We start from the raw sequence: 56,635 nt of genomic DNA, 5'->3' as shown, positions 1-56,635 counted from the left end.
CGGCCGCGCTGCGCGCCCCGGGCGAGCGCGAGGAACTGTTCGAGGTCGCCGGGCGCTACGCCCGGGACGCCGGGCCCGAGGAGCTGTCGGCCGCCCTGGACCGGCTGCTGGCCCAGGAGTGGTGGCCGGATTCCTACGACGGCACCGCCCGCGCCCGCGCCGGGCTCAAGGACCTCACCAGCCAGCTGATCGGCCGGTTCTGCCTGGCCGCCGAGCAGGCCACCCGGGCCCGCTACGGCCCCGGCCGGCTCACCCGCTACGCGGCCGAGCTGGTGGTGCCGCGCGAGGTCCGGCTGGAGTGCGCGGTGCTCAAGGCGGTCGCCGTCCGGTACGTGATGCAGCGCGACGAGCAGGCCCAGCTGCGGGCCCGGCAGCGGATCGTGATCGCCGAGCTGGCCGAGGTCCTCGCCCGGCGCGCCCCCGAGGTGCTCGACCCGGTCTTCGCCGCGATGTACCGGGAGGCGGAGGACGACCGGGCCGCCCTGCGCACGGTGGTCGACCAGATCGCCACCCTCACCGACGCCTCCGCCCTGGCCCTGCACGCCCGGCTGGTCGGTCCGGACCGGAGCTGACCGCACCGGGAGGTCCGGGGCCGGAACCGGGGCGCCTCGCCCCCGCCGTCCGGCCCGGCCGTCCCAGTAGACTTCCGGGGTGGCCGGGCGGATCAGGGACGAAGACGTACAGGCGGTGCGGAGCGCACTGCCGATCGACGCGGTGGTCGGCGACTACGTACAGCTGACCAACGGCGGCGGCGGCGAGTACAAGGGTGTCTGCCCCTTCCACGACGAGAAGTCCGCCTCCTTCTACGTCAACCCCTCCAAGGGCGTCTTCCACTGCTTCGGCTGCCAGGAGAACGGCGACACCATCGCCTTCCTGATGAAGATCGAGCACTTCACCTTCGCCGAGGCCGTCGAGCGGATGGCCGCCCAGGCGGGCATCACCCTGCGCTACGAGGAGGGCGGCTACAGCCCCCGCCACCAGCAGGGCGAGCGCACCCGGCTGGTCGAGGCGCACAAGGTGGCCGCCGCCTACTACCAGGAGCAGCTCGTCTCGCCCGAGGCCGAGATCGGCCGCCGCTTCCTGGCCGAGCGCGGCTTCGACGAGGAGGCCGCGAAGACCTTCGGCGTCGGCTACGCCCCGGCCGGCTGGGAGCACCTGGTCCGCTACCTGCGCGGCAAGGGCTTCACGGACAAGGAGATCCTGCTCGGCGGCCTCGCCTCGCAGGGCCAGCGCGGCGGCCTGATCGACCGCTTCCGGGGCCGGCTGGTCTGGCCGATCCGCGACATCGCCGGCGAGGTGATCGGCTTCGGCGCCCGGCGGCTGCGCGAGGACGACAACGGGCCGAAGTACCTCAACACCCCCGAGACGCCGATCTACAAGAAGTCGCACGTGCTCTACGGCATCGACCTGGCGAAGAAGGAGATCGCCAAGTCGGGCCGGGCGGTGGTGGTCGAGGGCTACACCGACGTGATGGCCTGCCACCTGGCCGGGGTCACCACCGCGGTGGCCACCTGCGGTACCGCCTTCGCCGAGGACCACATCAAGATCATCCGCCGGCTGCTGATGGACACCTCCCAGTACCGCGGCGAGACCGTCTTCACCTTCGACGGCGACGCCGCCGGTCAGAAGGCCGCGCTGCGCGCCTTCGAGGACGACCAGAAGTTCGCCGCCAAAACCTCCATCGCGGTCAGCCCCGGCGGCATGGACCCGTGCGAGCTGCGCCTGGCCAAGGGCGACGAGGCGGTCCGCGAGCTGATCGACAACCCCGTCCCGCTCTTCGAGTTCGCGCTCACCTCGGCCGTCGCCAAGCACCGGGTGGACACCCCGGAGGGCCGCTCGGCGGCGCTGGAGGAGGCGGCGCCGATCGTCGCCAAGATCAAGGACCGTTCGATCCAGCACGAGTACGCCGTCCGGCTGGCCGGCATGCTCGGCATCCTGGACGAGCCGTTCGTGGTCCGCCGGGTCGCCCAGCTGGCCCGCTGGGACCGCGAGCGCCAGCAGAACCCGCGCGGGGGCGACCGGCTGCGCCGCCCCGAGCCGGCGCAGCCGGTCCGCCCGGCCCGGCCCGCCTTCGTGGTCAACCCGCGCGACCCGGCGCAGTTCGTCGAGCGCGAGCTGCTCAAGCTGGCCCTGCAGCACCCGGACCTGGTCGCGCCGGCCTTCGACAACTACGGCGAGGACGAGTTCCCGACCCCGCCGTACACCGCCGTGCGCCGTGCGATCGGCCAGGCCGGCGGCGCCGCGTACGGGGCCACGCTGGCCGACTTCACCGCCGTGGTGCGCGAGGTCTGCCCGGACGACCGGGTGCGCTCGCTGGTCACCGAGCTGACCGTGGAGCCGGTGCGCTCGCGCCGCAAGGCGGACGCCGTCTACGCGGGCGAGTTCCTGGTCAAACTGCGGCTGCTGGCGGTCGACCGGCGGGTCGACGAGGTCCGCGCCCACCTCCAGCGGCTCGGCAACCGGGCCGCCCCGGAGGAGCTGCACGCGGTGCAGACCGAGCTGTGGCAGCTCCAGCAGTACGGGCAGTCGCTGCGCAGCGGGGGCGCCGCCGCCCTGTAGGGCCGCGTTCAGAAAGTCCGCGCACGAGTCTCGGCCACGGAGTGTGGCGTGCCGCACACTGGAGGGCGTCCCACCTCCGTTCAGCGCGGGTCCGCCAGAGTCGCGCCCGCCCCGAGGGGATGCCCGTGGACCGAGGCCTTGCCGCGACCGCCGCCCAGCCCACCACCGACCCGCCCGCCCCGCCCGCGCCGCCCGACGGTGCCCGGGCCGAGGACGCTCCGCCCGAGGACCACGGCCGGGCGGGAGCGCTCCCGGACGACGCCGCCGCCCGGGTGCCCGCCCAGGGCCTGCCACCCGGACATCCCGACGCCGAGGACGACGACGGCGCCGAGGAGGCGGGCGGTACCTCCGGGGAGGACGGCGACACCGCCGACGCGCCCGCGGAACGGCCCGGCGCCGAACCCGGCGGCCCGGCGGCCGACCTGCTGCGCCAGTACCTGCGCGAGATCGGCCGGATCCGGCTGCTCACCGCCGCCGAGGAGGTCGAGCTGGCCCGCCGGATCGAGGCCGGCCTGTTCGCCGAGGAGCGGCTGGACCGCCAACCGCCGCCCACCGGCCGGCTGGCCGGCGAACTGGCCCTGCTCGCGGCGGCCGGCCGGCAGGCCAAGCGCCGGCTGATCGAGGCCAATCTGCGTCTGGTGGTCTCGGTCGCCAAACGCTACGTCGGCCGCGGGCTGACCCTGCTGGACCTGGTCCAGGAGGGCAACCTCGGACTGATCCGGGCCGTGGAGAAGTTCGACTACGCCCGCGGCTACAAGTTCTCCACCTACGCGACCTGGTGGATCCGCCAGGCGATGAGCCGCGCGCTGGCCGACCAGGCCCGCACGATCCGGGTGCCGGTGCACGTGGTCGAGCTGATCAACCGGGTGGTGCGGGTGCAGCGCGCGCTGCTCCAGGAGCGCGGCACCGAGCCGACCCCGGCCGAGATCGCGGCGGTCCTGGAACTCACCGGGGACCGGGTGCGCGAGCTGCTCCGGCTGGCCCAGGAGCCGATCTCGCTGCACACCCCGGTCGGCGAGGAGGACGACGTCGCGCTCGGCGACCTCATCGAGGACGCCGACGCCGCCTCACCCGCCGAGTCGGCCGCCTTCCTGCTGCTGCGTCAGCACCTGGAGGCGGTGCTGGACACCCTCGGCGAGCGCGAGCGCCAGGTGGTGCAGCTCCGCTACGGCCTGGACGACGGGCGGGCGCGCACGCTGGAGGAGATCGGGGTGCTCTTCGGCGTCACCCGGGAGCGGATCCGCCAGATCGAGTCGAAGACCCTGGTCAAGCTCCGCGACCATGCCTTCTCCGCCCAGCTCCGGGGCTACCTCGACTAGCTCGACCGGCCCGGCGAACTCGGCCGGCTCGCCGCGGACGGCTGGCCGGACGGGGCCGCCGGGGCCGACGGGCTCGCCGGGGCGGGCTGGGCCGGGTCGGTGGTGGCCGGCGGCGGGGTGGCCGGGCCGGGCGGGATCGGGGTCGAGGCGACCGTCCGGGCCAGGTCCGAGGTCGAGGGCGTGCAGGAGGCGCCCTCGGGCTCCTTGCGCTGCCCGCAGACCTGGAAGGTGACCGCCGGGTCGGCCGCGTTCACCATCCACGAGTAGTTGTCGTACCCCCAGTGGATCAGCGCGGTCTCCGACTCGCCGGCGCTGGTGGTGATGGTCGCCTGGTCGCCGGGCTGGCCCTCGGTGATCGCGGCCCAGGCCGCCTGGCACTTCTGGCTGTACCGGAGGTAGACGACGACCTTGCCGACGTTGGTGGTCAGCAGGGTCCGGGCGTCCCCGCCGCAGCCGGTCACCTTGGGATCCTTGTGCGTGCAGCCGAGCGCCTGGCAGGCCGGGACCGGCGGGGCGGGGTTGGCGGGCACGGCGGCCGGCGCGGACGCCGGGGAGGTGCCGCTCGCCGGGGCGGAGGGCGGCACGGTGGCGGCGGTGGGCGTGGTGTCGTCCCCGTCGGAGGAGACGAGCCGCGTGCCGACGAGCGCCACCAGCAGCGCCACCACCACCGAGGCGGCGACCAGGGCCACCGGGCGCCGCACCCGGCGCCCGGCGGGGGCGGCCGCCGAGGCCTCCGGCACGGCTCCTGTCTCCGCGCCGGTTTCCGCGTCCACCTCGGCCTCGGCCTCGGCACCGGTCTCGGCCACGGCGTCCGCCGCGTCGCCGCCCGCCGGCTCCGCCTCGCCCGGCGCCGTCCCGGCGGCCGCGGTCTCGGCCCACAGCGCCCGCAGTGCCGGACCGTCGCACTCCACGGCCCCGATCAGCGCCTCCAGCGCCTGCTCGGTGACGACCCGCTTGCCGTTCAGCCAGCGCTCCCAGGAGGCCCGGCTGTAGTGGGTCCGGGCAGCCAGTTCGGAGAGCGAGAGCCCGGTCGTGTCCTTGACGGTGCGCAGTTCCTCCGTCAGGCGCTTGGCGGGCTCGGAGAGGTCGTCCGGCAGCTGCTTCCAGGCGGAACCCATGCGGTCTCTTCCAAACATGCGAGGCGGGCGGGGCGGCGGGGCTGGAACGGACGGCACCCGGCGGGGCGCCGCCCGGGGCCTTGGGGGGCGGCTTCGCGTCTCAAACCTGGCCGGCCCGGCGTCCCAAAACCCAGGTCCTGGCGCTGAGACGGACGGAAGTGTCTCACAACACCGGGAGAGGCTCGAACATTCATATGGCCGTAGGGCATCGTTCTTCCGGCCGGAGCGGTTCGCCGCCCCGGTCCTTCGTCCGGGGACCGTTCTCGACGGCCCGGCACCCGCCGTGCCCTGGCCCCCACCGGTGCGTGGCAGCCTCCACGGGGGGAGGCTGCCCCGGGCCGCAGGGACGCGCGGCGGGGAGGGCGCTCGTGCTGCGCCCTCCCCGCCGCGACCACCTCCGCGCCCGCGGGCGTCCGCCGGCGCGGACGGCCCCTCGGGCGGCGACGCGTCAGTGGTGGAAGCCCGTGCGGGCCGGCACCCCGAGCTCCTGGAGCGGGAACGGCTGGCGGCGCAGCTCCGGCAGCAGCCGTTCGAGGTCGCCCAGCAGCAGGTCCGCGAGGTCGCGGGTGAAGCCGTTGCGGCAGACCACCCGCAGCACCGCGAGGTCCTCCCGGTTCGCCGGGAAGGTGTACGCGGGCACCTGCCAGCCGCGCTCGCGCAGCCGCCGCGACACGTCGAAGACGTCGAACGGGACCTCGTCCGTCGTGGTGAGCGCGAACACCGGCAGCTGGTCGCCCCGGGTCAGCAGCCGGAAGCCGCCGAGGCGCTCGATCCCGTCGGCCAGGTACCCGGCGACCTCCCGGCAGGCGCCCTGGACGGCCCGGAAGCCCGCGCGGCCGAGCCGCAGGAAGACGTAGTACTGGGCGATCACCTCGGCGCCGGGGCGGGAGAAGTTCAGCGCGAAGGTCGGCATGTCGCCGCCCAGGTAGTTGACCTTGAACACCAGCTCCTCGGGCAGCGCCTCGGGGTCCCGCCACAGCGCCCAGCCGACGCCCGGGTAGACCAGCCCGTACTTGTGGCCGGAGGTGTTGATGGAGGCGACCCGGGGCAGCCGGAAGTCCCAGAGCAGGTCCTCGTCCAGGAACGGCGCGATCATGCCGCCGGAGGCGCCGTCCACGTGCACCGGGACGTCCAGGCCGGTGCGCCGCTGGAGGTCGTCGAGCGCGGCGCAGATCTCCGCGACCGGCTCGTAGGAGCCGTCGAAGGTGGAGCCGAGCACACCGACCACGCCGATGGTGTTCTCGTCGCACAGCTCCACCGCCTGCTCCGGGCCGAGGTGGAAGCGCTCGCCGTCCATCGGCGCGGTCCGGGCCTCGACCTCCCAGAAGGTGCAGAACTTCTCCCAGCAGACCTGCACGTTGACGCCCATCACCAGGTTGGGCCGGGCGCCGGCCGCGTACCGGTGGGCGTTGCGGCGCATCCAGCGCCGTTTGAGCGCGAGGCCGGCCAGCATGCAGGCCTCGCTGGAGCCGGTGGTGGAGCAGCCGACGGCGGAGTCCGGGTCGGGGGCGTTCCAGAGGTGGGCCAGGATCGACACGCAGCGCCGCTCCAGTTCGGCGGTCTGCGGGTACTCGTCCTTGTCGATCATGTTCTTGTCGAGGCACTCGGTCATCAGCCGGGTGGCCTGCACCTCCATCGAGGTGGTGACGAAGGTCGCCAGGTTGAGCCGCGCGTTGCCGTCCAGCAGCAGCTCGTCGTGGATCAGCTGGTACGTGGTGTCGGCCGGGACGGGGCCGTCGGCGAGCCGGTGCAGCGGTGGCGACAGCTCCATCGCGCCGAGCGGGTCGGCGGCGGTGCCGAGGAACGGGGTGACGGTGAGCCGGCGGTCGTCGCCGGCGCCCTTGTGCAGTGCCATGGGATCCTGCCGCCCTTCCGTCCGGTGGACGCGTCGCTTCCCACGCTGCCACCGGTCGCCGGGTGACGCATCTTCATCCGCCGGGCCGTCTCCGGGGGCCTCCGGGGCCTCCGGGGCCGCCGGGAACCGTCCCGGGGCCGTCCCCCCGCGCCCTGACGCCCGTCTCAGCCGGCCGTCTCCGGGTGGATCTGCTCACGGGCGGCCCGGTACTGCGCGCGGACCGCCGACCCGACCGGCAGGTCGTGCTCGGCGTCCGGGACGACGGTGACGGCCTCCGGCAGGTCCCAGCGCGGCGGCTCGGGCGTCCCGGCCAGTGCCCAGGCGGCCTGCCGCGCCGCGCCGCGCGCCGCGTGCGCGCCGGGCGGCGGGACGACCACCGGGACGCCGAACAGCTGCGGCGCGACGTGCCGCACCGCCGCCAGCCGCCCGGCGGCGCCCAGCAGGAAGACCCGCTTCACCTCCACGCCGCGGGCGCGCAGCAGGTCCAGGGCGTCCGCGCTGTTGCAGAGCATGCCCTCGACGGCGGCCCGGGCCAGGTGCTGAGGGGCCATCGACTCGGCCCGCAGCCCGGTCAGCGTGCCGGCCGCGTGCGGCAGCGCGGGCGTCCGCTCGCCGTCCAGGTAGGGGAGCAGCACCAGGCCGTACGCGCCGGGGGAGGACTGCAGGGCGAGATCGCTGAGGCCCTCCAGGTCGCGGCCCAGCAGGGCGGCGGTGGAGCGCAGCACCTGGGCGGCGTTCAGGGTGGCGACCATCGGCAGGTGGCGGCCGGTGGCGTCGGCGAAGGAGGAGACCAGGCCGGTGGCGTCCACCACGGCCCGCTCGTGCACGGCGAAGATCGTCCCGGAGCTGCCGAGCGAGACCACCGCGTCGCCCGGGCCGAGGCCGAGGCCGAGCGCGGCGGCCATGTTGTCGCCGGTGCCGGCCGAGATGAGCAGGCCCTCGGGGGTGTGGCCGGCGGGTTCGGCGGGGCCGAGCACGTCGGGCAGCTTCAGTTCGTGGCCGAGCGCCAGCTCGACCAGGTCCTGCCGGTACTCGCCGGTGATCGGGGACCAGTAGCCGGTGCCGGAGGCGTCGCCCCGGTCGGTGGTGCGGCGCTTGGGGTGGCCGAGCAGCTGCCAGACCAGCCAGTCGTGGGGCAGCAGCACCTCGGCGATCCGCCGGGCGCTGGCCGGTTCGAACTCGGCGAGCCAGCGCAGCTTGGCGACGGTGTACGCGGGGCTGGGGACGGCGCCGATCGCCGCCGTCCAGGCCGCCGGGCCGCCCAGCTCGTCCAGCAGGGCGGCGGCGGCGCCGCTGGAGCGCGGGTCGTTCCACAGGATCGCCGGGCGCACCTGCACGCCGCCGGCGTCCAGGCCGATCAGGCCGTGCTGCTGCGCGCTGACGCCGATCGCCCGGACGCCCTCCAGCAGGCCGCCGGCCGCCGCGTCGCCGAGCGAGTGCAGCCACAGCTGCGGGTCGGTCTCGCCGGGGCGGGCGTCCGGGTCGTCGGACACGGGGTGGGGTGCCTTGCCGGAGCGCAGGACCGCGCCGGTTCCGGCGTCGCACGCGACGATCCGGGTGCTACCGGTCGAGCTGTCTATACCCGCGACGATGGCCATAGTCGAGATCATGCCTCAGCGGGCTCCCGGACGCGGTCCGGCCGGGCAAGTGTTGCCCGTTCGGTACCGCGCCCGGGAGCCCCCGTCCGGCCGGGCGTCACCGCCTGCTCACCCGCCCGTCACGGAGGGCTGCCGGCGGGGCCGGGACCGGCGCCGGACCGGTGCGGGACGGCGGTCAGGGCCGGTAGGTGCCCCAGCTGTCGTCCTCGGTCCTGGCCCGGGTGAAGTACGGCACCCGGTCGGTGACGGCGTTGGGCAGCCGGTCGCCGACCTTGCCGGCGACCGCGCCGGCGGCCTTCCCGGCGACGGCGCCGGCCTGCTGCCGGGCCTTGCCGGCCGCGCCCTGCACCGTGGGGTTCTGGGCGACCTGCCGGGTCATCCTGGCGATCTGCTCGTACCGCTGGCGCCCCGCCCGCGTTCCCAGGACGTAGCCCGTCGCGAGTCCGACACCGAACGACAGCTTCCACATGGTCGGATTCCACCCTCTCCTGGCGGCCATTGCCGCATTGCCCTACCCGTCTGCCGGGACGGTGAACCGTCGGTGCCCCCAGCATCCACGGACGGTGCCCCGGGCGCGCGGGGAACGCGCCGGGCGGGGGCGCCCGGTGGCGGCCGGGGAAAGCGATTGGCGGAGCACCCCCCCGAGTGCGCTAATGTATGTCCCGCAGCGAGCGCCGAGGAGCCCGGGAGACCGGGAGCCGGAGCGGGAAGCTCGATCCCCCATAGCTCAATTGGCAGAGCAGCCGACTGTTAATCGGCAGGTTATTGGTTCGAGTCCAATTGGGGGAGCTCGGGTGGCGGCCCCTGGGGCCGGTCGCCCGGACGTGGTACGGGAGTCGTGTACCGCGATCCCGCATAGCTCAATTGGCAGAGCAGCCGGCTGTTAACCGGCAGGTTTTTGGTTCGAGTCCAAATGCGGGAGCTGCGCCGGGTCCGCCCGGTGACTGCTCAGAGCGAAGGCCCCTCGGTAGACCGGGGGGCCTTCGTGTTGCCCCGGGGGGCCGTCCGGCCCGCGTGAGCCGCCTCACGCCGTTCGCGCCGCTCACGCCGAGGCCTGCTGGAAGAGGTCGGCGACCCGCTCGTCGAAGGTGATGCTGTACGAGGTGCCCGGCGTCTCGCCGCCCTCCTGGTAGCCGCCGATCACGCCGATCACCCGGCCGCTGGTGGTGAGCCAGGGGCTGCCGCTGGTGCCGTCGGTGTAGCCGGCGCAGTCGAAGCGCTCCTGGGTCGGGCTCTGCGAGGCGGTCACGCCCGAGCAGGTGATCGGTTCGTCGCCCTCGTTGGGGTAGCCGGTGACCGAGACCGCGAGGCCGAAGCCCTGGTCGGTGCCGAGCGGGTTGCCGCCGACCGCTTCCTCGACCTGCCGCCCGCCCACCGAGCCCACGGTGACGAACGCCACGTCGTACTCGGGGTCGGCGTCCAGGGACCAGCGCGGGTCGACGGTGATCGACTCCACCGGCCAACTCCCGTAGGGCGAGTACCCGTTGCGGTAGCCGGGGGTGAACACCAGGCCGTCCAGCAGCCCGATCCGGTGGTTCTCCACGCAGTGCGCGGCGGTCACCAGCAGATTGCGCCGGGGGCTCTGCACCACGCTCGCCGTGCACGCCCGGGGCCCCTGCGGGCTGCGCACCGAGAGCGTCCCGACCCGGTCCCAGGCCGGGTTCTGCGGGGCCACCGCCGCCGTCCGCCCGTCGCCCCGGCCGTCCCCGCACGCGATCGCGGCGGCCAGCAGCAGGGCCGCCACCGCGACCGTCCTGGCGGCACGCGCGGTCCGGACCGGGCGGGAGGGCATCTGGGGCTCCGTCTCGTCCTCGGGGCGGGCGTGGCCGTCCCACGCGATCCGCCGTTCGGGACCAAGATCTACCAGTCGGACCCGCCCCGCGCCACCGTCGCCCGCCCGCCTGTCCCGCACCCGTCCGGCCCCCGCGCACCCGGCTGCGCCCCCGGCGCGCACCACGGGTGATCGACCGGCTATGCTGCCCGGGACGGCCTTCCGGGGCCGTCTGCTGCTGCCGCGACCGGCCTGCCGTCGCGCGCTGCGAACCGGGGCGGTAGCTCAGCCGGTTAGAGCAGGGGACTCATAATCCCTTGGTCGTGGGTTCGAGTCCCACCCGCCCCACCCTCCGTACCCGCGCGATCGGCCCCCTGGCTGGGAAAACCCTAGGGGATCGGGCATGGTGCCACGCCGCGACGCGCCAGGATTAACCCGGACGATGAGACCCCCGTGAGGCCGTCCTGCCGACCCGTCAGGCCCGGGAGGGTGGGGGAGCGGGTGGGGCGGCTCCGTATTCTGGGTGGGTGCTCGAAGCTGCGTGTGTGCCGACTCCGCTGGTCGAGTGTGCCGACGAGGTGTTCGAGCGGGCCGGGGTGGGGTTGCGGCTGAAGCGGGACGATCTGGTGCATCCGCTGGTGCCGGGGAACAAGTGGCGCAAGCTGGGGCCCAACCTGGAGCTGGCGGTGCGGGAGGGGCACCGGCGGCTGGTGACCTTCGGCGGGGCGTACTCGACGCATCTGCGGGCGGTGGCGCTGGCGGCCGGGGCGCTGGGGCTGTCGAGCGTGGGGCTGGTGCGGGGCGAGGAGCTGGCGGGGGCGCCGCGGAACTGGTCGCTGCGGGCCGCCGAGGAGGCCGGGATGGAGCTGGTGTTCCTCTCCCGGGCCGAGTACCGGGAGGCCACCGGGCGGGCCGGTGCGGAGGGCCCCGGGGACGGGCAGGCGCAGCGGCGCTGGGGGCCGTGCCTGGTGCTGCCGGAGGGCGGGTCCAACGCGCTCGCGGCGCGCGGTGCGCAGGAGGTCGTGGCGGAGCTGGCCGGGCTCGGGGAGCGGGACGTGGTCTGCTGTCCGGTGGGCACCGGCGGCACGCTGGCCGGGATCGCGGCCGGGCTGCCGCCGGGGGCGCGGGCCCTGGGCGTGGCGGTGCTGCGCGGCGGGGAGGGCTACCTGGAGGGCGAGGTGACGCGGCTGCACCGGGAGGCGTACGGGCGGGAGTTCGGCGGCTGGCGGATCGACCACGGGCACCACGGCGGCGGCTACGGGCGGGTGCCGGCCGCCCTGGAGGAGTTCGCGGCCGCTTTCGAGGGGCGGCACGGCGTCGCCCTGGAGCGCCGCTACGTCGCGAAGACGCTGGCCGCCCTGTACGCCCTCACGGCGGCCGGCGCCTTTCCGCCCGGCACCCGGCTGACCGCCGTCGTCACCGGGCTGCCCGACCCGGTGTGAACCGGGCCGGGAGGCGCCGGCCGGCTCAGCCGATGAGGTCGGAGCAGGGGTCGGTGTCGGCGCTGCGGGCGTTCTCGGTGATCCCGCTGGGGATGCCGGTGGGCAGCGGGCCGGTGGTGGCGGCGGACGGGGCACCGGGGGTGCCCGGGGTGCCGGCGGCGGGGCCCGCGGGGGCGGGCCGGTAGTCGCGGCCGAGGGTGACCGTGACGCCCTCGGAGCCCGGCTCCTCGGTCAGCCGGGCGCCCGGGAAGAGCGTGGCGATCCGCTCGGCGACGGCCTTGAACGGCGGGTCGTAGGCGATCTCGGTGCTGAGCCGGCCGCCGGTGGTCTGGCCGAGCGCGACGTTCTGGAAGCCCTGGGCGCGGATCGCCGCGGAGCCGCGGCCGGCGAGCCCGTCGGTGCCGACGCCGTTGACCACGGTGACCGGGGTGGCGAGCTGTTCGGCGCTGAGCGGGGTGGCGGTCGGCGAGGGCTCGGACGCGGTGGGCGTGGCGCTCGCGCTCGCCGGATCGGGCAGCTCGCCGGTGGCCTGGCCGTCCAGGGTGCGGTCCTCGCGCAGCAGCCGCCACAGGGTGTCCACGTCGGGGTGGACCAGGTCGATCCGGCCGGACTGCACGGTGGAGAACCGCCAGGGGGCGGTGACGAAGGTGATGTCGGAGAGCTTGATCTGCTGCAGCGACTGGGCGAAGTCGACCAGCTTCATCGCGGTGCCCAGGCCCTCGTCGACGGTGAGCGAACGGGTCGCGGCGTCGGCCAGCGGGAGCAGGGTCGGCAGCGAGAAGCCCTGGGACTGGATCTTGCGGATCATCGAGGAGAGGAAGGCCTGCTGGCGCTTCATCCGGCCGATGTCGGAGTTGTCGCCGAAACCGTAGCGGGCGCGCAGGTAGTCCACGGCGGGCGGGCCGGATATCTTCTGCGGGCCCTTCTTGAGCTTGATGTTGTGCGAGTTGACGTCGTTGGGCACGCAGACGTCCACGCCGTTGATGGCCTCGGTCATCGCGGCGACGCCCTTGAAGTCGACCACGATGGTGTGGTCCATGCGCAGGCCGGTGAGGGCCTCCACGGTGTTCTGGGTGCAGGCCGGGTTGCCCTGCTCCGATTCGCCGATGGTGAAGGCCTCGTTGAACATCTGGTTGGTCCGCGGCTTGGTCCAGTCGCCGCTGGGCAGCCGGCAGGACGGGATGGTGACCAGGGTGTCGCGGGGGATGGAAACGCCGACGGCGTGCTTGCGGTCGGCGTAGACGTGCAGCAGGATCGCGGTGTCGGAGTGGCCGACGCCCTCGTCGCCGCCGCCGAGGTCGGCGTTGCCGTCGTTGCGGGTGTCCGAGCCGAGCAGCAGGACGTTGACCGGCACCGAGGCGCCCGGTGCGGTCGGCACGGGCGCGGGCGGGCGTTCGGTGGCGACGCCGCCGGCGTCGAAGGTGGTGATGTTGGTGTCGAGCCGGTGGTAGAACCAGGCCCCGGCTCCGGCCACGGACAGCACCAGGACGGCGGCGAGTCCTATGACGGTCCGTATGACACGCCGACGGCGCGAGCTGCTGCTCATCCTTCCCGTCCCCCCGTCTTCTGCTCTGTTTCCCCACCCGTCCCGCCTGGTCGCGGACAGGTGCCGGTCTTCGAACGTTAGACGTTTCGGGGGAGTGTTCGGTTACCTCCGATCGGCGGCCAATTCGCCGGCCGGCGCTGTGATGCTCCTCACGCGCCCGGTCCGGAGGCGCCGGTGAGCATCCGCCGCAGCAGGTCGCGCAGCTGGGTCCGCTCGTCCGGGCCGAGCGCGGCGAGCGGCTCGCGGGCGAAGTTCAGCGACTCGCGCAGCTCCTCGGAGGCGGTGCTGCCGGTGTCGGTGGCGGCGACCAGCTTGACCCGGCGGTCCTGCTGGTCGGGCCGGCGGGTGACGAAGCCGCGGGTCTCCAGCCGGTCGACGATGCCGGTGATGTTGGAGGGCTCGCAGCTGAGCGTCTGGGCGATCTGGCGCATGGGCATCGGGCCGCGCCGCAGCAGGGCGAGGACCTTGGCCTGCGCTCCGGTGAGCGAGCGGGCGGCGGCGGCCTCCTCGTACTCGCGGTGGAAGAGCGCGACCAGGTTGGCCATGAGGTCGACGACCTCGCGGGTGATCTCGTCGGCCGGTGGCGCGGTGTCCCGGGTCGGCTGGGCGTTCATGGTCACCACTCTACCTGAATATTTGACAACGTGAAATTTTCATGCACATTGTTACTTCACCTACTCAACCTTTCATGTGGGGAGATCACCATGACCGCCGAGCCGACCGCGCCGGAAGCGCCCGCCACCACCCGCGAGTGGCACCTCGCCGCCCGCCCCCAGGGCTGGCCGACCCCGGCCGACTTCGCCCTCGTCGAGGCGCCGGTGCGCACCCCGGGTCCGGGCGAGGTCCTGGTCCGCAACACCCACCTGTCGGTGGACCCCTACATGCGCGGCCGGATGAACGACGTGAAGTCCTACATCCCGCCGTTCGAGGTCGGGGCGGCGATGGACGGCGGCGCCGTCGGCCGCGTGGTCGCCTCGAACGCCGAGGGCTTCGCCCCGGGCGACGCCGTGCTGCACGGGCTCGGCTGGCGCGAGTACGCGACCCTGCCGGCGAAGCACGCGGTCAAGGTGCCGCGGATCGAGGGCGTGCCGCTCTCCGCCTACCTCGGCGTGCTCGGGATGCCCGGCCTGACCGCGTACGCGGGCCTGCTGGCGGTCGGCGGCCTCAAGGAGGGCGACCGGGTCTTCGTCTCCGGCGCGGCCGGCGCGGTCGGCTCGATCGTCGGCCAGATCGCCCGGCTGAAGGGCGCCTCGCTGGTGGTCGGTTCGGCCGGCTCGGCGCAGAAGGCGGCCCGGCTGACGGAGGAGTACGGCTTCGACGCCGCCTTCAACTACAAGGACGGCCCGGTCCGCGAGCAGCTCGCCAAGGCCGCCCCGGAGGGCATCGACCTCTACTTCGACAACGTCGGCGGCGATCACCTGGAGGCCGCGATCGGCGCGCTGGGCGTGCACGGGCGCGCCGTGCTGTGCGGCGCCATCGCCCAGTACAACGACACCGAAGCGGCGCCCGGTCCGCGCAACCTGGCGCTGTCCGTGATCGGCAAGCGGCTGCGCCTGGAGGGGGTGCTGGTCGGCGACCACGACGCGCTGCGGCCGCAGTTCCTCGCCGAGGTGGGCGGCTGGCTGAAGGACGGGAAGCTGCGCTACGAGGAGACCGTGGTGGACGGCTTCGAGAACACCCCGCAGGCCTTCCTGGACATGCTGCGCGGCGCCAACACCGGCAAGATGGTGGTCCGCCTGGACGGCTGACGCCGCGTCCGGGCCGCCCGCCCGCACCGCCTCGCACCGGCCCGCCCGGTGCGAGGCGGTTCGCGTACCCGGCAGAGGGAGTCCGGCCGCACTACCGCATTCCGGCCGGATCCGAAAGTGCGTCATCCGCGCCGAGGGGCGGCGCGGTACGGTGGTTTTGCCTGGCGATGGGGCCGTTCGGGGGAGAGATCCGACCGAGGGGTGGACCTCGTTGCGGATTCGACTAGCATTGAGCGAAAGCCTGTCCGTTTTGCTCAATTTAGTGGCTTAATGTCAGCTAACGTGGGTAACTGTGGATCAACTACGGGCACGAACGCGAGGCAGCTGGGGAAGGCGACCCTCGTCCACAGCCTGGAGGTCCCGGTGACGACACGTGGAGTCCTGTACATCCACTCCGCGCCCCGCGCGCTGTGCCCGCACGTCGAGTGGGCCGTCGCGGGGGTGCTCGGCGTGCGGGTGAGCCTGGACTGGATCCGCCAGCCGGCCGCGCCCGGGCACTGGCGTGCCGAGCTGTCCTGGCAGGGCGAGCCCGGTACGGCCTCGAAGCTCGCCTCCGCGCTGCGCGGCTGGCAGCTGATGCGGTACGAGGTCACCAGCGAGCCCTGCGCCGCCGCCGAGGGCGAGCGGTACAGCAGCACGCCCGGGCTCGGCATCTTCCACGCCGTCACCGGCATCCACGGGGACATCCTGATCCCCGAGGACCGGCTGCGGGCCGTCCTGCTGCGCGCCCGCAGCGAGGGGGCGGACCTGGAGGCGGAGATCGCCATGCTGCTCGGCAAGCCCTGGGACGACGAGCTGGAGCCCTTCCGCTACGCCGGGGAGGGCGCCCCGGTGCGCTGGCTGCACCAGGTGGTCTGATCACCAGGTGGTCCGATCACAGGGCTGGTCCGATCACGGGGCTGGTCCGATCACCGGGACAACGGACGAGGACGGGGCCGGCGCTCACTCGGTGAGCGCCGGCCCCGTCCTGTCGGGTTCGAAGCGCGGTCAGCGGGTGCGGAAGGCCAGCACCACGTTGTGGCCGCCGAAGCCGAACGAGTTGTTCAGCGCGGCGATCCGGCCCTCGGGCAGCTTGCGGGCCTCGCCGCGGACGATGTCCGCCTCCACGTCCTCGTCCAGTTCGTCGACGTTGATGGTCGGCGGGGCGACGCGGTGGTACAGCGCCTGCACGGTGGCGACCGTCTCGATGCCGCCGGCGCCGCCGAGCAGGTGACCGGTCATCGACTTGGTGGCCGAGATGGCGATGTGGTCGAGGTCCTCGCCCAGCTCCTTGCGCAGCGCCTTCAGCTCGGCGGTGTCACCCTGCGGGGTCGAGGTGGCGTGCGCGTTGACGTGCACGATCTCGGACTTGTCCAGCTGGTTGCGCTCGAACAGGTCGGCCAGCGCGCGGGCCACGCCGGCGCCGGTCGGCTCGGGCTGGGCGATGTGGTGGGCGTCCGAGGACAGGCCCTGGCCGACCGCCTCGCAGTAGATCCGGGCCCCGCGGGCCTCGGCGTGCTCCACGGACTCCAGCACGACGACGCCGGCGCCCTCGCCCAGCACGAAGCCGTCCCGGGCCTTGTCGTACGGGCGGGAGGCGCGCTCGGGGTCGTCGTTGTTCTTGGACATCGCCATCATGTTGGCGAACGCGGCGATCGGCAGCGGGTGGACCGCCGCCTCGGTGCCGCCGGCCACCACGACGTCGGCACGGCCGCTGCGGATCATCTCGATCGCGTAGCCGATCGCCTCGGCGCCGGAGGCGCAGGCGGAGACGGGGGTGTGCACACCCGCGCGGGCGCCGACCTCCAGGCCGACGTTGGCCGCCGGAGAGTTGGGCATCAGCATCGGGACGGTGTGCGGGGAGACCTTGCGGGCGCCCTTCTCGCGCAGCACGTCGTACTGGTCGAGCAGGGTGGTGACGCCGCCGATGCCGGAGGCGATCACGGCGCCCAGCCGCTCCGGGGCGAGCTTGGACGACTCGTCGGTGGCCGGGGTCTCGTAGCCGGCGTCGGCCCAGGCCTCGCGGGCGGCGATGAGCGCGAACTGGGCCGAGCGGTCCAGCTTGCGGGCCAGCGGACGGGGCAGGATCTCACCCGGCTCGACGGCGGTGCGCGCGGCGATCCGCACGGGCAGCTCGGCGGCCCACTCCTCGGTCAGGGCAGCCACCCCGGAGCGCCCGGCGAGCAGGTTCTCCCAGGTGGTGGCGGCGTCGCCGCCCAGCGGCGTGAAGGCGCCGATACCCGTGACGACCACGGTACGGTTCTCAACAGTCACTGGATCTTCTTCTCTCACGTTGTGCGGGGGTCGGCGGCGGCCGAGGGTGAGCCCGGCCGGGCGCCCGGTGGGCGTCCCGGCCGGCGGGTCGGCCGACCCGGGAGGAGCCGGCCGATGTCAGGCGTCGAACGAGCCGACTGCTCAGGCGTGGCTGAGGATGTAGTCCACGGCGTCGCCGACGGTCTTCAGGTTCTTGACCTCGTCGTCCGGGATCTTGACGTCGAAGCGCTCCTCGGCGGCCACGACGACCTCGACCATGGACAGCGAGTCGACGTCCAGGTCGTCGGTGAAGGACTTGTCGAGCTCGACGTCCTCGGTCGGGATGCCGGCGATCTCGTTGACGATCTCGGCGAGACCGTCCAGGACCTCGTCCTTGGTAGCCATACTGGCTGCTCCTCTTCGGTGTTGAATGCGCCTGCCCGGCGGACGGACGCAGGTTTGCGGGTGGATCGGGCGAAAACGCCTAGGGGAGCGTAACGACTGCCGCGGCGTACACGAGACCCGCCCCGAACCCGATGATCAGGGCGAGGTCACCGCTGCGCGCCTCGCCGCTCTCCAGCATGCGCTCCATCGCCAGCGGGATGGAGGCCGCCGAGGTGTTCCCGGTCTCCGCGATGTCACGGGCGACGGGGACCGACTCGGGCAGCTTGAGGGCCTTGATCATGGCGTCGGTGATCCGCATGTTGGCCTGGTGCGGGATGAACGCGCCGAGCTGGTCGGCGGTGATCCCGGCGGCGTCCAGCGCCTGCTGGGCGACCTTGGCCATCTCCCAGACGGCCCAGCGGAAGACGGTCTGACCCTCCATCCGCAGGGCCGGCCACTTGACCTCCTCGCCGGCGCCGTTGACGGCGTCCTCCTTGGCGAAGGCGGTGTCCCAGGCCTCGGTCTGCGAGATGACGTCCTTCTGCGAGCCGTCCGAGCCCCAGATCAGCTTGCCGATGCCGGGGGTGTCGGAGGGGCCGACGATCGCGGCGCCGGCGCCGTCGCCGAAGATGAACGCGGTCGAGCGGTCCGAGGTGTCGGTCAGGTCGCTGAGCCGCTCCACGCCGATCACCAGCACGTACTCGGCGGTGCCGCCGCGGACCATGCCGTCGGCCAGGCCCAGGCCGTAGCCGAAGCCGGCGCAGGCGGCCGAGATGTCGAAGGCCGGGGCGGTGCCGCAGCCGAGCCGCTGGGCGATCTCGGTGGCGATGGCCGGGGTCTGCTTGAGGTGCGAGACGGTGGCGACGATCACGCCGCCGATCCGCGCCGGGTCGATCCCGGCCTGCGCGATCGCCTTGCCGGCGGCCTGCACCGACATCTCGGCGACCGACTCCTCGGGGCCCGCCCAGCGGCGCTCGGCGATCCCGCTGCGGGTGCGGATCCACTCGTCCGAGGAGTCGATCCAGGTCAGCACCTCGGCGTTCGGGATCACCCGGACCGGGCGGTAGCCGCCCACACCGTGGATGCGGGAGTACCGCGCCCCGGTGACCGGGCGGATCTGGGGGGTGTTGCTCATGCCTGCTCCTGCTCCTGACCGCCGTGCTCCGCGACGATCTCGCGGGCCTTGTCCAGGTCCGCGGGGGTCTTGAGGGCAAGCGTCGCCACGCCCTTGAGGTTGCGCTTGACCAGTCCGGTGAGGGTGCCCGCGGGGGCCAGCTCGATGACGGCGGTCGCGCCCAGCCGCTGCAGGGTCTCCATGCAGAGGTCCCAGCGGACCGGGTTGGAGACCTGCGACACCAGGCGGCTCAGCACCTCGGCGCCGGAGGCGACGACCCCGCCGTCCTGGTTGGAGACGTACGCGACCTTGGGGTCGGAGACCGGCAGGGTCGGGGCCAGCTTGGCCAGCCGCTCGACACCGGGGGCCATGTGGGCGGTGTGGAACGCGCCCGCCACCTTCAGCGCGACCAGGCGGGCGCCGGCCGGCGGGTCCTCGCGCAGCGCGTCCAGCTGCGGCAGGGTGCCGGCCGCGACGATCTGGCCGCCGCCGTTGTTGTTGGCCGCGGTCAGGCCGTGCTCGGCGAGCTTCGCCGCGACCTCCTCCGGGTCGCCGCCGAGCAGGGCGAGCATGCCCGTCTCGGTGGCCGCGGCGGCCTCGGCCATCGCGAGGCTGCGCTCGCGCACGAAGGTCAGCGCGTCGCGGGCGCTCAGCACGCCGGCGCCGGCCGCGGCGGTGATCTCGCCGACGCTGTGGCCGGCGACCGCGCCGACCAGCGCGCGGGCGGCGTCCTCGTCCGGGAACAGCGCCCGCGCGGTCACCAGGCCGGCCGCCACCAGCAGCGGCTGGGCGACGGCGGTGTCCTTGATCTCCTCGGCGTCCGCCTCCGTTCCGGCGCGCACGAGGTCGAGCCCGGCGACCTCCGACCAGCCCTGAAGGCGGTCGGCGACACCGTCGAGCTCCAGCCAAGGGCGGAGGAAACCGGGGGTCTGGGCACCCTGTCCAGGGGCGACGATTACGAGCACGGTTCAACCCTCTCTCGCCAGGCGCCCGCGGGCGGGTAGGCGACGGTAACGAAGAAAAGCATCCGGGATTGTAAGGTCCCTACAGCGTGGTCAGCTTGACTCCCCAGCGGCGGTGAGCCGCCCCAGCGCCAGTGCGATACGCAGGGTGAAGGCCGAACGCACGTCGGAGGGAGCGTAGCCCGTGACGTCGGTCACACGTCGGAGCCGGTAGCGCACCGTGTTGGGGTGGACGAAGAGCATCCGGGCGGCTCCCTCCAACGAGGAGGCCTGCTCCAGATAGACACTCAAGGTCTCCAGGAGTGCCGAGCCCGCCTCGTCCAGCGGTGTGTAGATCTCCTCCACCAGCTGGCGCCGGGCCGCCTGGTCTCCGGCCAGCGCGCGCTCCGGCAGCAGGTCGTCGGCCAGCACCGGGCGCGGCGCGTCCGGCCAGGCCGCGCAGGCCCGCAGGCCAGCCGCGGCGGCGTGCGCCGAGCGGGTCGCCGAGAGCAGGTCCGGCACGGTCGGGCCGACCACCACCGGGCCGGGCGCGAACTGGCCGATCAGGGCCCGGGCCGCGTGCACCGGCTCCTTGTCGCCGCCCACCACGACCACCAGGCGCTTGCCCAGCACCCCGGTCAGCACGTGCAGCTTGGCGTACCGGGCGGCGCGGCGGATCGCCTCGACCACCAGTTCGCTGTCCCCGTCCGGAGCCGAGCCCATCACCACCCGGACCTGGCTCGGCTGGCCCCAGCCGAGCGCGGCGGCCCGCGACAGCACGCCCTCGTCGGCGTCGCCGGAGAGCAGCGAGTTGACCACCAGCGCCTCCAGCCGGGCGTCCCAGGCGCCCCGGGCCTCGGCGGCCTGGGCGTACACCTGGGCGGTGGCGAAGGCGATCTCCCGGGCGTAGACCAGCACCGACTCGCGCATGTCGGCCTCGTCGCCGGGGGCGGCCACCTCCTCGATGGCCTCCTCCATCACCTCGATGGTGGTGCGGATCAGCTCGACGGTCTGGCGCAGGGTGATCGCCCGGGTCAGCTCGCGCGGCGCGGTGCCGAAGACGTCGGTGGAGATCGCCTGCGGGGCGTCCGGCTTGCGGTACCACTCGGTGAACGCGGCGATGCCGGCCTGGGCGACCAGGCCGATCCAGGAGCGGTGCTCCGGCGGCATCCGCCGGTACCAGCCGAGCTGGTCGTCCATCCGGGCGATCGCGGCCGAGGCGAGCTTGCCCGAGGACTTCTCCAGCCGCTTGAGGGTCGCGGCCCGGCGCTCGGCGCGCTCGGCGGCGAGCCGGCGCTCCTGCGCGGTCAGGCGCGGTGCCGCCCGTCCGGGCCGGTCTCTCCCGGCGCCCGGCGTCGGGCTCTTCCCGCTCTTGTCGGGATTGGCGGTCGGATCGCTCTTGGAGTTCGCGGAAGCGGCTGGCACAGGGACAAGACTGCCTCACCGGAGTGACTGCTCGTGCACAGGGCCCGGCACAGCGGCGGGGTGGTGGCGGTCACACCCGTCACCTGTGCCACGCGCGAGTGGGCGGGCGTGACGAGTGTCGGCACCGGGTCCAGAGCGCCCGGACCGAGCCAACGAGCAGGCTACGGTGGGTCCCGTGACCGATGCCCCCGCCCGCCCCCGCGCCGATCTGCGCCGCACCGCCGAGCGCTACCGCTCGACGCCCGCCGAGGGCGTCGAGACCAGGCACGCGTTCTCCTTCTCCGGGCACTACGACCCGAAGAACACCCACTTCGGCGCCCTGCTCGCGTGCAACGAGGAACTCCTCGCCCCCGGCGCCGGGTTCGACGAGCACAGGCACCGGGACACCGAGATCCTCACCTGGGTGCTGGAGGGCGCGCTCGCCCACCGGGACTCGTGCGGGCACGACGGGGTGGTGCGCCCCGGCATGGTCCAGCACCTGAGCGCCGGCTCCGGCGTCACGCACACCGAGCGCAACGTCGGCGGGGCCGAGGGGCCGGTCCGGTTCGTCCAGATGTGGCTCCAGCCCGACGTCTTCGACGCGCCCCCCGCGTACGGACTGCGCGGGGTGGAGCGCGCGGCCGACGGGTTGACGCTGCTCGCCTCCGGGCTGGCGCGGGACGCCGGTACCCGGGCGCTGCGGCTGCGGCGCGGTGACGCCGCGCTCTGGCTGGTGACGGCCGGGCCGTGGCAGCCGCTGCCCGCCCTGCCGGCCGCCGCCTACCGGTACGCGCACCTGACGGCCGGCTCGCTGGGCTACCGGACGGTGCCCGGCCCGCAGGGCGGGGGCCGCTCGATGGTCCCCGGCGACAGCGTGCGGATCACCGGGGACGCCTTCGTGGCGCCGACGGCCGGCGAGGACGGCGCGGAGCTGCTCCTGTGGGAGATGCACTCGCCGGTCTCGTACGGCTGAGGGCCCTACGGGAGTTCGGCGAGGACGGCGTCGCTCAGGGCCGGCCAGACCTCGGCGGCCCATGGGCCGAAGTCACGGTCGGTGAGCGCGATGCAGGCCGCGCCGGCCTGCGGGTCCACCCACAGGAAGGTGCCGGACTGGCCGAAGTGGCCGAAGGTGGCCGGGGAGTTGGCGGTGCCGGTCCAGTGCGGCGCCTTGCCGTCGCGGATCTCGAAGCCGAGGCCCCAGTCGTTGGGCCGGCGGTGGCCGAAGCCGGGCAGCACGCCGCTGGTGCCCGGGAAGGCGACCTCGCGGGTGGCGGCGCGCAGCGTGCCCGGGTCGAGCAGCTTGGGCGCCTGGAGCTCGGCGGCGAACCGGGTGAGGTCGGCGACGGTGGACAGGCCGCCGGCCCCGGCGGGGGAGCGGTGCGCGGTGTTGATCAGGGTGGCGTGCATGCCGAGCGGCTGGAACACGGCCTCGGCGGCGTAGCGGCCGAACTCGATGCCGGCGGCCCGCTCCAGGGCCTGCGCCAGGACGCCGAAGCCGGCGTTGGAGTAGAGCCGGCGGTTGCCGGGCGCGGCCATCACCTTGTTCTCGTCGAAGGCCAGGCCCGAGGTGTGGGCCAGCAGGTGCCGGACGGTCGAGCCCTCCGGCCCGGCCGGGTCGTCCAGCTCGAAGACGCCCTCCTCGACCGCGACCAGTACGGCGTACGAGGTGAGCAGCTTGGTCACCGACGCCAGCGGGAACAGGTGGTCCTGCGGTCCGTACGCGCCCAGCACCGCGCCGTCCGCGCCCCGTACGACGGCCGCCGCCGCGTGCGGCACCGGCCAGGTCTCGATCTTCCGCAAGCTCTCCATGGGCCCCGACTCTAACCGGGCCGGTCGGCCCGGCGGGACGGCCGGCTTGCTTCGAGTGCACTCCAAGCCGTTAGGGTCGTCGTCACGTTCGTCACCGGGGGGCCGACCATGACCGCACTCGCATCGTTCGAGGCCGAGCTGCGCACCTGCTGGGACGTGTTCCGGGATCCGGTCGGCGCGCCCGACCGCACGCCTCGGCACACCATCGGCGAGGTGTCGGCGGCCAGCGGGCTGACCGCGCACACCCTGCGCTGGTACGAGCGGATCGGCCTGCTCGACCCGGTGGACCGCTCGGCCTCGGGCCAGCGCCGGTACAGCGACGCCGACCTGCACCGGCTGGCCTTCCTCGGGCGGCTGCGGCTGACCGGGATGCCGGTGGCCGACATGCTGCGGTACGTGGAGCTGGCCCGGGAGGGCGAGCGGACCTCCGGGGACCGCCGCGACCTGCTGCTCGCCCACCGGGAGGCGGTGCGCCAGCAGATCGCGGACCTGCACGCGACGCTGGCCGTGCTCGACCACAAGATCGACGTGTACAACGGGCGGCTCGCCCGGTGCGCGGCGAGCCACTGAGGGCCGGTCGGAGCGCGCGGCCGAGGTGGGCGGCGAGCCGGGTGTACGGGTCGGCACCGGCCGGGGCGGGCCGAACGGGACGCCGCCGCCGCGTGGTTCGGCCGGCAGGCGGCCGGGGCGATCGCCGGCGCGGCCTCGGCGATCAGCTCCTCCAGCCGGTCGAGGGTGAGCCGGTACAGCGGGCGGGGGTCCTGGGTGGTGTCCGTGGGACGGGTCAACTCCATTGGTGCGGAAGGTTTTCGCTGCGGGAGGCAATCTCCCGGTAAAACCTGACAACCGTCGTCATGATTTCTGGGATCCTCGGTTCATGAAGGCCGACCGCCTGCTCTCGATCCTCCTGCTGCTCCAGACCCGCGGCCGGGTGCCCGCCACCGAACTGGCCGAACGGCTGGAGGTGTCGGTGCGCACCATCTACCGCGACGTCGAGGCGCTCTCGGCGGCCGGCGTTCCCGTCTGCACCGAGCGCGGCAGGCACGGCGGCATCAGCCTGCTGCCCGGCTACCGCACCGACGTCAGCGGTCTGACCGCCGACGAGGCGCGCGCCCTGTTCGTGCTCTCCGCCCAGGGCGCGCACAGCGACCTCGGGCTGGACGGCGCGCTCGGCTCGGCGCTGCGCAAGGTGATGGCCGCGCTGCCCGCCCCGCACCGGCCGGGCGCCGAGCGGATCAGCGAGCGCGTCCTGGTCGACCCGGCGCGCTGGCTGCAGGCGGGTGCCCCGCAGGGGCCGGACCTGGGCGAGCTGCAGTACGCGGTGTTCGCCGACCGCCGGCTGCGGCTGCGCTACCGGCACAGCGGCACGCCCGCGCCGTTGGAGTACACCGTGGACCCGTACGGCCTGGTCAGCAAGGCCTCGGTCTGGTACCTGGCGGCCGATCTGCACGGCGAGCCCCGGCTGTTCCGGGCCGACCGGGTGCTCTACGCGGAGACCTCGGAGGAGCCGGTGCGCCGGCGGCCCGGGGTGACGCTGGGCGAGGTCTGGGCGGTACTGCGCGAGCAGGTCGAGCGGCTGCCCAAGGAGTTGACGGTGAAGGTGCGGGTGCGGCGCGGACGGCTGGACATGTTCGTCCGGATCCACGGCGCCCGGCTCACCGCCCCGCCGCCGGAGACCGGCGGCGGGGCGCCCGAGGAGTGGGTCGAACTCGCCCTCGGCTTCCAGTCGTTGCCCGCCGTCCGGGCGCTGCTCGCGTTCGGCGCGGACGCCGAGGTGCTCTCCCCGCCGGCCGCCCGCCGGGAGATGGGCCGGGCCGCCGCCGAGGCCGTCCGGCTCTACCCCGAGGGGCGCTGAGGACGCCGAGCCGTCAGGCCTCCGGGGCGGGGCGGACCACGTCCTGGTAGGCGCCGAGGGCGACGGCCGCGAAGTTGTGCAGGCTGTCGGTTCCGGTGGCGAAGTAGCCGTTGTGGCCGGAGGACCGGGCCGAGGAGATCCGCTCCGACCCGAAGTCCAGCGAGGTCGGGTCGGCGCCGTGGCCGAGCCCGCCGACCTCCAGGTACGGCACGTTGCCGATCCAGTCGGTCTCGTTGCGGGTGGCCCAGACGTGCACCCCGGCGCCGAGCTCCGGGCTGCTCTCCACGCCCATGCCGGGGGAGCCGAACACCACCAGGTCGGTGATGCCGGTGGTGTCGGCCGGCGAGGCGGCCGCCCGGGGGATGTCCGGTGCGGCGGTGCCGCAGACCACCGAGCCGTAGGAGTGGCAGAACAGCGCGGGCGGGGCCTGGGGCCGGGTGGTCTCCTTGAGCCCGGCGAGCAGCCGGCGCAGCCGGGGGGCGCCGACGTCGGCGAGCCGGGAGGTCACCGCGTCGGGACCGAGGCCGGAGGGGGTGACGTAGCCGGTCCAGGCGACCACCGCGGTGCGGGTGCCCGGGGACTGCCGGTGCTCCTCCTGGTACAGGGCCCGGGCCATGCCGGCGGGGGAGCGCAGCGGTTCGACGGCCTGGTCGAAGTGGCCGAGGTCGGCGTCGGAGCCGGGGACGAGCACGGCGACCCGGTCGGCGCCGCCGAGGTCGCCCCAGACCTCGGTGAGCAGGCCGCGCCCGCGCGGGTCGAAGGCGAGGATCTGACGGCCCGGCGCGAGCAGGCTCTGCACGTCGTTGGCGCGGGAGACGGCGAGCGCGCGCTGCTCCGGGGCGAGGGCGTGGTCGGCGGCCCGGGCCCGGGCGCGGTCGCGCTCGGCGGCCAGCGCGATCCGGTTGGCCCGGTAGCGCAGGGCGAGCGGGGCGCCGTCGAAGTTGCCGACCACCAGTGGGTAGGCCTCGACCAGCCGGTCCAGTTCGGCCGGGGACAGCTGGGCGAAGAACTCGGCGGCGGCGGCCGGGGCGGTGGTGGCCGGGTCGGGCAGGTCCCGGTCGTAGGTGTGGTCCTCGACCCAGGCGGCGCTGCCGGCCGGCGGGGTGGAGATGGCCAACTGCTCGGTGGCCGCCGCGGCCTGGGCGGCCGCCGCACCGGCGTCGGCGAGGACGGCGGCGCCCGCGAAGGCGCCGATCAGGACGTGCTTCCACCGCCGACGGCGCATCGCCTCAACTCCCTGAGAGTCCCGTCACCGATCCCGGACGGGGCCCGGAGGGTGGTACGACTGCCAACTTCCCTGCGCAAGCCTAGGGGCCAGGAGGCGCGCTGGGCGCGGCTCAAACTGTGGGATGGATCACATGAACCGGGAGTGTCCCGGATGCGTCCCGATCGTTCGCGTGAGCACCGGTGCGCCCCCGCGACCGGGCGGTCGCGGGGGCGCCGGGACGGGGCCGGAGGCCCTACCCGCTCAGCGAGTTCCAGGCCGAGCAGGAGCGCGCGCCGCTGACCAGGCGGTCCGGGTGGCCGCTGCCGTCGGCCACCGAGATCCGGCGGTAGCTGTCGCCGTGGAAGACCCAGTACTCGCTCTTGCCGCCGATCCGCTGGGCGTCCGGGACGGGCAGGAAGCAGTCCACCGCGGTGACGCCGTTCAGCGAGCCCCACTGGGACAGCTGCCGGTCGGAGCGTTCCAGGACGTCGGTGTGCGCGGCGCCGTCGGCGACCGAGATCAGCCGGTACTGCTGGCGGCCGCCGGTGGTGTGGAAGCACCAGTACCAGCTCTTGCCGCCCACCCGCTGCTGGTCGGGGACGGGCAGGAAGCAGTCCACCCGCTCGACCCCGCCCAGCGAGGCCCAGGAGGTGAGGTCGCGGTCCGGGCGCTCCAGCGCGCCGGTGTGCCCGCCGCCGCCGCTGATCGAGACCGCCCGGTACTGCTGGCGGCCGCCGGTGCTGTGGAAGACCCAGTACCAGCTCTTGCCGCCGGGGTTCTGCAGGTCGGGCATCGGCAGGACGCAGTCGATCCGGCCGACGCCCTGGAAACAGGGGTGGCTGCTCAGCGGGGTGTCGCCCTTGACCACCTGGTCGGTGTGGGCGGAGCCGTCGGCCACCGAGATCTTCCGGTACCGGTCGCCGTGGCCGACCCAGAACTGGCTCCGGCCGCCGCGCCGCCACTGGTCGGGGACGGGCAGGAAGTCGTCGCAGGGGTACGCCGGACCGCCCACGGCGGTGCTCTGGCCGCCCGGCCGGGTCTGGGTCTGGCTCTGCCCGCCGCCCTGGCCGCCCTGGCCCGTCTGACCTGTCTGGCCCGTCTGGCCGCCGGCGGCGGGGCCGACGAGCCGTCCGTCGGCGAGCCCCCGCAGGGTGCTGAGGGACGGCATGAAGGCGTACACCGATCCGGTGGTCTGCACGAACTGGGCGAAGCTCAGCGGAGTGTGCTTGATGCTGCCGTTCGACTCCCGGCTCTCGAAGTCGACGTCGGGGGCCTCCTGGGTGACCGGGTCCTTCCCGGGCACCGGGTTGCGTCCGGGCGGGAAGTCCGGCTGGTCCATCCAGTCGGCCTGGATGAACTCGAACTGCCGCTGGATGTCGGCCTGGTAGCAGACGAACAGCAGGCCGCGCGGGTCGTCCGGTCCGCCCGGGCCCTCCGAGGCCGGGTCGAACGGCGCCCCGTAGGGCGTGCCGCGGCGCATGATCCGGCGGCCGTCGAGCGCCTTGGCGTCGAGCGGCGGCTGACCGGGGTCGGGCGCCTGGAGGCCGGCGCGCGGGCTGGTTTTGCGCAGGTGCGACCAGAGCGGGGTGACCAGGCCCTCCAGGTCGTCCCGGAAGTCGAAGTCGTTGTCGGAGGCGGCACCCGGGTCGTTCGGGACGTCGTGGTCCCTGAAGTGGCACACCGGGGCGCCGGAGCGCCAGCGGCCGACCATCCGGGCGGCCAGCCACTCGGTGGTGGCGCCGTCCGGGACGGCCTTGGCGAGTCTCAGCTCCTTGAGCTTGACGCCGGCCTGCGACCACCAGCCGGGGACGTCCTGGGCGAGCCGGCGGACGACCTGGAAGGAGCCGCCGTGCGTCCACGCGGGGAAGTCCCGGAAGCTGCCGGGGGCCGGTTCCTCGCCGCAGACGAACTCCCCGGCCGGGATGATCCGGGTCCCCGGGTGGCCCTCGACCTCCTCCGGCCGGTCGGGGGCGGGCCGGTCGAAGCCGCGCACGCCGGGCTCGCTGATGCCGTCCTTGAAGCCGAAGTGCTCCTTGCCGCGGCGGCTGCCGAGCAGGGTCTGCGCGTTCTGCTGGTAGACGATCAGCACCCGGCACTCGGCGGCGGCGATCCGCTGGGCCTCGACGGCCGCCTGGAGGTCCTTCTCGGTGTCCGCGGAGAGCTTCAGCACGGCGTGCACCGGCTGGGTCCCCTCGTTGCCGAACAGCCAGTTCTCCGGGGAGTTGTCGCCGGTGTCGCCGAGTGCGCCGGCCCGCCTGGCCGAGCCCTCCTTGAACGCCTCCAGGCCGGTGCCCACCGGCGGGGGCTGCGGGAAGGGGTCGGTGGCGGAGAGCATCCGCAGGCCCTCGTAGGTGAAGCTGACGCCCAGCCAGGTGGCCTTGAGGGTCTTGGGGTCGTCGCCGCCGGAGGTCCTGCGGGCCTCGCTGAACGCCTCGTTGAACGCGGTCACCTCGCGGGTGGTGGCGATCTGCGGGGTGAGCCGCCGGAGCCAGTCGCGGGCCCGTGCGGCGTCCTCGAACTTGAGGAAGAGGACGCTGACGTTGTCCTTCTTGAAGCCGGCCAGGATGTCGCCCTGGATCTCCTCGCTGTCGCGCAGGCGCAGATCCGGGGCCGTTGCCGTTGCCATGGGGTCGGGGTCTCCTATCCGGGGTGGGGGTCAGGCGGTGGGGCCGAGCTGGATCCACTTGGCGACGGAGGGCACGCCCCGGTCGTTGAGCAGGAAGAGCAGGTACCAGCCGGGCGGTGCGGCCTTGGCGTCCGGCGGGGCCTGCAGCTCCAGCCGGTTGCCGGCCCGGCTGCTGAGCCGCAGGTCGAGGTGGCGCTGGCTGGTGTTGACCGAGTGGGTGGAGGTGGTGGGCGAGAGCAGCACGGCCTTGGAGACCAGGCCGGGGGTCTCGGTGGTGACCTGGAAGGTCTTGTCGTAGCCGACGGGGGTGGTCGGGGCCCGGTCGAGGGAGGGGCGGTCGCCCTGGTGGAGGTAGGCCGGCTCGTAGATCTCGATGGTCCCGTTCATGGTGACCGGGCCGTCCGTGCCGGGGATGTCGCTCACCGTGCCGTTGATGTCCGGGTTGTTGGCGATCTGCTGGAGCTCGTCGCCGGTGACCATGACGCGCCCGTCGGGCAGGACGACGGCGTTGGAGTGGTAGCCGCGCGGCAGCCGCTGGACCGGGCCGAGCTTCCAGTTGCCCTGGTCGTCGCGGAGTTCGACCTGGCGGTACTTGAGGTCGGCGTTCGGGTTGTAGGGGCCGTTGCCGTAGTCCCGGATGTCGTAGGCGCCGTTGACGGTCATCAGCCGGCCGTTGGGCAGCAGCAGGGTGTCGTCCTGGGTGCGGCCGAAGGCGCGGGACTTCTCGGCGGTCCAGCTGCCGTTGGAGAAGCGCAGGGTGCTCGGGTTGTCCCGGTCGCCGCCGAGGATCAGCGCGGAGTCCGGGCCGTTGACGCCGCCGGGCAGCGGGACGGCCGAGCCGTAGTTGCGCTTGCGGCCGTCCGGGCGGGCGGTCAGGTCGCTGCGGGTCTCGGCGACCGGGTCGAACTTCCACTGCTCGGCGGCCTGGCGGCCGAAGCCGTAGACCTGGCCGTCGTTGAGCGAGAACAGGTGCGGGTAGTCCAGGGAGAACGGGGCGTCGGCCGCGAAGCGGTCGACGGGGGTGTTCCTCGGGGTCTCGCTCTTCAGCGAGGGCACCGGGTAGTCCTTGGCGGGGAAGCGCTCGACCACCGGGGTGGGGGTGCCCCAGCCGAGTTCGGACTGGCCGGACATGATCAGCTGCCGGCCGTCCGCGCCGGTCACCACCGAGGGGTACCAGCGGCCCACCGACATGTCGGGGTTGCGGGTCCAGGTCTCGGTCCACGGGTCGAAGATCAGCGAGAGCTTGGCGCCGGTGCCGCCGTTGCCGCCGAGGTTGCCGCCGAAGACGCCGAGCATGCCATTGGGCAGGAAGGAGTGGCCGGCGCAGAAGAACGGCGCCGGACGGGGCTGGTTCAGGCCGTCGGGCATGTTGACCACGGGCGGGGTGACCTGCTTGAACGCGTCCTTGCCGTAGCCCTTGGCCGGGTCCCAGAGGAACGCCCGGCCCGCGTTCTCCCGCCCGGTGGTCTGGGTGGGGGCGGGCTCCTTCTCCGGGTTGGTCTCGATCCGCTCGAAGGAGAACAGCAGCACCTTGCCGGTGGGCAGCAGCGCGATGTGGTCGCCGAAGTCGGGGGAGGGGAAGTACTGGTTGAACGCCCCGAAGGTCTCGGGGGCGAAGCCCTTGTTGTGGGCGGCCTGGGACTCCGTCAGGGCGTTCAGCCGGTTGGTGCGGGTGGTCTGCGGGTAGTCGCCGACGCCGCGGACGGCCGCGCGCATCCGGGCGTGCTCCTCGGCGTGCTCCTGGCCGAGCGCGGCGACCTCGTCGTCGCGCAGCTCGGCGAGCATCCGGGGGTCGGGGACCTTGGGGGCGGTGGCGGCCGAGCCGTCGGGCGCGTCGTGGCCGCCGGAGCCGTGGGCGGCGGCGGGGGCGACGGCGGACAGGACGGTGCCGGCGGTCAGCGCACAGACCACGGCGGTGGCGAGCACGGTCGGAAGGCGTCGGCCGCGCCGTGGCGGGGACAGGGACATGGAACTCCTCGGGCAGGGGCCGTCCGGCTCGGAACTCCGGGCGGGGGGAAGGGGCAACGGCCGACGGGGCAGGGCCCGGTCGCCGACAGCCAACAGGTCATCACGGTGGGTGGCGGTTCGCATGCGGAGGCACTGCGTTCGGCGGGGACGGGGCCCGCAGGCGGGTGAGCCGGGGCGTGCCGGAACACGGAGAGGGGCGTGGACCGTCGGTCCGCGCCCCTCCACCGCCCCGCGTGCCCGCGTACGTCAGACGACGCCCAGCGCGTACGCGGTGAAGAACGCCGCTCCCGCGCCGGCCACCGCCCTGGCCGGCCGGGAGAAGCCCGTCCACGGGCCGTCGAAGCGCCGGGTGAACCACCCGATGGCGACCAGTACCGCCCCGAACAGCGGCAGCAGCGTCAGCCGGATCGCGACCCAGCCGAGCGAGTCCGGAGCCACCGTCAGCCCCGGCACCGCGCCGAAGGCCGCCGCGCCCGGCACCGCGACCGCGAGCATCGCGCTCTGGTGCCAGCAGAAGATCGTCATCGCCGAGAGGTTCACCGCCACCACCGGCAGCCAGAGCAGCGGACGGCGGGTCAGCAGCCGGCCGAGCCGCTCGCGCAGCAGCACCGCCGCGCCGCACTGCACCGAGGCCAGCGCCAGGACCAGCAGGGACGGCGGGTGCGAGTTGGTGCGCCCGGCGCCCGGCACGCCGACCATCGACGCCGGGTAGTGGAAGACCACCAGCAGCACGGCGAACAGCACCCCGCCGCCGGCCAGCAGCAGCCTTGCCGCCGGACGGCCCAGCCGCCCCCCGGCCCAGAGCACGCCCAGCTGGTAGCCGAACAGCCAGCCCGGCAGGATGTTCAGCAGGCCCACCCAGGACGGCACCGCCTGCGCCCACGGCCCGTAGCGCAGCAGGTCGACGACGGCGACCGCGGTGAGCAGCAGGCCGGCCGACCGGCCGCCCAGCCGGCGGGCGGCGCCCGCGCAGAGCGGGGTGAGCGCGGTCAGGCCCAGGTAGACCGCGATGTACCAGAGCGGCTGCACCACCAGCGTCGAGCCGGTGCGCACGGTGTCGGCGGGGACGCCGAGGCGCGGCAGCAGCGGGATCAGCAGCGCCCAGACGGCGGTCACCCCGAGCACCGGCCGCAGCAGCCGCACCGCCCGGCCGCGCAGCCAGCCCCCGTAGCCGACGCCCCGGGCCCGGGCGCGTTCCAGCGAGCGGACCGCGGAGTGGCCGCCGACCAGGAAGAACACGCCCAGCAGCTGGAGCCCCCAGCTGGCCGGGGCGAAGAAGCCGAGGTCGGGGGAGGAGAGCGGGCTGGCGTTGTGCAGGGCGCCGTCGGCGGAGCGGGTGAAGCCGCCGAGCAGCCAGTGGCCCACCGGGACGGCGAGCAGGGCGACGGCGCGCAGGCCGTCCAGGGCGCGGTCGCGGCTCTCGGGGGTGCGGGCGTCCACCTGGCGGGCGGCCCGGTGCAGGGGGGCGAGCAGGGAACTGGGCATGACGGGGTCTCCGTTCGCGGGGTGCGGCGGTGGTCCGGGGAGGGGAGCGGCCGGGGTCAGCGGCCGAGGGCGAGGCCGGCGAAGGCGGCCAGCGAGGCGGTGCCCGGGGCGAAGTAGCCGGTGTGGCCGTGCGACCCGGTGGACGGCAGCGGGCGGGCGCCGAAGGCCGGCGCGGTCGGGTCGGCGCCGTGCCCGAGGCCGAACAGGCGCACGTTCGGCACGTTGCCGATCCAGTCCGAGCCGTTGCGGGCGGTGGCCCAGAGCGGGACGCGCGGGTCGAGGTCGGCGGCGGAGCCGACGCCCAGGCCCGGCGAGCCCAGCACCACCACGCCGGAGGCCTGTCGCGGGCCCGGCCGGGCCAGCCCGCAGACCACCGAGCCGTAGCTGTGGCAGAACACCGTGGCCGGGGCGTCGGGCCGGGTGCTGACGGCGAGTCCGTCGAGCAGCCGGTTCAGCCGCTCGGCGCCGGCCCCGGCCAGGGTCTCGGTGGCGGCGTCCGGGCCCAGCCCGACCGGGGTGGTGTAGCCGGCCCAGGCGATCACGGCGGTGCGCCCGCCGGTCGCCTCGTACAGCGCCCGGGCCATGCCGACGGGCGTGCCGTACGGGTCGCCGGCCCGGTCGAAGGTGCGCAGGTCGATGTCCGAGCCGGGGACGACGACCGCGGTGCGCCGGGCGCCGGCGAGGTCGCCGAACACCTCGGCGATCTGGCCGCGCCCGCGCGGGTCGAAGGCGAGGAGGCGGCGCGGCCCGCCGGACGCGGCCCCGTCGAGCAGGGTCCGGTAGCGCTCGGCCCGCTCCCGGGCGGCGGCGCGGTCCTGCGCGGTGAGCGCCGGGTCGGCGGCCCGGGCGAGGGCGCGCTCGCGCTCCCCGGCGACGGCCCGGGCGTTGGCCCGGTGGCGCAGCTCGACGGGCGCGCCGTCCAGGTTGCCGACCACCAGTGGGTGGCGGACGGCCAGCTCCTCCCGGGCGGCGGGCGGCAGCGCGGTGAAGAAGGCGGCGACCTCGGCGGGGGAGGCGGTGGCGGGGTCGGGCAGCGGGCGCCCGAGGGCGGTGTCGGCCCGCCAGGCGGCGGCCCCGGGCGGCGGACCGGTCACCGCGCGCTCGCCGCCGGCGGCCCAGCCGCCCGCCCCCAGTACCGCGGCCAGCGCCAGCGCGGCGGCGGCCGCCGCGCGGCCGATCCGATTCCTCGTCATGTCCCGTTCCTCCGGCCCGTTCGGCTTCGACGGGGAGGACGGTAGGAACGAGGTGGCCCCGCGGACATCGCACCGCGGGGCCAACTGCCGGGTGCTACCCGGGTATCAGGGGGCTATCCCCCGGGGGACAGCCCCCTTGCGCTCCGGGGGAGGGGCCCACCGGGGTCCGGGGAAGCGGCTCACTGACCCGGGGTCACCAGGCCGGACTCGTAGGCGAGCACCACCGCCTGGGCGCGGTCGCGCAGGTCGAGCTTGGCCAGGATCCGGCCGATGTGGGTCTTCACGGTCTGCTCGGCGAGCACCAGCCGGGCGGCGATCTCCTGATTGGACAGGCCGCGGGCGATGAGCTCCAGGACCTCCGTCTCGCGCGGGGTCAGCCCGTTGAGCCGCACCTTGGGGTCGCGGCGCCTGGCCGGCCTGGTCCGGGCGAAGTCCTCGATCAGCCGCCGGGTCACCGAGGGGGCGAGCAGCGCCTCGCCGGCCGCGACCACCCGGACGGCGGCGATGAGGTCGTCCGGCGGCGCGTCCTTGAGCAGGAAGCCGCTGGCGCCGGCGCGCAGCGCGTCGTAGACGTAGTCGTCCACGTCGAAGGTGGTCAGCATCAGCACCTTGGGGCGGTGCGCGCCGGGCACGGCCGGGTCCAGCAGCCGGCGGGCCGCCTCCAGGCCGTCCATCACGGGCATCCGGACGTCCATCAGCACGACGTCCGGGTGGGTGCGGCCGCTCACCTCCAGGGCCTGGGCGCCGTCGGCGGCGTCCCCCACCACGTCGATGTCGCTCTGCGCGTTCAGCAGGGCGGCGAAGCCGGCCCGCACCATCGCCTGGTCGTCGACGATGATCACGCGGATGGTCATACGGTGCTCTCCCGGAGGCTCCTACGGTCCGGCCGGCCGCCCCTCCGGTTCCTCCGGTGCGGGGCCGCCGGGCCGGCGGTCGTCCGATCGAGTATCCGCCAGGGCGGGAACCGGCAGGACGGCGGCCACCGTGAAGCCGCCGTCCGGCAGCGGCCCGGTGTCCAGCCGGCCGCCCAGCAGCCGCACCCGCTCGCGCATGCCGACCAGTCCCTGGCCGGTGCCCTCGACCGAGGCCTCCAGCGACTCGGCCCGCACCGGCGGCGCCGCGTTGACCACGGTGACCAGCAGGGATCCGTCGGTGACGGCCAGCGAGACCCAGGCCGCGGCGCCGGGGGCGTGCCGGACCACGTTGGCCAGCGCCTCCTGGACGATCCGGTAGACCGAGAGCCCGACGGCCGGCGGCAGCGGGTCGCCGGCCAGCTCCGGGGCGAGCGTCAGCTCGGCGGACACCCCGGCCCGGCCGACCGTCTCGACCAGCTGGGCGAGCTGCCCGACGCCCGGCTGCGGCGCCGTCTCGGCGCCGGACTCCTCGCTGCGCAGCACGCCGAGCAGCCGCCGCATCTCGGCCAGCGACTCGCGCGCGCCACCGGCGATCGCGGTGAACTCCTCGGCGGCCTCGGCCGGTACGCCGGCGATCCGGTACGGCGCGCTGGCCGCCTGCACGGCGATCACCGACATGTGGTGGGCGACCACGTCGTGCAGCTCGCGGGCGATCCGGGCGCGCTCCTCCAGCAGGGTGCGCCGCTCGCGTTCGGCCTCGCTGATGTGCTCCTGCTCGGCGAGCAGCCGGCGGGCCTCGGCGCGCTCGCGCAGCGCCCCGCCGAGCACCAGGACGGCGCCGGCCAGGGCGATGGCGAGCAGGCTGTTGTCGCCGCCGAACCCGCCGGCGAGGCCGACGACGGAGAGCGCCGGGCTCGCCGCGGCGGTGACCAGCCAGACCGCGACCAGGGTCCGCCGGGCCTCGCGCAGGGCGAGCGTCAGCATCAGCAGCAGGTAGCCGACCAGGCCGGGCGGAGGCCACGGCCAGGGGCCGTCGACCCCCTGGGCGGTGGCGCCGTCGCCGGTGCCGAGGACCAGCAGCGAGGTCAGCAGGGCGCCGCCGCCGATCATCCACCAGGCGGGCAGCGGCCGGGTGACGGCGAGCAGCAGCGGCACCGTCTGGGCGACCGCGAGGGCGGCGGCCGGGCCGGCGTCCACCCCGTAGTCGTTGACCAGCACGGCGATGGTGGTGGGCAGCAGCGCGGCGGTCGCGGCCAGGGCGAGGACGTACGGCAGGAGGCGGACCCAGCGGCGGGAGGCCTGGGCGAGCAGCGGGGTGTGGTCGGCGGACGGGCGGGTGAGCGGGGCGAGCAGCGCGCGCACCGGACCGCCCGGGGCCGGCCCGGTGAGTGGCTTGGACATCCGGTCAGCCTAGGGCGGCACGGGGCGGCCGGCGTCCCACCGGGGTCCGGACTCCCGCGTAGTACCCGGGTATGAGGGTCACGGTCTCCAGTCGCCGACCAGGGCCGGGCCGAGCAGGTCCAGGTGCCGGCCGATCAGCGCGACCATGCCCTCCGGGCCGGTGTCCTCCTGGTCGGTGCTCCAGGACAGGTGGGCGGCGCGCAGCACGCCGCCGAAGGCCGCCGCGAGCACGGCGGGGCGCAGGTCCTCGGCCGGGTCGAGGCCCTCGCGCTCGGCGATGATCGTGGCCACCACCCGTTCCTGTTCGGTGACCCGGCGCAGGTGGGCGGCGAGCAGGGTGGGGCTGGTCTCGATCATCTGGATCAGCTCCAGCGCGGCCGTCACCGAGGAGGGCCCGGTGTCGCGGCCCGCGCCGCGCTCCAGCCAGGAGCCGACGATCGCGGCGCGCAGCGCCCGGAGCGGGTTCTCCTCGGCGGGGCGGGCCCGCAGCAGCTCGATGAAGTGGTCCTCGGCCTCGGCGAGGACGGCGAGGGCGACCTCGTCCTTGTTGGCGAAGTAGCGGAAGAAGGTCCGCTGCGAGACGTCGACGGCGCCGGCGATCTCGTCGACGGTGGTGCGGGAGAAGCCCTGGCCGAGGAAGAGCCGGTGGGCCGCCTCGATGAGGGCGTCCCGGGTGCGCTGCTTCTTCCGGGCGCGCAGTCCGGGCTCCTGGGCGGGGGCGGGGGATGCGGGCTGAGCGGCCATGGCGGGGGCCTTCCGGAGGGTGATCGGGCTGGTGCTGTGGAGGCTACTGTAGCGATCTGACAAATGGCAGAGAGACGCAGAAGGCAGCGTTTGCCGAATGTCAGTCGCTGACATAATGTGCCTTGGTGGCGCCCCGGGGCCGGGCACTCGTGGGGACGGGTGGGCCGGGGGCGCCACCACCGACGTCCGCCCGCTGCCAGCCCCCCGGAGGGCCCAGATGAGCCAGTCCCTGACCAAGAGCGCCACGGCGGAGGCATCGCCGCCGGGTACCTCGCCGGGCGGGAGGAGCCTCCAGGGACACCCCTGGCTGACCCTGCTCACCGTCGCCGTCGGCGTGATGATGGTCGCCCTGGACGGCACGATCGTCGCGATCGCCAACCCGGTGATCCAGGCCGACCTCAACGCCGCGCCCTCCGAGATCCAGTGGGTGACCAGCGGCTACCTGCTCGCCCTCGCGGTCTTCCTGATCACCGCCGGCAAGATCGGCGACCGGTTCGGCCACAAGAACACCTTCCTGGTCGGCGCGGTCGGCTTCGCGGCCACCTCGGCGGCGATCGGCTTCGCCGGGAACATCCAGACGGTGATCGCCTTCCGCGTCCTGCAGGGCCTGTTCGGCGCGCTGCTCCAGCCGGCCGCGCTCGGCCTGCTGCGCGGGGCCTTCCCGGCCGAGAAGCTCAACATGGCGATCGGCATCTGGGGCGGCGTCATCGGCGCCTCCACCGCGGCCGGTCCGATCGTCGGCGGCCTGCTGGTCGAGCACGTCAACTGGGAGTCGGTGTTCTTCATCAACATCCCGGTCGGCGTGATCGCGCTGGCCCTCGGCCTGTGGATCCTGCGGGACGTGCGGGCCGAGAACGCCGCCAAGTCCTTCGACATCCCCGGCATCGTGCTGCTCTCGACGGCGATGTTCGCGCTGGTCTTCGGCATCATCAAGGCCCCCGAGTGGGGCTGGGGCGACGTCTCCACGCTGGTCTTCCTGGGCGGCGCGGTCGTGCTGATGACCGCCTTCGCGTTCTGGCAGCGGGTGGCCAGGGAGCCGCTGATCCCGCTCAGCCTGTTCCGTTCGCTGCCGCTGTCGGCCGGCACCCTGCTGATGGTGCTGATGGCCTTCTCGTTCTTCGGCGCGATCTTCTTCGTGACCTTCTACCTGCAGAACGTGCACGGCATGACGCCGGTCCAGGCGGGCGTCCACCTGCTGCCCATGACCGGCATGATGATCATCGGATCGCCGGTGGCGGGCATCGCGATCGGCAAGCTGGGCCCGCGGATCCCGATCGTGGCCGGCATGCTGATCACCACCGTCGCGATGTTCGGCATGTCCACCCTGGACGCCGGCTCCGGCAACGGCGTGATGGCGCTCTGGTTCGTGCTGATGGGCCTGGGCATCAGCCCGGTCATGGTCGGCGCCACCGAGGTCATCGTCGGCAACGCGCCGCTGGAGCTCTCCGGCGTCGCCGGCGGTCTCCAGCAGTCCGCGATGCAGGTCGGCGGCAGCCTCGGCACCGCCGTGCTGGGCGCGCTGATGGCCGCCCGGGTCACCGACACGCTGCCCGGCGAGTGGGCCGACGCGGGTCTGCCGCCGGTGGACCCGGCGCAGGCCGAGGGCCTCAACCAGGCCGCCCAGCTCGGCATCGCCCCGCCCGCCCCGGCCGGCACCCCCCAGCAGGTGGTCGACGCGATGGCCGGAGCCGTGCACGACTCCTTCGTCAGCGGCATGTCGCTGGCCTTCGCGGTCGCCTCGGTGGTCGCCTTCGCCGCCGCCGTGCTCGGCCTGCTGACCCGCCGCGGCACCACGGACGCCGGCCCCGCCGTCCACATCTGACGGCCCACCGCTTGACGGCCGCTGCCGGGCTTCGAGGAATGCCTCGAAGCCCGGCAGCCGTTTACGCGTGGACCGCTGGAGTGGGCAGTCGGCGGGTCCGACTTCCCGCTCCAGCGGATGGGGTGCTCGTGGTCGGCGGCTCTCGCTCGGGTCGAGCGAGAGCCGCCGAGGTCAGGCGTGGTGGTCGAGTTCGCCGGCTTTGACGGTGTGGAGCAGGGAGGTGAAGGCGGAGGTGTTGGTGCTGACTATGACGTCAGGGTCATCGGACTCCCGGACTTCGATCAGTCCTCCGGCGCTGCGCACCTCCACGCACTCATCGTGTGCACCGCTGTAGCTGGACTTCTGCCAAGTGTTCTCAGGCATACCTGTTCACGACCTCTTTCATGATGGATCGAATGAGCTCTCGCGACCCATCCTCAGGCAGGGCGTTGGAGTCCAGGCGAGCGAAGACGGCTCGGTAGCTCGCCAGATGAGCTGGTGAGTCGAAGAACTGGACTGCGTGGGCGACATCCATCTGTACGGTGTCCAGCTCGGGAGTCACACCTTCGGCGAAGGTGAGGTTCTCGCTGGATCCGGGGAAGGTGTCGGTGCTGAACGGCATCACCCGTACCGAGATTCCCGGGGTCTCGGACGCCTGGATAAGTGCGGCAAGTTGCTCGGCAAGGATCTCGGATCCGCCGAACTGCATCCTCAGCGCGGCCTCGTGCACGAAGGCAAGGTAGGGGACCTTCTGCGAGTGGAGAACCTGTTGCCGTCTCATGCGGAACTCGGTTCGCAGGGCGATGTCTTGCCGGGTGGGTAGCGGGGTGGCTCGCGAGAAGACCGCTGATGCGTAGTCGCTCGTTTGAAGGAGTCCGGGGATGTAGGTGGTCGTGCAGGTGTAGAGCTTCTGGGCGTGGCCCTCAACCTCCGCAACCTCAAGGAAGTCCGTGGACAAGACTCCTCGGTAGTCCTCCCACCAGCCCTTCCCTCGTTCGACGGCCATGTCGGCGAGGGCGTTGATCAACGGGGTGTTTCCGCAGTCGCAGGCGGCGGCCACGGTCCGAAGGCGATCAGCGCTGACACCGATTCTGCCGGTCTCCATCTGTGTGACTTGCGTGGGGTTCAGCCCAAGGCCGCGCGCAAGCTGGCTGCCACCAAGACCGGCCTGCTCTCGCATCTTCCGCATCTCGGCGCCCAGGCGACGCTGGCGCAAGGTCGGGTCGCGACGAAGAGGCATGGCGTCCTTTCGGGGGATGGTGTGCGGCCAGTCTGCCGCGCGGATCGTGAGGTGGTCCAACCAGCTTCGACGATCCTGGACGTGGTCCTTCCCTCGGAAGCGGGATTCTCGCGAACATCTCCTTCAATTGAAGACGCCGTGGGCTATGGTCGATCCCATGGTGATCCGACGGGTCGTCAGTAAGGCCTGTTCGTCCGGGCAGTAGGCGCCTGCTGCCCTTTTGCGCCGCAGAGCAGCCGGCTCCGGGCTGGCCTGGTTCACGGCGACGATCCGTCGGCGTCTCCCCTTTCCTCCCTCCCTCCGCCTCTCCCCATGGAGGTCTCCCATGCGTGCCCTCAACCCGCCGGACTGCTCGGTCGCCCGCTGCGAGCTGCGTGCCGTCCTCTCCGAGTCCGGCTGGCGGCCGGACGACATCGCCGATGCGGAGCTCGCGTTCCTCGAACTCTTCGTCAACGCCTGGGCGCACGCCGGTTCGCGGGCGCCCTCAGTGGTGATCACCCTCCGGCCGGCCTCCCTGCGCGTCTCGGTCTGCGACGACTGCCCGACCCTGCCCGAGCCCCCCGCCCCCGCGGACCCCTACGCCCTCTCCGGGCGTGGACTCCGCCTCGTCCGCGCCCTCGCCCACCGCTTCGGGATCGACGCCCACAAGAACGGCAAGTCCGTCTGGTTCGAGCTGGACTTCGCCGCGTGAGCGCCGCCGGACGGGAGCCCGTCGGCCCCCACGACAAGATCCTCCGCACCTACACCGAGCCCGAGGTCACCTCTCTGCTCGGCGAACTCCGCGAGCGGGGCGGGAGCCTCGGCGTCCAGTGGGACTCCGCCGTCGTCGCCGACCCCACCGGCGACGACGGCCTCCTCCGCGTCGACTTCGGCCACGCGCCGGTCTCCACCCTCCTGAACCTGCTCGACCTCCTCCGTGAAGCGGCCCGCCGATGAGCGGCTTCCTCGTCGGCGCGGCCTTCGCCGTGCTCCTGGCCCTCGCGATCGCCACCGTCGTCACGGGCGTCGTCACCAGCCTGCGGATGCGCGACACCTTCGCCCCGCCGCCCATCACCCGGCACGGGCGCTGGGAACTCCGCACGCTCCCCGACGGCACCGCCGAGTACGCGTGGATCGCCCGCCAGGCCGGCCGGTTCAGCCCCGAGACCAACCCCGAGCCGGACCGGCGGCGCATACCCCGTTGAACCCTTGGCCCCTGGAGTGGTAAGTCGGCAGGTCCGACTTCCCGCTCCGGCCGTGGTCAGGAGGTCGGGCAGTCCAGGGTCGGGTCGGTCTCGGCGGCGGCCCAGCACTGCTCGGCCCGCTGCCAGTACTCCTCCTCCGACAGCGTCGCCGACGGGCTCGGGGTGGGCAGCACCTGGGTGGGGCCGAAGTGGTTGCCGCCGCCGGTCGGGGCCGGGGCGGGCGGCGGGACCGGCGGGGTGCGGGTGGGGCTCGGCGCCGGGGCGGCAGGCGTGCTCGGGGCGGCGGAGTCCGCGGACGCGGCGGGGGGCGCCGGCGGGGCGGGGGGCGTCGCCGGGGCGGTCGGCGCCACCTCGGCGGAGACGAGCCCGAGCGAGGGCGACCGGCCCGGCACGGGCCGGTCGCGGGGAACGGCGGGCGGGGCGGCCGAGGTCGCGGGCGGGGCGGCCGGCGGCGCGGAGGCACCGGGTCCGACGGGGTCGGCGGGCGCGCCCGGGTCGGCGGGTGCGGGGGCGGCCGGGCCGGGCCCGGGGTCGGGGCCGGGAACAGGGGTGGCAGGGGCGGGGACCGGTGCCAGGTCGGTCAGGGCCCGGTCCGGGGCGGCCGGCAGCGACACCGACGGCCCGCCGATCTCCTCCGGAGCGGGCAGCAGCTGTGACAGCAGGGCGCCGGTCGTCACCCCGACCAGCAACGCCAGGGGCAACGCCCCCGTCCTCGGTGTACGCACGGTACCGGCCCCCCTCCCCTCGCCCCCTCGGTGACACCTTAAGGGCGATTTTTGGGAAGGTTAAGAGGGAGCAGGAGCCGGAACCGCTGCGCGGCGCTTTCAGGCCGCCCGGCGAAGCTCCACCAGCGGGACCACCCGGGTGGTTCGGGCACGGAATTCGGCGAACAGCGGCTCGATCGCGATCTGCCGGGTCCAGACGGCCTCGTGCTCGGCGGCGTCCAGCGGGACGGCGTGCGCGGCGAAGGTGTCCGGGCCGAGCTCGACGGTGACCTCGGGGCCGTCGGCGAGGTTGCGGAACCAGGCCGGGTCGGTGGGCGCGCCGCCGTTCAGCGCGAAGACGATCACCCGCCCGCCGTCCTCCAGGTAGACCAGCGGGGTGGTGCGGGACTCGCCGCTGCGCCGGCCGCGGGTGGTGAGCAGCAGCAGGGTCTTGCCGGCGAAGTCGCCGCCGACCACGCCCCCGGCCGCCCGGAACTCGGCGATCACGGTGCGGTTGTCGTCGTTGCCGCCGCCGGCGGGCCGGGGGTGGGCGGCGTTCGTCGTGTTCATCGGTGAACCTCCTCGGCTGATCCGGTTCGTCGGGACGAGCCTAGGAGCTGACACCGGTGTGAGGTTCAAGCCGCTGTGACCAGGGTCACGGCGCCGGGGTCACAGCCCAGGGACACGGCAGAGGGGCCGGTCCTCCCGTGCGCGGGAGGACCGGCCCCTCAGGGGATCAGCGGTGCGCTCAGGCGTCGCCGCCCGCGGCGCCCGGGTCGGCCGCCGCCACGTCGAGCAGCTGGTAGCGGTCGATCGCGTCCTTCAGCACGCTGCGCTCGATCTTGCCCTGCTTGGCCAGCTCGGTGAGCACGGCCAGCACGACGGACTGCGCGTCGATGTGGAAGAAGCGACGGGCCGCACCGCGGGTGTCGGCGAAGCCGAAGCCGTCCGCACCCAGCGACTGCCACTGGCCCGGCACCCAGCGGGCGATCTGGTCCGGCACCGCGCGCATCCAGTCGGACACCGCGACGAACGGGCCCTCGGCGCCGTGGAGCTTGCTGGTGACGTACGGCACGCGCTGCTGCTCCTCGGGGTGCAGCAGGTTGAACTCCTCGGCCTCCACCGCGTCGCGGCGCAGCTCGTTCCAGGAGGTCGCGGACCAGACGTCGGCCTTGACGTTCCACTCCTCGGCCAGGATCCGCTGGGCCTCCAGGGCCCACGGCACGGCCACGCCGGAGGCGAGGATCTGCGCCGGGATCCGGCCGGCGGTGCCGTCCGCGTACTTGTACAGACCCTTGAGGATGCCCTCGACGTCCACGTTCTCGGGCTCGGCCGGCATCTTGATCGGCTCGTTGTACACGGTGAGGTAGTAGAAGACGTCCTCGCCGTTCGGGTGCTCCTCGCTGGAGCCGTACATCCGGCGCAGACCGTCCTTGACGATGTGCGCGATCTCGAAGCCGTACGCGGGGTCGTACGCGACGACGCCCGGGTTGGTCGAGGCCAGCAGGTGCGAGTGGCCGTCGGCGTGCTGCAGGCCCTCGCCGGTCAGCGTGGTGCGGCCGGCGGTGGCGCCGAGCACGAAGCCGCGGGCCAGCTGGTCGGCCATCTGCCAGAACTGGTCGCCGGTGCGCTGGAACCCGAACATCGAGTAGAAGACGTACACCGGGATCAGCGGCTCGCCGTGGGTGGCGTAGGCCGAGCCCGCGGCGATCAGCGAGGCGGTGCAGCCCGCCTCGGAGATGCCGTCGTGCAGCATCTGGCCGGTCGGCGACTCCTTGTACGCCAGCAGCAGCTCGCGGTCGACCGACTCGTAGGTCTGGCCGAGCGGGTTGTAGATCTTCGCCGACGGGAACAGCGAGTCCATGCCGAAGGTGCGGTACTCGTCGGGCGCGATCGGTACGAAGCGGTTGCCGATGCCCTTGTCCCGCATGAGGTCCTTGAGCAGCCGGACGAACGCCATGGTGGTGGCGATGGTCTGGTTGCCGGAGCCCTTCTTGACCGCCTTGTACGCGTCGTCGCCCGGCAGCTCCAGCTTGCGCGGCCGCACCTTGCGGGTCGGCACGTAGCCGCCCAGCTCCTGGCGGCGGTCGTGCATGTACTGGATCTCCTCCGAGTCGCGGCCCGGGTGGTAGTAGGGCGGGTAGCCCTCCTCGAGCTGCTTGTCGGTGATCGGCAGGTGCAGCCGGTCGCGGAAGCGCTTCAGGTCCTCGACCGTCAGCTTCTTCATCTGGTGGGTGGCGTTGCGGCCCTCGAAGTTGGGGCCCAGCGTCCAGCCCTTGACGGTCTGCGCCAGGATGACGGTCGGCTGGCCCTTGTGCTCGCGGGCCGCCTTGAACGCCGCGTAGATCTTGCGGTGGTCGTGGCCGCCGCGGCCCAGGTGCTGGATCTGCTGGTCGGTCATCGACTCGACCATCTTGCGCAGCCGCAGGTCGCCGCCGAAGAAGTTCTCGCGGATGTACGCGCCGGACTCGGTGGCGTAGGTCTGGAACTGGCCGTCCACCGTGGTGTTCAGCTTGTTCACCAGGACGCCGTCGCGGTCCTGCGCGAGCAGCGGGTCCCAGCTGCGGTCCCAGACCAGCTTGATGACGTTCCAGCCGGCGCCGCGGAACTGCGACTCCAGTTCCTGGATGATCTTGCCGTTGCCGCGGACCGGGCCGTCGAGGCGCTGCAGGTTGCAGTTGACCACGAAGGTGAGGTTGTCCAGGCCCTCGCGGGCGGCCAGGGAGAGCTGGCCGAGCGACTCGGGCTCGTCCATCTCGCCGTCGCCGAGGAAGGCGTAGACGTGCGAGTCGGAGGTGTCCTTGATGCCGCGGTGCTCCAGGTACCGGTTCATCCGGGCCTGGTAGATCGCGCCGAGCGGGCCGAGGCCCATCGAGACGGTCGGGAACTCCCAGAAGTCCGGCATCAGCCGCGGGTGCGGGTAGCTGGAGAGGCCGTTCGGGAACTTCGACTTCTCCTGGCGGAAGGCGTCGAGCTGCTGCTCGCCGAGCCGGTCCAGCAGGAAGGCGCGGGCGTAGATGCCGGGGGAGGCGTGGCCCTGGAAGAAGATCTGGTCGCCGGACTCGCCCTCGGCGTCCTTGCCGCGGAAGAAGTAGTTGAAGCCGACGTCGTAGAGCGACGCCGAGGAGGCGAAGGTGGCGATGTGGCCACCCACGCCGATGCCCGGGCGCTGCGCCCGGGAGACCATCACCGCGGCGTTCCAGCGGGTCGCGTTGAGGATCTTGCGCTCGATCTCCTCGTTGCCGGGGAAGAACGGCTCGTCCTTGGTGGCGATGGTGTTGACGTAGTCCGTGCTGCGCATCTCGGGCACGGCGACACGCTTCTCGCGGGCGCGCTCGATCAGGCGCAGCATCAGGTAACGGGCACGCTCACGCCCCCGCTCGTCGATGGCCGCATCGAGCGACTCCAGCCATTCCGCGGTCTCCTCGGGATCGAAGTCCGGGACCTGACTCGGAAGGCCGCCAATGATGATCGGGTTGCGATCGGATCCGGAAGCCACGCTGTTCCTTCACTGTCGGTCGAAACTGAGGTGTGTCGCGCCGCCTCCATCGTGCTACCGCGCTCGGAGATCCGTCATCTCTACCGATCGGTAACCGCTCTCCCTGACAGAAGGAGCGGTCTGGTGATGTGCGGTTCGGACAGCGTCGTCCGGGCCGCGCACCCCCGGGTGTTACGAACAGAGGTGGTCCGACCTGGTTTCCCTTCCGTCCGATGGCGGACGGCCGGGGTGAGGGCCAACAGGAGACTCTACGCCCGCGCACGCGCGGACCCGAATGCCGTTCGCATCTCGGGCGTGCGTACGGCCTGTGGACCAGGACCACCCGAAGCATCCTTGTCCTGTGCAGAGAAGGGCAAATCGGTGTGATTCCCGACACGTCGCACGGCGTGTCCCGGTGCGACACGTCAACCTTTGGAGGGGATCGGGGGTCGGGTACTTGCGCGAACCGCCGCGCCCGTGTGGACTACGGCCACAGCCTCGGCATGGACGCCGGGCCGAATACTGGAGGTTATTCCCGTGAGCGCGACCGCGGACCCCGCGGACAAGTCCAACCCGGCACTTCGTCTCGGCTTCGAAGAGGGCCAGATCGTCCAGGAGCTGGGGTACGACGAAGACACTGACCAGGACCTCCGCGAGGGCATCGAGGAGATCACCGGGACGGAACTCGTCGACGAGGACTACGACGACGTCGCCGACGCCGTCCTGCTGTGGCACCGCGACGACGACGGGGATCTCACCGACGCCCTCGTCGACGCCCTGGAATACCTGGCCGAGGGCGGCCTGATCTGGCTGCTGACGCCCAAGACCGGCCGGGACGGCCACATCGAGGCCTCGGACATCGCCGACGCGGCCCGCACCGCCGGCCTCTCCCAGACCAGCTCGATCGCGGTCGCCAAGGACTGGGCCGCGACCCGCCTGGCGACCAAGTCGACCGCCAAGCCGGGCAAGCGCTGAGCGCCGCCTGACGGGCCCCGCCGGGCCCCGCCGGAGCATCCTCCGGCGGGGCCCGGTCGTTTTCGTCCGTCCCGTCGCGTTTTCGTCCGTTGCCGCCCGTGCCCGCCCGTGCCCGCCCGGTCCCGTCCGGTCCCGTCCGTCCGGGGCCCGTCCGGCGGCACCGGACCCGGACGGCCGAACTGTTCGCCCTGGGCGAAAGCGGTGGCCCCGGACGGCCCAGCACTCACCCGTCCGGACCAATCGCCACCGGCGAATGCGAGGATGGCGCTCGCCGCGCCACCCGTGCGGCCCAGTCGCGTCGAGTGGGAGAGGTCCCCGCATGGCCATCGAGATCGGCACCGAGGCTCCGGACTTCGAGCTCAGGAACCAGCACGGCGAGCCGGTGAAGCTCTCCGACTTCCGGGGCGGGAAGAACGTCGTCGTGGTCTTCTACCCGTTCGCCTTCACCGGTGTCTGCACCGGCGAGGTCTGCGCGATCCAGAAGGAGCTGCCGCGGCTGCAGAACGACGAGGTGCAGGTGCTCGGCGTCTCCAACGACTCGCCCTTCAGCCAGCGGATCTTCGCCGAGCAGGAGGGCCTGGAGTTCCCGCTGCTCTCCGACTTCTGGCCGCACGGCGAGGTCTCCCGCGCCTACGGCGTCTTCGACGAGGAGAAGGGCTGCGCGGTCCGCGGCACCTTCGTGATCGACAAGGCCGGCGTGGTCCGCTGGAGCGTCGTGAACGGCCTGCCGGACGCCCGTGACGAGCAGGAGTACCTGGCCGCCCTCGGCGCCCTCTGAGCCCGCCGAGGGCCTCGCCCCGCCCGCGTTGTGCCGGTTCCCCGGCGCGGACGGGAACCCCGCACTACGATCGGCTCGTTGGCTGGTCAGAGGCCCGGGACGGTTCGCCGCCGGAGCCTCGGACCGCACCACGGGGGCACCGAGGAGTGCCTCCCGAATCTTGGAGGACAAGTGGGTGTCAGCCTGAGCAAGGGCGGCAATGTCTCGCTCACCAAGGAGGCCCCCGGCCTGACCGCCGTGGTGGTCGGCCTCGGCTGGGACGTCCGCACCACCACGGGCACGGATTTCGACCTGGACGCCAGTGCCCTGCTCTGCAACGACCAGGGCAAGGTCGGCACGGACGGCAACTTCGTCTTCTTCAACAACCTCAAGAGCCCCGACGGCTCGGTCGAGCACACCGGTGACAACCTCACCGGTGAGGGCGAGGGCGACGACGAGCAGATCAAGGTCAACCTGGCGACCGTGCCGGCCGACGTGCAGAAGATCGTCTTCCCGGTGTCCATCTACGACGCCGAGAACCGGTCGCAGAACTTCGGCCAGGTCCGCAACGCGTTCATCCGCGTGGTGAACCAGTCGGACAACAAGGAGCTGGCCCGGTACGACCTCAGCGAGGACGCCTCCACCGAGACGGCGATGGTCTTCGGTGAGCTCTACCGCAACGGCGCCGAGTGGAAGTTCCGCGCGATCGGCCAGGGCTACGCCTCCGGCCTGCGCGGCATCGCCCAGGACTTCGGCGTGAACGTCTGAGTCGGGCGGGGCCGGTGACGGCCCGGTGCGGCAGCACGAACGGCCGGGGCGGCCGCGGACGCGAGGGCGTCGGCGGCCGCCCCGGCCGTTCCGTCGTTCCCGGCGCACTGGAAGGATGGGAGTTCAGGAAAGTTCAGCCGGTCCACGGGGGCCGGTCGGGGTCGCGGGGGAATAGACCTGAGATGCGCCCCGGGAGGCAAAGGGAGGAAGGACAGCCATGAGTGTCACGCTCGCCAAGGGTGGCAATGTCTCGCTCACGAAGGCCGCGCCGAATCTGACGCAGGTGCAGATCGGCCTCGGCTGGGACGCCCGGTCCACGACCGGCGCGCCCTTCGACCTCGACGCGAGCGCGCTGCTCTGCTCGAGTGGCCGCGTGCTGGGGGACGAGTACTTCGTCTTCTACAACAACCTCAAGAGCCCCGAGGGCTCGGTCGAGCACACCGGTGACAACCTGACCGGTGACGGCGACGGCGACGACGAGGTGGTCCTGGTCAACCTGGACCTCGTGCCGCCGCAGGTCGACAAGGTCGCCTTCCCGGTGTCCATCTACGACGCCGAGAACCGGTCGCAGAACTTCGGCCAGGTCCGCAACGCGTACATCCGGGTGGTCAACTCGCTGGACGGCCAGGAGATCGCCCGCTACGACCTCACCGAGGACGCGTCCAGCGAGACCGCGATGATCTTCGGCGAGCTGTACCGGTACGCGGGCGAGTGGAAGTTCCGCGCGGTCGGCCAGGGCTACGCCTCCGGTCTGCGGGGCATTGCTCTCGATTTCGGCGTAAACGTACAGTAAAGGCCGCGATCGTCCTGATCGTCCCGCCATGAACCCGAAAGGTAACCAAGTCCCGTGTTCCTCCGCACATTCGGCTGGTCATTCGCGATCACCATCATCGGACTGATCGCCGCCGGCCTGCTCTGGGGAGCCGAGGGATTCGGCGTCGTGCTGATCCTCTCCATCCTGGAGATCTCCCTCTCGTTCGACAACGCGGTGGTCAACGCCACGGTGTTGAAGCGGATGAACCCGTACTGGCAGAAGATCTTCCTGACCATCGGCGTGCTGATCGCCGTGTTCGGTATGCGGCTGATCTTCCCGCTGCTGGTCGTCGGCCTCACCGCGCACCTCAACCCGGCGACGGTCATCGACCTCGCCCTGCACAGCGACAAGACGTACGAGGGCCTCACCTACGGTCAGTACCTGGAGGAGGCCAACCCGGCCATCGCGGCCTTCGGCGGCGTCTTCCTGCTGATGATCTTCCTCGACTTCATCTTCCAGGAGAAGGACTACAACTGGCTGGCCTGGATCGAGCGCCCGCTGGAGAAGGTCGGCAAGCTGGAGGCCTTCTCCACCGTCGTCGCCCTGGTCACCCTGCTGCTGGCGTCCAACTTCTTCGCCGGTGAGCACGCCGAGACGGTGCTCCTCGCCGGCGTGCTCGGTCTCGTCACCTACCTCGGTGTCAACGGGCTCGCCTCGGTCTTCGAGTCGGGCCTGGAGGAGGAGGCCGAGAAGGAGGAGGAGGCCGAGAAGTCCGGCAAGTCGATCGTCCAGGTCGGCGGCAAGGCCGCGTTCTTCCTCTTCATGTACCTCGAGGTGCTGGACGCGTCCTTCTCCTTCGACGGCGTGGTCAGCGCGTTCGCCATCTCCAGCGACATCTTCCAGATCACCCTGGGCCTGGGCATCGGCGCGATGTACATCCGCTCGCTGACCGTCTTCCTGGTCCGCAAGGGCACCCTGGACGACTACGTCTACCTGGAGCACGGCGCGCACTACGCGATCGGCGCGCTCGCGGTGATCCTGATGGTCGGCATCGAGTACCACATCCCGGAGATCGTCACCGGCCTGATCGGCGTGGCCTTCATCGGCCTCGCCCTCGGCTCGTCGATCCTGCGCAACCGGCGCGAGGGCACCGGCGGCGGGGGCGACGGGGAGCGGGAGCTGGTGGGCAGCGCCCAGTAGTCCACGGCGCGGCACGGGCGCCACGGGCGCCACGACGACGAACGGCCGTTCCTCCCGAGTGGGGAACGGCCGTTCGGCGTGTACGGGGCGCGGGCTCAGCCGAGCTGCTGCTCGATGGCGCGCAGCTTGCGCTCCAGCGAGTCCAGCTTGGGCATCGACAGGGTGTCGTCGTCCGGCGTCAGGTCGATGGTCGAGCTGCTGCGGTAGGACGAGGACGAGGACGAAGCCGAGGCGGCGCTGCTGCCGACGGAGCCGCGCGGGCGGCGGCCGGTCTCCAGGGTGCTCAGCGCGGCGGGCTCCAGCGCGGAGGCGCCGGCGGTGGTGGCGGAGAGAGCGTCGGCCCCGGAGGCTAGGGCAGGCTCCGTAGCGCTCTGGCCGTCTCCGGCGGAGGCGAGGGCGGGCACCTGGCGGCCACCGCGGTTGCGGGAGAGCATGCCGCCGGACTGACGGGAGATCGCCTTCAGCTCGGCGCGCTCGCGGCGGTCGGCGCTGCGGGCGCGCACCTTGGCGTCCAGCTTGGCCTGGCGCTCCTCGCGCACCTCCTCGACGGCCTCGTCCAGGCTGCGGACGTTCTCCAGCAGCATCAGCGACCAGGCGGCGTAGGTCTCGCGGGGGGCGCGCAGCCAGCGGACGATGCGGATCTGCGGCAGCGGGCGGGGGACCAGGCCCTGCTCGCGCAGCGCGGCCTTGCGGGTCTGCTTCAGGGCGCGGTCGAAGAGGATCGCGGCCGAGATCGACATGCCGGAGAAGAACTCGGGGGCGCCGTCGTGCGAGATGCCGCGCGGGGCGTGCACCCAGTTGAACCAGGCCGAGGCGATCGCGAAGACCCAGACCAGCAGGCGCGAGCCGAGCGCCGCGTCACCGTGGCTGGCCTCGCGCACGGCGAGCACCGAGCAGAACATCGCGGCGCCGTCCAGGCCGAACGGAACCAGGTACTCCCAGCCGTTGGACAGGCCGAGGTTCTCCTTGCCGAAGCCGACCAGGCCGTGGAAGGAGAGCGCCGCGGCGACGCCGGCGCAGCAGAACAGCAGCACGTAGGAGGAGATCCCGTAGATCATCTCCTTGCGCCGGCGGCGCTCCTCGCTGCGCTCCCAGGAGTCGCCGGAGTCCTGCTTCCGGTTGTTGTTCTTGAAGCGCAGCGTCGCCACCAGGATGGCGGTGAACAGCAGGGCTGCGCCGCCGATGACGGTCCAGACCAGCTGTATGGAGGTCAGGTTCATTGCGGGTCGGGCCTCGGGTTTCCGCAGGGGACAGGTCACAGTGCGACACGGTGGTCAGGATCCGTCCCCGGGTCCGGGCCTGACGGTGCGTCGTGGTCGGACGGGTGCGCCCGGCACGCCCGGACGAGGGGCGCGCGGTACACCTGTGCGGCTAGACGATATCGCGTCCGAAGAGGCGGCATGGTACGGGAGGTGGGCTTCGCCCCGCCAATCGACCCGCCGGTGTCCGGGCGGTGTCCGCGGGACGGCGGTGGGTAGGGGAGTTCGGGTACCCGGCGGGCGGGTTGATGCCCGATCATGGAGCGGCGGACCGTCAGAGCGACTGGCGGGGCTGGGGGAGGGCGGCATGGCCTCGATTTGGGAGTACCTGCGCGGGGAGCGGAACACCTTCGACACGGGCGGCCAGTTCAAGGTCACCCTGACCAAGGCCTCCCCGCAGCACGCGATCACCGGCGCGGCGGCGACCACCGGCTACCTCTACGTCAACCTGCACTGGACCACCCGGACCGGGGCACCGCGGACGTCCCCCCGGGAGGCCGTGCGACGGTTCCTCAGCCCACGCATCCTGAGGCCGATGGAGCCGGACTCCAGTGCGAACGCGCAGGTCAACGTGGACCTCGACCTGGCCTGCATGTACGAGCTGACGGACGGCAAGCGGGGCGTGGTGCAGCCGCTGGGTGGCTTCCTCGGGGACCTCCAGCACGCGCCGTACGTCAAGCTCAGCGGCGACGACCAGTACGGCGCGCCGTCCGGCGAGACGATGTACATCAACCTGGAGAAGAAGGACCAGTTCAAGCGGCTGCTGGTCTTCGTGTACATCTACGACGGCACGCCCGCCTTCGAGCAGACCAACGCGGTGGTGACGATCGTGCCGCAGTCCGGGCCGCGGATCGAGGTGCAGCTGGAGGAGCGGGCCCCGGCGGCGCGGTCCTGCGCGGTGGTGCTGATCGAGAACAGCGGGGACAACGCGCTGACGGTGCGGCGCGAGGTGCGCTACGTCAACGGGTTCCAGGCGGACATCGACCGGCTGTACGGCTTCGGGATGCAGTGGCAGCGGGGCTACAAGCCGGAGTGAGGCGCGGGGCGCGCCGCCGGACCCCCTGGGCGGGGGCGTCGGCGGGGCGTGGGCGTCGGCGTCGGTTCAGCGCGGCTGGAACTGCGGGCCCTGCGGGGGCAGCGCGAACTCCTCGGCGGCGGGCTGCGGCGCGGGCTGGGGCGGCTGCTGGGGCGCGGTGTTCGACGGCGGGTAGCCGTAGCCGCCCTGCTGCGGGGCCTGCTGCTGCGGGTAGCCGTAGCCCGGGGCGGGCGCCGCGGGCTGCTGGGGGTAGCCGTAGCCGTCCGGCCGCGGGGCCTGCGGCGGGTAGCCGTACCCGCCCTGCTGGGGCGGCCGGGGCGCGGTGTCCGGCGGCGGGTAGCCGTAGCCGGGCTGCCGGGCCGGCGGCGCGGCCGGGGCCGGCGGGACGTTCGGCGGCATCGTGGGCGGGTTGGGCGGCGGCGGGGGCGTGTTGACCGGGACGCCGGCCGGTGCCGGGGTGGTCCGGGCGGCGGCCTGCGGCTGCGGGACGGCCGGGGCCAGGGTGAAGGTGCCCGGTTCGGGCCGGCCGGCCGGCCGGGGGTCGGGCAGCGCGGTCCGCGGGTCCGCGGCCGGGGCGGCGGACGGTCCGGCCGGGGGCGGGGTGCCCGTCCCGCCCTCGTCCTCGACGGTGATGCCGAAGTCGGTGGCCAGGCCGATCAGCCCGGACGCGTACCCCTGGCCGACGGCCCGGAACTTCCAGGCGCCCGCCCGGCGGTAGAGCTCGCCCGCGACCAGCGCGGTGACCTCGTCCCCGTCGGCCATCGCGAACTCGGCCAGGGCCGGTGCCCCGTCGCCGGCCGCGGCGTCGAACAGCTGCAGGCGCAGCCCGGCCACCGCGCGGAACGAGCCGCCCTCGGAGGAGCCGGCCAGCACCACCCGGTCGACGTCGGCCGGCAGCTTGGCGAGCTCGGCCTCGACGGTGTCGGTGATCTCGCCGCCGCCGGCGCTCTGCTGCTTGGGCAGGTGGCGCACCAGGCCGGACGGGTGGCGCGGCTGGTTGTAGAAGACGAAGTCGGCATCCGAACGGACCTTGCCGCCCGGGCCGAGCAGCAGTGCGGAGGCGTCCACGTCCGGCGCACCGGGCGTGGCGCTCCAGCGCAGCACGGCGCGGACCGCCGCCACCGGCAGTGCGATGTTGGCGCCCTTGGCCATCACGTGCGTCATAGCCGACCATCCTGCCTGTTCGCCACCCCTTCGGACAACGTGACCGGGGGAGGCGTCGTGGTGGGACTTTGCCAACGCTTGCGCTTTGTGAAGTGGAGGGTAACCTTCCGAGAATTCGCCCTTGCGGAACCGGCGCACGCCCGGAGCCGTCCGTACGATGGGCGGGCGGGAGGCTCCGGGGCCCGGTCGACGGTGACCGGCCGGAACCGGGCGGGGAACCACCAGGGCCGTCGCGCCGGTTGAACCGGGTGTTGCACCGGGGCTCGTCGCCGCCCCTCCCCGCCTCCGCCGGACCGGCGGCCGAACTCCTGAGGAGAGCATCTTGCGCCACTTCGGCCACCTCGCGGACGACGTTCGCGACCGGCTCTTTCTCCAGGCGCCGGGGGAGTTCGCCCCCGACGGCGACCCGGCCCTGCTGGCCACCGCCCTGGGCGCCACGCTCTACAGCCCGGCCACCCGGCCCACCCTGCGCGCGGACATCCGCAAGCAGGCCGCGCAGGGGGTCGTCTCGATGGTGCTCTGCCTGGAGGACGCCATCGCCGACCACGAGGTGCCGGACGCCGAGGCCAACCTGGTGGCCCGGCTCGGCGAGCTGTGGGCGGAGGTCACGGAGGGTGTCGGCACGGCCGGTGCCTCCACCACTTGCACACAGGATCTTCCCCTCCTCTTCATCAGAGTGCGGACCGCCGCCCAGCTCACCGACCTCGCCGAGCGGCTCGGACCGGCGATCGGCGTGCTCACCGGCTTCGTCCTGCCCAAGTTCACCGAGGAGAGCGGCGGGGACTTCCTGGAGGCCCTCGCGGCGGCCGAGACCGCCGCCGGCCACCGGCTGTTCGCCATGCCCGTCCTGGAGTCCCCCGAGCTTGCCCACCTGGAGACCCGCCGCGACCAGCTGTTCGGCATAGCCCGGCTGCTCGACAAGCACCGCGGGCGGATCCTCGCCGTGCGCCTCGGCGTCACCGACCTCTGCTCCGCCTACGGCCTGCGCCGCTCGCCCGACCTGACCGCGTACGACGTCGCCCTGGTCGCCTCGGTGATCGGCGACGTGGTCAACGTGCTCGGCCGCGCCGACGGCACCGGGTTCACCGTCACCGGCCCGGTCTGGGAGTACTTCCCGGTCCAGGAGCGCATGTTCAAGCCGCAGCTGCGCCGCACGCCCTTCGCCGAGGCCGAGCCCTCGCGGGAGGCGGTCCGCCGGCGGATCATCGAGCACGACCTCGACGGGCTGATCCGCGAGATCGAACTCGACCGCGCCAACGGCCTGCTGGGCAAGACCTGCATCCACCCCAGCCATGTGCCCGCGGTGCACGCGCTCTCCGTCGTGACGCACGAGGAGTACAGCGACGCCCGGGACATCCTCCGCCAGGAGCGCGGCGGGGGCGGGGTGCTGCGCTCGGCGTACACCAACAAGATGAACGAGGCCAAGCCGCACCGGGCCTGGGCGGAGCGGGTGATGCTGCGCGCCGAGGTGTTCGGGGTGGCCCGCGAGGACGTCAGCTTCGCGGAGCTCCTGTCGGCCTGCCTCTGCCGCTGAGCCGCCCGTCCCCCCTCCCCAGACCTTGCCCATCGCACCGCACCACCGAAAGCAGGACCCCTTCGTGACAGCAGCAGAGCAGGAGCGGACCGGAGCGCGGCAGCGCGCCGTCCCGCAGGAGTGGACCGGCCGCTGGGTGGCCGAGCGGGCCGGCGTCGCGCTGACCGGTTCCGAGCGCCTCCCCGAACTGGTCGGCCTCGCCCTGCGGGAGAACCGCAAGCGCGCCCACCTGCTGGTCTCCACCGTGCTCGGCAAGCACGTGCCGCAGCGTCCCGACGTGGTGCACGGCGCCGGCCTCGAACTCGGCCGCCGGGTCCGCGAACTGCTCGACGGGCTCGGCGGGCAGGCGCTCGCGCGCGCCGTCGTGCTCGGCTACGCGGAGACCGCCACCGGCCTCGGCCACAGCGTCGCCGACGGCCTGGACGCCCCCTACCTGCACTCCACCCGCCGTCCGGTGCCCGGACTCACCCCGGTCGGCGGGTTCGAGGAGGAGCACTCGCACGCCACCTCCCACCTGCTGCTGCCCGCCGACCCCGGGCTGCTCGCCGCGGACGGGCCGCTCGTCCTGGTGGACGACGAGTTCTCCACCGGCACCACCGTGCTCAACACCATCCGCGCCCTGCACGCCCGCCACCCGCGCGAGCACTACGTGGTGGTCGCGCTGGTCGACCTGCGCGGCTCCGCCGACCGGCGGCGGCTCGCCGACACCGCCGCCGAACTCGGCGTCCGGCTCGACCTGGTGGCCCTGGCCGGCGGCGGCGTCGAGCTGCCCGCGGACATCCTGGACCGGGCCGAGCGGCTGATCGCCGAGGCCGGGCCGGCCCCCGAACCGGCGGCAGGCCCGGCCGCGCCGCTGGTGCGCGTCGAGCTGGACTGGCCGGAGGGGCTGCCGGACGGCGGGCGGCACGGCTTCACCCCGGCGCACCGGGCCCGGCTGGAGGAGGCGCTGCCGGCGCTGGCCGACCAGCTGGCGGCGGCCGTCGAGGGCGGCGGTGCAGGGGAGGGCGGCGCTGCGGGCGGCGGCGGTGCTGCAGGGGAGGGCGGTGCTTCCGTCGACGGCGGGCGGGTGCTGGTGCTCGGCTTCGAGGAGCTGATGTACGCGCCGCTGCGGCTGGCCGGCGCTCTCGCCGAGCGGCTGCCCGGCGGCGCCGACCGCGTCCACAGCTCGACCACCACCCGCTCGCCCGTCCTCGCCGTCGACGACCCCGGCTACGCCATCCGCACCCGGCTGGCGTTCCCCGCCCACGACGACCCCGCCGACGACTCCCCGCGCGAGCGCTACGCCTACAACGTCGCCCCCGGCGCCGACCCGGCCCGCCGCTTCGCCACCGTGGTGCTGGTCGTCGACGACGTCGCCGACACCCCGGCCCTGCACCGGGGCGAGCGCGCCCTGCTCGGCCAGCTGCGGCGGGTCACCGACCGGGTGGTGCTCGCCGTGCTGCCCTCCCACCGGCCCGCCGCCGCGCTCCCGAGGCCGCTCTACGGCCCGGCGTTCTCCTCCTACCGCGCCGACGAGGTCGCCTGGCTGCTCAAGGACCTCTCCGGCGTCGCCCTGGAGGCGCCCACCGAGGAGCGCGAGGAGGCCGTGCAGCGCGGCGGCGCCCACTACGCCGAGTCGCTGCCGGTCGAGTACCAGCCGAGCCCCGAGTACCAGGAGCTGTTCCACCAGGCCCTGCGGACCTCCGCCCGGCGGATCGCGCTCGCCGTCGGCACCGTCGCCGAGACCCTGCTGCGCGAGCGCGGCCCCGGCCTGGTGCTCGCCTCGCTGGCCCGCGCCGGCACGCCCGTCGGCGTCCTGATCCGCCGCTGGCTCGCCGCCGGGCACGGCGTCGACGCCCCGCACTACGCCGTCTCCATCGTCCGCGGCCGCGGCATCGACCCGGTCGCGCTGCGCTACCTGGACGCCCACCACCGGGCCGCCGACGTGGTGTTCGTCGACGGCTGGACCGGCAAGGGCGCGATCACCCGCGAACTCGCCGCGGCGCTCGCCGGGACGGGCTTCGACCCCGGCCTCGCCGTCCTCGCCGACCCCGGCCGCTGCGTGTCCACCTTCGGCACCCGGGACGACTTCCTGATCCCGTCCGCCTGCCTCAACTCGACCGTCTCCGGCCTGGTCTCGCGCACCGTGCTGCGCGCCGACCTGATCGGCCCGGACGACTTCCACGGCGCCAAGCACTACACCGAGCTGGCCGGCGCCGACGTCTCCGGCGCCTTCCTGGACACCGTCGCCGACCACTTCGCGGACGTCCGGGCCGAGGCCGTCGCGGCGGCCGGGCGCTTCCTCGACGCCGGGCACGCCGCCGAGCGCACCCCCGACTGGGCCGGCTGGGCCGCCGTCGAGCGGATCAGCGCCGAGTTCGGCATCGACGACGTCAACCTGGTCAAGCCCGGCGTCGGCGAGACCACCCGGGTCATGCTGCGCCGCGTCCCCTGGCGGGTGCTGGCCCGGCGCGGCGCGGGCGCCGACCTCGACCACGTCCGGCTGCTCGCCGCCCAACGGGGGGTTCCGGTCGAGGAGGTGGACGACCTGCCGTACTCCTGCGTCGGCCTCATCCACCCCCGCTACACCCGGGGGGCGACCGGCGCCTCGGGCACGGCCGTTCTCGTG

At 73.6% G+C, this 56,635-nt stretch carries 49 protein-coding genes and 3 tRNA genes (2 of these 52 cut by a window edge); 24 read left to right on the top strand and 28 right to left on the bottom strand.

Annotated features, from left to right (window positions below; translation table 11 throughout):
• From ABT238_RS11490 to ABT238_RS11480, 3 genes are all read left to right on the top strand, one after another.
• Window positions 1-572, top strand: partial view of a deoxyguanosinetriphosphate triphosphohydrolase gene (locus ABT238_RS11490; RefSeq protein ID WP_350566436.1) — the 3' portion only. Its footprint begins 745 nt before the window's first position; 572 of the gene's 1,317 nt are visible here — the last part of the coding sequence; its start codon lies beyond the left edge, outside the window; its stop codon occupies window positions 570-572.
• Window positions 573-651: 79 nt separating this feature from the next.
• A complete protein-coding gene (dnaG, locus tag ABT238_RS11485; protein WP_350566438.1) occupies window positions 652-2,559 on the top strand; it encodes a DNA primase in 1,908 nt (635 codons plus the stop codon).
• 119 nt (window positions 2,560-2,678) lie between these two features.
• Window positions 2,679-3,878: an RNA polymerase sigma factor gene (locus tag ABT238_RS11480; protein WP_350756717.1), complete on the top strand. Its 1,200-nt coding sequence runs from the start codon at window positions 2,679-2,681 to the stop codon at window positions 3,876-3,878.
• Here the strand turns inward: ABT238_RS11480 and ABT238_RS11475 are convergent.
• From ABT238_RS11475 to ABT238_RS11460, 4 genes are all read right to left on the bottom strand, one after another.
• Window positions 3,875-4,996 carry a helix-turn-helix domain-containing protein gene (locus ABT238_RS11475; RefSeq protein WP_350756714.1) on the bottom strand — a complete coding sequence of 374 codons (1,122 nt, stop codon included), beginning with the start codon at window positions 4,994-4,996 and terminating at the stop codon, window positions 3,875-3,877. The genes ABT238_RS11480 and ABT238_RS11475 overlap by 4 nt on opposite strands.
• A gap of 448 nt (window positions 4,997-5,444) precedes the next feature.
• Entirely contained in the window at window positions 5,445-6,851 is a 1,407-nt protein-coding gene (gad, locus tag ABT238_RS11470; RefSeq protein ID WP_350566443.1) for a glutamate decarboxylase, read from the bottom strand.
• Between the two features lie 164 nt (window positions 6,852-7,015).
• Window positions 7,016-8,449 carry an FGGY family carbohydrate kinase gene (locus tag ABT238_RS11465; RefSeq protein ID WP_350566445.1) on the bottom strand — a complete coding sequence of 478 codons (1,434 nt, stop codon included), beginning with the start codon at window positions 8,447-8,449 and terminating at the stop codon, window positions 7,016-7,018.
• A 175-nt stretch (window positions 8,450-8,624) separates the two neighbouring features.
• Window positions 8,625-8,918: a hypothetical protein gene (locus ABT238_RS11460; protein ID WP_350566447.1), complete on the bottom strand. Its 294-nt coding sequence runs from the start codon at window positions 8,916-8,918 to the stop codon at window positions 8,625-8,627.
• Window positions 8,919-9,165: 247 nt separating this feature from the next.
• Here ABT238_RS11460 and ABT238_RS11455 point away from each other — a divergent pair.
• A tRNA-Asn gene (locus tag ABT238_RS11455) sits at window positions 9,166-9,238 on the top strand.
• A gap of 60 nt (window positions 9,239-9,298) precedes the next feature.
• Window positions 9,299-9,371 (top strand) — tRNA-Asn (locus tag ABT238_RS11450).
• Between the two features lie 120 nt (window positions 9,372-9,491).
• Here ABT238_RS11450 and ABT238_RS11445 read toward each other — a convergent pair.
• Window positions 9,492-10,241 carry a trypsin-like serine peptidase gene (locus ABT238_RS11445; RefSeq protein ID WP_350756712.1) on the bottom strand — a complete coding sequence of 250 codons (750 nt, stop codon included), beginning with the start codon at window positions 10,239-10,241 and terminating at the stop codon, window positions 9,492-9,494.
• A gap of 253 nt (window positions 10,242-10,494) precedes the next feature.
• On the opposite strand from ABT238_RS11445, the gene ABT238_RS11440 reads away from it, so the two are divergent.
• Window positions 10,495-10,568 (top strand) — tRNA-Ile (locus ABT238_RS11440).
• A gap of 197 nt (window positions 10,569-10,765) precedes the next feature.
• Window positions 10,766-11,662 carry a pyridoxal-phosphate dependent enzyme gene (locus tag ABT238_RS11435; RefSeq protein ID WP_350566451.1) on the top strand — a complete coding sequence of 299 codons (897 nt, stop codon included), beginning with the start codon at window positions 10,766-10,768 and terminating at the stop codon, window positions 11,660-11,662.
• 25 nt (window positions 11,663-11,687) lie between these two features.
• Here ABT238_RS11435 and ABT238_RS11430 read toward each other — a convergent pair whose 3' ends face one another.
• Window positions 11,688-13,208 carry an LCP family protein gene (locus ABT238_RS11430; protein WP_350756709.1) on the bottom strand — a complete coding sequence of 507 codons (1,521 nt, stop codon included), beginning with the start codon at window positions 13,206-13,208 and terminating at the stop codon, window positions 11,688-11,690.
• A gap of 149 nt (window positions 13,209-13,357) precedes the next feature.
• Window positions 13,358-13,822, bottom strand: coding sequence for a MarR family winged helix-turn-helix transcriptional regulator (locus ABT238_RS11425; RefSeq protein WP_350566454.1), 465 nt, complete (start codon window positions 13,820-13,822; stop codon window positions 13,358-13,360).
• 90 nt (window positions 13,823-13,912) lie between these two features.
• Here ABT238_RS11425 and ABT238_RS11420 point away from each other — a divergent pair, with 90 nt between their 5' ends.
• Both ABT238_RS11420 and ABT238_RS11415 read left to right on the top strand, forming a co-directional pair.
• On the top strand, window positions 13,913-14,956 hold the full coding sequence (locus ABT238_RS11420) for an NADP-dependent oxidoreductase (RefSeq protein ID WP_350756706.1): 1,044 nt from the start codon (window positions 13,913-13,915) through the stop codon (window positions 14,954-14,956).
• A gap of 363 nt (window positions 14,957-15,319) precedes the next feature.
• Complete coding sequence (locus ABT238_RS11415) at window positions 15,320-15,814, top strand: DUF3145 domain-containing protein (RefSeq protein WP_350566458.1); 495 nt, start codon at window positions 15,320-15,322, stop codon at window positions 15,812-15,814.
• Window positions 15,815-15,943: 129 nt separating this feature from the next.
• On the opposite strand, the gene fabF is transcribed toward ABT238_RS11415, so the two are convergent.
• From fabF to ABT238_RS11390, 5 genes are all read right to left on the bottom strand, one after another.
• Window positions 15,944-17,209: a beta-ketoacyl-ACP synthase II gene (fabF, locus tag ABT238_RS11410; RefSeq protein ID WP_350566460.1), complete on the bottom strand. Its 1,266-nt coding sequence runs from the start codon at window positions 17,207-17,209 to the stop codon at window positions 15,944-15,946.
• Between the two features lie 141 nt (window positions 17,210-17,350).
• Window positions 17,351-17,593: an acyl carrier protein gene (locus ABT238_RS11405; protein ID WP_350566462.1), complete on the bottom strand. Its 243-nt coding sequence runs from the start codon at window positions 17,591-17,593 to the stop codon at window positions 17,351-17,353.
• Between the two features lie 79 nt (window positions 17,594-17,672).
• The gene (locus ABT238_RS11400) at window positions 17,673-18,707 is read right to left on the bottom strand and encodes a beta-ketoacyl-ACP synthase III (RefSeq protein WP_350566464.1); all 1,035 of its coding nucleotides are present in this window, start codon (window positions 18,705-18,707) and stop codon (window positions 17,673-17,675) included.
• A complete protein-coding gene (locus ABT238_RS11395) occupies window positions 18,704-19,651 on the bottom strand; it encodes an ACP S-malonyltransferase (RefSeq protein WP_350566466.1) in 948 nt (315 codons plus the stop codon). Before ABT238_RS11395 ends, ABT238_RS11400 begins: the two co-directional genes overlap by 4 nt.
• Before the next feature lie 90 nt (window positions 19,652-19,741).
• Window positions 19,742-20,938 carry a PucR family transcriptional regulator gene (locus tag ABT238_RS11390; RefSeq protein WP_350566500.1) on the bottom strand — a complete coding sequence of 399 codons (1,197 nt, stop codon included), beginning with the start codon at window positions 20,936-20,938 and terminating at the stop codon, window positions 19,742-19,744.
• 289 nt (window positions 20,939-21,227) lie between these two features.
• Here ABT238_RS11390 and ABT238_RS11385 point away from each other — a divergent pair, with 289 nt between their 5' ends.
• Entirely contained in the window at window positions 21,228-22,004 is a 777-nt protein-coding gene (locus ABT238_RS11385) for a pirin family protein (protein ID WP_350566468.1), read from the top strand.
• Window positions 22,005-22,009: 5 nt separating this feature from the next.
• Here ABT238_RS11385 and ABT238_RS11380 read toward each other — a convergent pair whose 3' ends face one another.
• Window positions 22,010-22,840 carry a serine hydrolase domain-containing protein gene (locus ABT238_RS11380; protein WP_350566470.1) on the bottom strand — a complete coding sequence of 277 codons (831 nt, stop codon included), beginning with the start codon at window positions 22,838-22,840 and terminating at the stop codon, window positions 22,010-22,012.
• A gap of 108 nt (window positions 22,841-22,948) precedes the next feature.
• On the opposite strand from ABT238_RS11380, the gene ABT238_RS11375 reads away from it, so the two are divergent.
• Window positions 22,949-23,410, top strand: a complete 462-nt coding sequence (locus ABT238_RS11375) for a MerR family transcriptional regulator (RefSeq protein WP_350566472.1) — start codon at window positions 22,949-22,951, stop codon at window positions 23,408-23,410.
• Window positions 23,411-23,717: 307 nt separating this feature from the next.
• Complete coding sequence (locus ABT238_RS11370; RefSeq protein ID WP_350566474.1) at window positions 23,718-24,695, top strand: helix-turn-helix transcriptional regulator; 978 nt, start codon at window positions 23,718-23,720, stop codon at window positions 24,693-24,695.
• A gap of 13 nt (window positions 24,696-24,708) precedes the next feature.
• On the opposite strand, the gene ABT238_RS11365 is transcribed toward ABT238_RS11370, so the two are convergent.
• From ABT238_RS11365 to ABT238_RS11330, 8 genes are all read right to left on the bottom strand, one after another.
• On the bottom strand, window positions 24,709-25,920 hold the full coding sequence (locus ABT238_RS11365; RefSeq protein WP_350566476.1) for an alpha/beta hydrolase: 1,212 nt from the start codon (window positions 25,918-25,920) through the stop codon (window positions 24,709-24,711).
• A gap of 235 nt (window positions 25,921-26,155) precedes the next feature.
• Entirely contained in the window at window positions 26,156-28,528 is a 2,373-nt protein-coding gene (locus ABT238_RS11360) for a Dyp-type peroxidase (protein WP_350756703.1), read from the bottom strand.
• Window positions 28,529-28,558: 30 nt separating this feature from the next.
• Window positions 28,559-30,496 (bottom strand): galactose oxidase early set domain-containing protein, encoded by a 1,938-nt coding sequence (locus ABT238_RS11355; protein ID WP_350566480.1) that lies wholly within the window; start codon window positions 30,494-30,496, stop codon window positions 28,559-28,561.
• Window positions 30,497-30,742: 246 nt separating this feature from the next.
• Entirely contained in the window at window positions 30,743-31,981 is a 1,239-nt protein-coding gene (locus ABT238_RS11350; RefSeq protein WP_350756701.1) for an acyltransferase family protein, read from the bottom strand.
• Window positions 31,982-32,037: 56 nt separating this feature from the next.
• The gene (locus ABT238_RS11345; protein WP_350566484.1) at window positions 32,038-33,174 is read right to left on the bottom strand and encodes an alpha/beta hydrolase; all 1,137 of its coding nucleotides are present in this window, start codon (window positions 33,172-33,174) and stop codon (window positions 32,038-32,040) included.
• A 179-nt stretch (window positions 33,175-33,353) separates the two neighbouring features.
• Window positions 33,354-34,028, bottom strand: coding sequence for a response regulator (locus ABT238_RS11340; protein ID WP_350566486.1), 675 nt, complete (start codon window positions 34,026-34,028; stop codon window positions 33,354-33,356).
• Between the two features lie 21 nt (window positions 34,029-34,049).
• Entirely contained in the window at window positions 34,050-35,429 is a 1,380-nt protein-coding gene (locus tag ABT238_RS11335) for a sensor histidine kinase (protein WP_350566488.1), read from the bottom strand.
• A 78-nt stretch (window positions 35,430-35,507) separates the two neighbouring features.
• A complete protein-coding gene (locus ABT238_RS11330) occupies window positions 35,508-36,173 on the bottom strand; it encodes a TetR family transcriptional regulator (RefSeq protein ID WP_350566490.1) in 666 nt (221 codons plus the stop codon).
• Window positions 36,174-36,390: 217 nt separating this feature from the next.
• On the opposite strand from ABT238_RS11330, the gene ABT238_RS11325 reads away from it, so the two are divergent.
• On the top strand, window positions 36,391-37,995 hold the full coding sequence (locus tag ABT238_RS11325) for an MFS transporter (protein ID WP_350756698.1): 1,605 nt from the start codon (window positions 36,391-36,393) through the stop codon (window positions 37,993-37,995).
• A 171-nt stretch (window positions 37,996-38,166) separates the two neighbouring features.
• Here the strand turns inward: ABT238_RS11325 and ABT238_RS11320 are convergent, their stop codons facing one another.
• Together ABT238_RS11320 and ABT238_RS11315 are read right to left on the bottom strand one after the other, a co-directional pair.
• Window positions 38,167-38,358, bottom strand: coding sequence for a DUF397 domain-containing protein (locus ABT238_RS11320; RefSeq protein WP_350756696.1), 192 nt, complete (start codon window positions 38,356-38,358; stop codon window positions 38,167-38,169).
• Window positions 38,351-39,274, bottom strand: a complete 924-nt coding sequence (locus ABT238_RS11315) for a helix-turn-helix domain-containing protein (protein WP_350756693.1) — start codon at window positions 39,272-39,274, stop codon at window positions 38,351-38,353. The genes ABT238_RS11320 and ABT238_RS11315 overlap by 8 nt, the downstream gene beginning before the upstream one ends.
• A 265-nt stretch (window positions 39,275-39,539) precedes the next feature.
• On the opposite strand from ABT238_RS11315, the gene ABT238_RS11310 reads away from it, so the two are divergent.
• The 3 genes from ABT238_RS11310 to ABT238_RS11300 are packed head-to-tail and all read left to right on the top strand — an operon-like array spanning window position 39,540 to window position 40,398.
• Window positions 39,540-39,905: an ATP-binding protein gene (locus tag ABT238_RS11310; RefSeq protein WP_350561980.1), complete on the top strand. Its 366-nt coding sequence runs from the start codon at window positions 39,540-39,542 to the stop codon at window positions 39,903-39,905.
• On the top strand, window positions 39,902-40,150 hold the full coding sequence (locus ABT238_RS11305) for a hypothetical protein (RefSeq protein ID WP_350756691.1): 249 nt from the start codon (window positions 39,902-39,904) through the stop codon (window positions 40,148-40,150). Before ABT238_RS11310 ends, ABT238_RS11305 begins: the two co-directional genes overlap by 4 nt.
• On the top strand, window positions 40,147-40,398 hold the full coding sequence (locus tag ABT238_RS11300) for a hypothetical protein (RefSeq protein WP_350561984.1): 252 nt from the start codon (window positions 40,147-40,149) through the stop codon (window positions 40,396-40,398). Before ABT238_RS11305 ends, ABT238_RS11300 begins: the two co-directional genes overlap by 4 nt.
• A gap of 56 nt (window positions 40,399-40,454) precedes the next feature.
• On the opposite strand, the gene ABT238_RS11295 is transcribed toward ABT238_RS11300, so the two are convergent.
• The 3 genes from ABT238_RS11295 to aceE all read right to left on the bottom strand — a co-directional run bounded on the left by ABT238_RS11295 (window position 40,455) and on the right by aceE (window position 44,601).
• Window positions 40,455-41,099 carry a hypothetical protein gene (locus ABT238_RS11295; protein WP_350756688.1) on the bottom strand — a complete coding sequence of 215 codons (645 nt, stop codon included), beginning with the start codon at window positions 41,097-41,099 and terminating at the stop codon, window positions 40,455-40,457.
• 123 nt (window positions 41,100-41,222) lie between these two features.
• Window positions 41,223-41,672, bottom strand: coding sequence for a nitroreductase/quinone reductase family protein (locus tag ABT238_RS11290; protein ID WP_350756685.1), 450 nt, complete (start codon window positions 41,670-41,672; stop codon window positions 41,223-41,225).
• Window positions 41,673-41,850: 178 nt separating this feature from the next.
• Complete coding sequence (aceE, locus tag ABT238_RS11285; RefSeq protein WP_350561990.1) at window positions 41,851-44,601, bottom strand: pyruvate dehydrogenase (acetyl-transferring), homodimeric type; 2,751 nt, start codon at window positions 44,599-44,601, stop codon at window positions 41,851-41,853.
• Between the two features lie 516 nt (window positions 44,602-45,117).
• Between aceE and ABT238_RS11280 the strand changes: the two genes are divergently transcribed.
• From ABT238_RS11280 to ABT238_RS11260, 5 genes are all read left to right on the top strand, one after another.
• Complete coding sequence (locus ABT238_RS11280) at window positions 45,118-45,555, top strand: DUF3052 domain-containing protein (RefSeq protein ID WP_350561992.1); 438 nt, start codon at window positions 45,118-45,120, stop codon at window positions 45,553-45,555.
• A 319-nt stretch (window positions 45,556-45,874) separates the two neighbouring features.
• Window positions 45,875-46,333, top strand: coding sequence for a peroxiredoxin (locus tag ABT238_RS11275; RefSeq protein ID WP_350561994.1), 459 nt, complete (start codon window positions 45,875-45,877; stop codon window positions 46,331-46,333).
• 171 nt (window positions 46,334-46,504) lie between these two features.
• A complete protein-coding gene (locus ABT238_RS11270) occupies window positions 46,505-47,080 on the top strand; it encodes a TerD family protein (protein WP_350561996.1) in 576 nt (191 codons plus the stop codon).
• Window positions 47,081-47,297: 217 nt separating this feature from the next.
• Window positions 47,298-47,873 (top strand): TerD family protein, encoded by a 576-nt coding sequence (locus tag ABT238_RS11265; protein WP_350561998.1) that lies wholly within the window; start codon window positions 47,298-47,300, stop codon window positions 47,871-47,873.
• Window positions 47,874-47,927: 54 nt separating this feature from the next.
• Complete coding sequence (locus ABT238_RS11260) at window positions 47,928-49,034, top strand: DUF475 domain-containing protein (protein WP_350562000.1); 1,107 nt, start codon at window positions 47,928-47,930, stop codon at window positions 49,032-49,034.
• 95 nt (window positions 49,035-49,129) lie between these two features.
• Here the strand turns inward: ABT238_RS11260 and ABT238_RS11255 are convergent, their stop codons facing one another.
• A complete protein-coding gene (locus ABT238_RS11255; protein WP_350562002.1) occupies window positions 49,130-50,254 on the bottom strand; it encodes a DUF2637 domain-containing protein in 1,125 nt (374 codons plus the stop codon).
• Between the two features lie 346 nt (window positions 50,255-50,600).
• Between ABT238_RS11255 and ABT238_RS11250 the strand changes: the two genes are divergently transcribed.
• On the top strand, window positions 50,601-51,329 hold the full coding sequence (locus ABT238_RS11250; RefSeq protein ID WP_350562004.1) for a Tellurium resistance: 729 nt from the start codon (window positions 50,601-50,603) through the stop codon (window positions 51,327-51,329).
• A 66-nt stretch (window positions 51,330-51,395) separates the two neighbouring features.
• Here the strand turns inward: ABT238_RS11250 and ABT238_RS11245 are convergent, their stop codons facing one another.
• A complete protein-coding gene (locus ABT238_RS11245) occupies window positions 51,396-52,493 on the bottom strand; it encodes a TerD family protein (protein ID WP_350756683.1) in 1,098 nt (365 codons plus the stop codon).
• A 322-nt stretch (window positions 52,494-52,815) separates the two neighbouring features.
• Here ABT238_RS11245 and ABT238_RS11240 point away from each other — a divergent pair, with 322 nt between their 5' ends.
• Both ABT238_RS11240 and ABT238_RS11235 read left to right on the top strand, forming a co-directional pair.
• Entirely contained in the window at window positions 52,816-54,027 is a 1,212-nt protein-coding gene (locus ABT238_RS11240; protein WP_350562008.1) for an HpcH/HpaI aldolase/citrate lyase family protein, read from the top strand.
• Window positions 54,028-54,091: 64 nt separating this feature from the next.
• On the top strand, window positions 54,092-56,635 hold the 5' portion of the coding sequence (locus ABT238_RS11235; RefSeq protein WP_350756680.1) for a phosphoribosyltransferase. 12 nt of this gene lie beyond the right edge of the window; 2,544 of the gene's 2,556 nt are visible here — the first part of the coding sequence; its start codon is at window positions 54,092-54,094; the stop codon falls past the right edge of the window.

It is taken from the genome of Kitasatospora sp. NPDC001527, assembly GCF_040298605.1.
Lineage (GTDB): Bacteria > Actinomycetota > Actinomycetes > Streptomycetales > Streptomycetaceae > Kitasatospora.
Note: the sequence above shows the minus strand (reverse complement) of the source record. Positions and strands in the feature narration are given on the sequence as shown.

Coding starts and splice junctions, on each gene's coding strand:
- ABT238_RS11480 (WP_350756717.1), top strand. CDS start 2,679: ATGCCCGTGGACCGAGGCCTTGCCGCGACCGCCGCCCAGCCCACCACC.
- ABT238_RS11475 (WP_350756714.1), bottom strand. CDS start 4,996: ATGGGTTCCGCCTGGAAGCAGCTGCCGGACGACCTCTCCGAGCCCGCC.
- gad (WP_350566443.1), bottom strand. CDS start 6,851: ATGGCACTGCACAAGGGCGCCGGCGACGACCGCCGGCTCACCGTCACC.
- ABT238_RS11465 (WP_350566445.1), bottom strand. CDS start 8,449: ATGGCCATCGTCGCGGGTATAGACAGCTCGACCGGTAGCACCCGGATC.
- ABT238_RS11460 (WP_350566447.1), bottom strand. CDS start 8,918: ATGTGGAAGCTGTCGTTCGGTGTCGGACTCGCGACGGGCTACGTCCTG.
- ABT238_RS11445 (WP_350756712.1), bottom strand. CDS start 10,241: ATGCCCTCCCGCCCGGTCCGGACCGCGCGTGCCGCCAGGACGGTCGCG.
- ABT238_RS11430 (WP_350756709.1), bottom strand. CDS start 13,208: ATGAGCAGCAGCTCGCGCCGTCGGCGTGTCATACGGACCGTCATAGGA.
- ABT238_RS11425 (WP_350566454.1), bottom strand. CDS start 13,822: ATGAACGCCCAGCCGACCCGGGACACCGCGCCACCGGCCGACGAGATC.
- ABT238_RS11420 (WP_350756706.1), top strand. CDS start 13,913: ATGACCGCCGAGCCGACCGCGCCGGAAGCGCCCGCCACCACCCGCGAG.
- ABT238_RS11405 (WP_350566462.1), bottom strand. CDS start 17,593: ATGGCTACCAAGGACGAGGTCCTGGACGGTCTCGCCGAGATCGTCAAC.
- ABT238_RS11400 (WP_350566464.1), bottom strand. CDS start 18,707: ATGAGCAACACCCCCCAGATCCGCCCGGTCACCGGGGCGCGGTACTCC.
- ABT238_RS11380 (WP_350566470.1), bottom strand. CDS start 22,840: ATGGAGAGCTTGCGGAAGATCGAGACCTGGCCGGTGCCGCACGCGGCG.
- ABT238_RS11375 (WP_350566472.1), top strand. CDS start 22,949: ATGACCGCACTCGCATCGTTCGAGGCCGAGCTGCGCACCTGCTGGGAC.
- ABT238_RS11370 (WP_350566474.1), top strand. CDS start 23,718: ATGAAGGCCGACCGCCTGCTCTCGATCCTCCTGCTGCTCCAGACCCGC.
- ABT238_RS11365 (WP_350566476.1), bottom strand. CDS start 25,920: ATGCGCCGTCGGCGGTGGAAGCACGTCCTGATCGGCGCCTTCGCGGGC.
- ABT238_RS11360 (WP_350756703.1), bottom strand. CDS start 28,528: ATGGCAACGGCAACGGCCCCGGATCTGCGCCTGCGCGACAGCGAGGAG.
- ABT238_RS11355 (WP_350566480.1), bottom strand. CDS start 30,496: ATGTCCCTGTCCCCGCCACGGCGCGGCCGACGCCTTCCGACCGTGCTC.
- ABT238_RS11350 (WP_350756701.1), bottom strand. CDS start 31,981: ATGCCCAGTTCCCTGCTCGCCCCCCTGCACCGGGCCGCCCGCCAGGTG.
- ABT238_RS11345 (WP_350566484.1), bottom strand. CDS start 33,174: ATGACGAGGAATCGGATCGGCCGCGCGGCGGCCGCCGCCGCGCTGGCG.
- ABT238_RS11340 (WP_350566486.1), bottom strand. CDS start 34,028: ATGACCATCCGCGTGATCATCGTCGACGACCAGGCGATGGTGCGGGCC.
- ABT238_RS11335 (WP_350566488.1), bottom strand. CDS start 35,429: ATGTCCAAGCCACTCACCGGGCCGGCCCCGGGCGGTCCGGTGCGCGCG.
- ABT238_RS11330 (WP_350566490.1), bottom strand. CDS start 36,173: ATGGCCGCTCAGCCCGCATCCCCCGCCCCCGCCCAGGAGCCCGGACTG.
- ABT238_RS11325 (WP_350756698.1), top strand. CDS start 36,391: ATGAGCCAGTCCCTGACCAAGAGCGCCACGGCGGAGGCATCGCCGCCG.
- ABT238_RS11320 (WP_350756696.1), bottom strand. CDS start 38,358: ATGCCTGAGAACACTTGGCAGAAGTCCAGCTACAGCGGTGCACACGAT.
- ABT238_RS11310 (WP_350561980.1), top strand. CDS start 39,540: ATGCGTGCCCTCAACCCGCCGGACTGCTCGGTCGCCCGCTGCGAGCTG.
- ABT238_RS11300 (WP_350561984.1), top strand. CDS start 40,147: ATGAGCGGCTTCCTCGTCGGCGCGGCCTTCGCCGTGCTCCTGGCCCTC.
- ABT238_RS11290 (WP_350756685.1), bottom strand. CDS start 41,672: ATGAACACGACGAACGCCGCCCACCCCCGGCCCGCCGGCGGCGGCAAC.
- ABT238_RS11275 (WP_350561994.1), top strand. CDS start 45,875: ATGGCCATCGAGATCGGCACCGAGGCTCCGGACTTCGAGCTCAGGAAC.
- ABT238_RS11265 (WP_350561998.1), top strand. CDS start 47,298: ATGAGTGTCACGCTCGCCAAGGGTGGCAATGTCTCGCTCACGAAGGCC.
- ABT238_RS11255 (WP_350562002.1), bottom strand. CDS start 50,254: ATGAACCTGACCTCCATACAGCTGGTCTGGACCGTCATCGGCGGCGCA.
- ABT238_RS11250 (WP_350562004.1), top strand. CDS start 50,601: ATGGCCTCGATTTGGGAGTACCTGCGCGGGGAGCGGAACACCTTCGAC.
- ABT238_RS11245 (WP_350756683.1), bottom strand. CDS start 52,493: ATGACGCACGTGATGGCCAAGGGCGCCAACATCGCACTGCCGGTGGCG.